This window comes from Paenibacillus sp. V4I5 (assembly GCF_030817255.1).
Lineage (GTDB): Bacteria > Bacillota > Bacilli > Paenibacillales > NBRC-103111 > Paenibacillus_E.
Genome location: NZ_JAUSZB010000002.1, coordinates 5,389,043 through 5,446,713, shown reverse-complemented (window position 1 = coordinate 5,446,713; position 57,671 = coordinate 5,389,043). Strand labels below are relative to the sequence as shown.

Here is a 57,671-nt window from a genome sequence, read left to right as displayed (position 1 = left end):
CGGAATGATAGCTTTCCCCATGGTCGTTTACCGCTGAAATCACATAATCGTAGGTTACGCCATTGACAAGGCCCGCGTCCTGAAAGCTTGTCCCGGGAATACCGGTCTTAATCGTCTCATATTGACCGCTGCCGAATGCACCACGTTTGACGGTATACGATACCGCCCCGCTGACCTCTCGCCAGGTCAATATGACCTGGGCATTGCCGGCAACAGCTTGAATGCTGTCCGGAATTGCAGGCGCTCCGCTCGGCACAGGGACTACCTGAACGGATGCGGAATTGGCGCTTGCAGTCGCCGGGCTTGCGGCCGATACGACATAGTAATAACTGGTGCCGTTGCTTACCGTTGAATCTGTATATTGGAGATCTGTTACACCCGAAACAACCGTCTCATAGTTTCGGCCATTTTCCGTACTGCGCTTCACATCGTAAGATAGAGCTCCAGCAACCTGGTTCCAGCGGATCGTAACCTGACCGTCGCCGCTTATAGCCGTCAAACCGGTTGGAGCATCGAGCGGCGCCATCGGTACAACGTCGGCAGCGGTAGATGGCGCGCTTTCCCCTATACTTACGGATGTGACCTGATAATAGTATCTAGTACCGTTGTCCAGTCCGAAATCACGGTACTTGGTGTCCAGTACATCGGCAATTTTGGTGAAGGGGCCAGCATGATCGGTGCTCCGGTAAAGCCTGTATGCGATGACCGGATACCCTTCAACCGGTGGATTCCAGGTCAGATCTGCCTGGCTGTTTCTGGGATTGGCCGTAAGATTGGTCGGTACGCCGGACAGACTCGGAATATCTTCGGCAAACGCTACACTCGAAGCCATGGGGTTTCCGATCTGAATCCATGAAAGCAATAACATCAAACATACAATAGCCAAAATACTTTTTCTCATACGCTTCCTCCTAATGAATAGTATCAACATCATGTCGAAAACAAGAATCCGCACTACCGATTCTCAAATTTTATATGGTGATATACACCTCCATCTTCGGTTTGTAATCGCTTTCATCGTATCGCATTTAATAGAAGCGAACTTTATTTTACACCTCCAAGACCCAGTTTCGGGTCCGGAGGTGTTGCATCGCTCCCTTTCGTCACTTCGTAACTAGTTATTTGCTGTCATGCGGTACCGTAACCTCAGCAGTAGCCGTCGTTTGGTTTCCTGCGAGATCGGTAATCGTATAAGTAATCAGATAAATGCGTCCTTGCCCTTTGCCGGACCGTTCTGCCCGCAGTTGAAACTCCGTATCGAAAGTTCCGATAACGGCATCCTGAATATCTCCCGCCGTGTCTCCATCACCCAAGCCGTCGTCCGGCTCATTGCTTGTGATCGAGGTCAGCACGATCGTATTGACACCGGCGCCTTCATCCTGTCCATAGACGCTCATACTAACGGTTACCAGCTTATGATTCGCAGTCGATAAAGTCTGCTTATCCGGAATCAGTATTAATGTCGGCACTGTTGTATCGATGTTACTGACGGTGGCCGTAGCCGTTCCTTTATTTCCGGCTTCATCCATGAATTCAAAGGTGAAGCTGCCATTGGCCGTGAATGTATAGCTCGTGGAACCGCCATTATTGGTGATCGCAGCAGCTTCGCTTGGCGTAATGGTTGCAACTACATCTTGATTGGTCGGCAATGTCGTGCTGTAGGCCACTGTTGCCGTTGGCGCTACTTTGTCGATGTTGTACACGGCGGCTACAACAGAGCCTTGATTGCCCGCCGCATCAACAAACTCGAATGTAAAGCTGCCATTGTCAGCAAACGTATAGCTGTTTGAACCACCATTGTTGGTAACAGTTACAGCTTCGCTTGGCGTAATGGTTGCAACGACATCTTGGTTGGTCGGCAATGTCGTGCTGTAGGCCACTGTTGCCGTTGGCGCTACTTTGTCGATGTTGTACACGGCGGCTACAACTGAGCCTTGATTGCCCGCCGCGTCAACAAACTCGAAAGTAAAGCTGCCATTGTCAGCAAACGTATAGCTGGTTGAACCACCATTGTTGGTAACAGTTACTGCTTCGCTTGGCGTAATGGTTGCAACTACATCTTGGTTGGTCGGCAATGTCGTGCTGTAGGCCACTGTTGCCGTTGGCGCGATTTTGTCGATGTGGACGGTGACAAAATCATTTTCAGCATTTACCGGTTGTACAAGCACCCACATAAAATATAATGCTTTAGCCGCTTTCGCTCTTGTAACGCTCTTCTTCGGTTCAAGCTCTGTTCCGTTGATCATCTTGCCTCTGGCGATACCCTTCTCTGAGCGGATGAGACCCAATTCATATGCATCCTTAACCTTATTGACCAAAGCCGGCGATATATCGGCTATATCCGTTAGCTGCTCGTAGGAAACTAGCGGATAGTACATAACTCCTTTGGCGCCGGCATCCAGATTCGGATCATAGTTCGGGCTGCCAGGCACAGAGGTCGTGCCGTTATAGTCGGTCATGTACTTCGGCTTCGTAGTGCCGAACTTGGCGCGATATGCGTCATCCAGAATAGAGCCCATCACCTCTCGCGAAAGAATTCCGCTCGTATATTCCGACGATGTCGATATATCCACGTCCATAAGCTCGCTGAGGGCCGTAATGAATTCGCCCACCGTCATATTCACATCGGGATTAAAGTTTCCATTGCTATCCTTGTACATAACACCAAACTGAAGCATTTTCTCAATCTGATTCCGATAGTAAGAACCTGCGCCGATCGTTGTATCCTTGGCCATTTCAGGGAAAATGTGCACCCAATCATTCGATGCGACGGCATCCTTGACGTCTTGCTTCAGATAAGAAGCAATATCCGCGGCTTTCGGATCGCCTGCTGCTCCCTTGTTCGCGATGTCCGTAACGATGATTCGGGCAAATTGTTTTCCAAGAGCTTCCTTATAGTGAGTTCCGTCTACTTTGTTTGACGGATGTCCGTTGGCGTAGCTCCCATCGTTCGTTTTTCCCGGAGTTTCCCCTGCTTCAATGGACATGACGATCGCGGTCGTCGCTTCGACTCCTATAGCGTTATAATACTTGAGGCTTTCCGAGTTCAGATCAACAACGGTGACTCCTAATTCCGCAGCTGCCTTTTTCATAATATCCGGGAACAGTCTGGTTTTAAAAGAGTTCGTATAGACAGATCCTGGCTGCGCGGCGCCGTTGACTCTGGACATCGGCGTCACCAGTACGGGAATCATCCCGCGAGCCCGAATGGCAGGAACATACATATCCTTGATAAAAGATTCATACATGGCTTCCGTAGCGCCTCTGCCGAATCGACGGTTCTCATCCGTACTTTCGTCATTATGACCGAACTGAACCAGCACGTAGTCTCCGACTTTTCCCGTCATCAGAATATCGTTAAAACGGCCTTCCGTATAAGCGCTCTTGAACGAACGTCCACCCATCGAATAGTTAACGACGTTCACTTTGCTCAAATCGAACATATTGTCAAATACCTGACCCCAGCCACTCATCGGCGTTTCATCAAAGGTGTAGGATTTGACCGTAGAATCCCCCAGCGTATAAATCGTCTGAGAACTTCCAGCCGGGCGCGTTTGGGGCGCGATCGGTGTAAGAACGATTTCCTGTACGCCTACAGGCGTATTCACTTTGTTCGGTTCAATCTCGATATCAATAAAGCTCTGGCCGTTAACAAAGTTGTAGGTCCATTCCTTACCGCTCGCAGTAATGAAATTACGTATAGGCACCAACCGGGCTGTATCCCAGAACCCGCCTCTTAGAAGCCGGCTCGATTGCATGCCCGAAACCGATACGGTTGTGTCCGCAGCAGCGGAGGTTGTTTTAACGTAGACCTGGTACGCTCCCGGAGGAGCTTTGATCCGAAATGCCATGCCGTAATTGTTGTAGTTGTCCTTCTCAAAGCCTTTCTCTGCATAAAATTGCGGTTCGCTAATGACAAAACCGGTTCCGTCCGAAGTAATTGGAGCCGTATGCACTTGTCTTGCCGGCAGCGCGCTGGTCTCATTAACAAAGCCATAGCCAACCGAAGAGTTGTACAGCGGCGCACCGTTATTCAGGCCATAAACCACTGACGTGTATCCGTCTTTAGCTGTATTGGTAAAATTAAATTTGTAGGTAATCTGTTCGACTTTGTCGGGTACGTTCTGAATAAGATTAGCGATCACCATCAGATCCTGATTATCGATTTTCCCGTCCAGGTTGATGTCCCCCGCTTTGACCAAGTCCCATTCAGAATCCCCGGATGATTTGCCGTAATGAGCAGTGATCCATCCCAAATCTGCGATATCGATTGCCCCGTCCTTGTTGACATCCTTAGGATCATAATTGAAATTGACTGTGTTATAGAAATTTTGAATCGCCTTATTCAGCTCAAGTGCAGCTTTATCGATCTCCTGCTGTGTCGATGCCCCATTGCTCTCCACCGCCTTGGCGGCCTGGATCGCCGATTGGAACGTTGCCTTCGCTCCAGACGGGTACTGCCCTGTGCCCGTTCCTTCCACTGCGGCGAGGACCGCAGCTTCGGCATTGACAATAATGGAGTGGAGAACCGATATATCCGCATTCACACTCCCTTTTATTGTGCTGCTTACCGTCGCAGACGGCGCGCTTTGACCATCCGCATTGTTTGCGGTCACCGTATAATAGTAGGTTTGGCCTGCCACTACGTTAGAATCTATATAGGTCGTGTCATATACGGGACCGGCGATCGCCGTTAAGCTGCCGTCGCTTGTTGTGCTGCGTTGCACGCTGTAGTAGGCGGCTCCAGCAACAGGGCTCCAATTCAGCGTAATTGTCCCGTTGCCCGCTGTCGCGTTCACTCCTCCCGGAGCCGACAGTGCTTGTGGAGCTTCTTGTCCGGGCAGCATGCTGATTAACGTCGGCTCCCATCCATCGGCTCCCGCCAATATTCGCTGCGGCGTATATTCATTGGCTTCACTAGCCGTTAATTGTCTGGTCCAGCTGAACCTGCCCTTCGCATTGGCTCCCGGCCCGCTGCTGTTATACTCCCCGTATCTGGCCGTCGTTTCATTGCTGGCACTGCCCCAATTGTCCCAACCGACGGCTTTGATATGGGCGTCCATCCAGCTGTTGATATATTTGACATTGGCGTACGGCCTCCAAGGTCTGCCCAAATCAACGGTGCTGTTCGTTGCGCTGATATTGGCATCGATATCCCAAGAGGAATCCCAGCTTCCTTACCGTTACGGAAGATTTTAATGCAGAAGTGCCTCGTGTCAATCTCGAGTTGAGGAATACGTAACCGAATTCAGCTGTCGCATCCGTTGAAGCGGCTGTAATATGGCCTCCGGCCTTCCCTACGAATTTGATCTCCGAGCTGTCGAAGACCGCCCTCGCATTGCCGAAGATATAATCGCCATCGCCTTCAATAATAACGTCCTTATAGTATTGTCTGCCGCTGTTCGCATAGAGAGTGTCCTGGAAGCCGAGCACCTTCACGTTCGTAAATACGGCGCGGTCTCCCGTCACAGACAACGCAACAGCCGGTGCAACCAACGTTCTCGGGTACGCTGTATTTTGAATCGTCAAGCTGTCCGCCGTGAAATTGGTTCCGGTTACGCTGATCGAGTAGCTGTTTCCCGTTCCCAAAATGAGCGTTCCTGCAGGCAAAGCAGAGCAGAAGCCAGCAGCCGCCGGAGTTCCGGTCGCGCTCTCCTTGCAGGCATAGTCGTCGTAGGTCAGGATCGTGCCGTCCCGGCTTTCGCCGACAAAGCTAACATAAGGCTTATTGACCAGGATTTTTTCCTTATACACGCCGTTCTTGATGAAAATAACGGTTCTGACCGTATTGTTCGATGCGATGGAATTTACCGCATTTTGAATAGAAGTGAAATCACCCGTACCGTCCTTCGCAACGACGATCATTGACGCAGGCGTCGCAATGGCCGGCTTGCTGGGCGTACCTTCTCCATTTGCACTCGCTGCCGTCACGATATAGTAGTAGGTCGTGCCGTTCGAAGCAGTGTCATCGTTGGCGTTTGTTCCGGTCAAGCCTGTACTCAATACCGTGTACGGTCCGGCAAACGAGACCGCTCTCTTCACCGAATAGGAAGCTGCTCCCGGCACAGGATTCCACTGCAATGCCACCTTGTTATTGCCGGGGTTAACGGCAACTCCGCCTGGAGCGGCCGGCGCCCCTGCCGCTATGGAAGCAGGCGATGCGGCAACTTGTATGGAATTCATGCTTTCGAGCTGCCCGTTGAAAGCGGAAACCACATAATAATAGGTTGTGCCGTTGACCGCCGTTACATCCGTATAGCCCTCCGAGGCGACGTTTGCCGCGATCGTTGTGTAGGGGCCGCCGGAGTCCGTGCTGCGTTTCACGGTATAATAGGCTGCGCCGCTGACAGGCTCCCAACTTATGGCAACCTGCGAATCGGCAATATTGGCAGTAACATTCGCAGGCGACGCAAACGGTGCGGTCAGCTTCGCAACAACAGGCGTGCTATCGTTGCCGGGCGTTCCATCGGGTGCTTGGCTTGCCAATGTATAATAATAGGTCGTACCGTTCGTTAAGCCTGAATCATAGTAGCTTGTTTGCGTATACGGCAGCGTACTTGAAAGGGTTGTATACGGTCCTTCCAAAGACGTGCTGCGCTTCAACGTATACTGGCTTGCGCTTGAAACCTGACTCCATGTTAGGCTTGCCGCTGAATCACGGGCGACAACAGCTATATTCGCCGGAGGCTGGGGCAACGCCGCAGATGCCGTAGGCGTTACGGATTGCTCCACCGAATCGTTATTGCCGAATGTATTGACTGCGCTAATCTTATAGTAGTAGGTCGTATCATTCGTTACGGTCGAGTCGTAATAATCCAATTGCGTCACAGGAAGCCCCGAAGCAATCGTCGTATACGGTCCGCCGGAAGTCGTGCCGCGCAGAATCGAATACGACTCTGCGTTTTTCGCAGCCTTCCATAACATTTTTACTTTGGAGGCGTAAGGCGTAAGGCTTCCCCAGACAGGCGCATCCGGCAGCGCATTCGGCTTGTAGACAATGATGTTATCCAGCAAAATGTTTTGCGCTGTCAAGCCGCCGGTAGTTGCCGAATACGACTTGGCGACCGCATAATCCGTCGGCGCAGCACCGAGCGTTTTTAGCGAGAACGGTTGGCCCTCCAGCTTGCCGATCGCCGTTCCGTCGCTCATTTTGGTAACGTAGTAGTCGGCACGGAACGAAGTGAAGTTGACAACTGCCTTCAAATGGTACCATACCCCGTTCGAGACGCTGTTCGGTGTAATATTGGTAAAAGCTCCGGCACTGTCCTTCCATGCGATTCTGCCGCCTTTGAGGTCGACTTGAACGAGCGTATCCGTCGTACGGTTCGCATCATTGATCCCGCCGGACAAGGCCAGGACTGTTCGACCGCGGCTGATATCGTTCGTTCCGTTCGGGACAGTTGTGTCTCCGAAGAAATACATATCCTGCTCAATCGTCAAGATGCCTTCTTTCACATTTTGTCCCAATGATTTGGCGATGGCCGTGGAACCGCTGCCGTCACCGACAGTTGGGCCAAGCCCGTTCTTTCCGTCCAGGTCCCTGAGCAATAAAGCATCGGAAGTCACGGCTTCACCTCCGTCCATTCCAACCTGGGTAATGCCGATCGAGCTGTTGGCGCCGGTAATCGTAGGCGTATAACCCGCTACCTTCGTCATAGGGTTTGTCGTTTTCATCACCGTCGCATCGGTTACCCCATTAAAATCGTCATTGATTAGCGCGGTATTCCCGGAAGGCACAGACACGGCGGCCGCTGCTTTGCTATCTATTTGAGGAAAGGATGCTGTTAATAAAAGTGCAGCCAACCCAATTTTCAATAACCTATTCAACCAGACCACTTCCTTTTCATGTAACGTTATTCAAGGCGAATTGCGTTTATTGCTGCAGAGCAAACAAATGTTAAATGACAACAGCCATCTGCGCACCCATCCCTTTGCCTATCGGCGCAAATCCGTTTTAAGCGACGTCTGCGCCGAAAGACTGGTATTCTACCGCCCCGTTTACTTGGCAGGAGGAGCAACTTGTATGATGGATGGATTAGCCTGCAACACAGCAAAGCTTTGAGCCGCCCCGTTGGAGACTTTAAAAGAAGTGAAACCAAGCGTCGCTGCATCCGTACCCGAGACCGGCTTCGCTTTAAACTTCAATTCAATAATATCGCCGCTGGAGGTTATGGCGTTGGAAGATCCCAGACTGGACGCGATAATCCTCACCTGACCCGGAATATCCGTCTTCTGAGCGATGATCTGGAAGCCCGGTTTGAGCGAATCGGCGGAAACAAATTCCACAGTGTTCGTCCCGAATTGCATGGTGAAATCCAATGCATACACCGACGAGTATTGGGAGGACGAAACATTGCTTAACCCTACCCGGTAGCTGAACTCCTGCCCTGAATATACGGTCGCAGGCCCGCTAAGCTTTGCGATCGGCAAGTCGGCAGGGATGCTCGTTTGGCCGCTAATGAAAATATACATACTTCCATGAACCCCGCTGCTGTCTTTTGCGGTCGCGACAACCTTGACTACTCCGTTATTCTTCGCGGTCAGCAATCCGTCGGCGTCAATCATCGCCCGGCTTGAAGGCGTAATTCCGTCGCTTTCAAACACTTCCCAAGCAACCGCCGGATTTGTCGTATTGCCCGGAAGAACCAATGCCCGCAAGGACAGTGAGCCATTCTTCGACGTGATCGAATTCGCTCCGCCCGCCGAAATTACCGAGATGGAGGACACCCGCTCGACAGCAACCGGAGCTTTATCAATCAACCCGATCAACACTTTCGGATTCCAACCGTCGGAGCCGCCAAGAGTGGATTCTATGGTATATTGAGCTGCTTCTTCCGTTGTCAATTGTGTCGACCAATTGACACGCCCAGCCGGGTTGGCACCCGGTCCGTAACTTAAGTATTCTGAAAAGCGGGCAGTCTTCGAACGGCCGTCAACCCATTCGTTCCATCCCGTAGCCCGGATGTGCTCTCCAAGGTAGTTATTGATATACGTCGTGCTGCCGTAATCTCTCCATGGTCTGCCGAGGTCTACAGTTCCGGCAGGCGCATCTGCGCTGGCAATCAGTTGATTGTTGACAAACACATATCCCGGGTTGCCCATTTCTGTGGATGGTGCCGTCACATAGCCGGGGCCAACGCTTTGAATGATGTTGTTCTCGAATACGGCCGCAGAGCTTCCGAAGATAAAGTCGACGGTTCCCTCAATGTGGCTGTCAACAAAATACTGTCGTCCCTTTTCGGTCTGAAGCGTATCCTGGTAACCCAGCAGCTTCACGTTGCGGAAAATCCCCCGGTCACCTCCCGCATAGAGTGCGACGGCTTGCCCGGCAGTCCTTCCGGCATTGTTCTGAACCGTCATATTTTCCAGTGTAAAGTCTGTTCCCGCTGTCCTAAGCGTATAGCTGTTGCTTGTACCAAGCGGCTGACCGTTAGGACCGATCGTGCTTGCGGAATCTCCATTTAACAGAACGGTTCCTTCTCGGCTTTCTCCGATTATCGTAATCATTTTTTTCGTCGAGGGAACAAGCAGCTTCTCGTTATAAATACCGTTTTTCACCTTAATGATGGTAAGTTTCTCGCTGTTGTCCGGAACGGCATTGACCGCATCCGCAATTTTTGTGAATTGCCCGCTTCCATCCTTGGCCACGGCGAGTACTGCGCCCGGTACTGCCTTAATCGGCAAGGAATGATAGCTAAGACCTTTATCGTTGTGCGCCGCAACAGCATAATAGTAGGCTGTATCATTGGCCAGCCCCTTATCGGTGAACGCCAGCCCAGCCACTTGATCGGCGATAACCGAGAATGGTCCGTTCTTGCTGGTTGAGCGAACCACCTGGTAATCGCCAGCACCGCTGACCGCATTCCACGTCAACTGAATCTCCGTATTTCCTGGATCCGCTTTGATGCCAACCGGCACATCCGGCTGGCCGACGTTCAGTACGGGGCGAGCCGCTGCAACAGTGGATTCCAAGCCGGTACCCGACTCGTTTGCGGCAGATACTTTGTAGTAGTAAGGCTGACCGTTAACCAGCTTTGTGTCGGTGTAATTCGTTCCCGTCACATCTGCAGCGAGAATCATATATGGCCCCTCTATGCTCGTGGCCCGTTTCAGCGTATAACGGTTGGCTTGTGCAGCCGGGGTCCAGCTCAGCGTTACTTGGGCGTCACCCGCCTCCGCCGTCAAGCTAGGCGTACCAATCTGTGCAAGGGCAACGCCGCTCACAGAAGCCGAGACTTCACTTTCTCCCGCTACATTCGTAGCCGTTACTGCGTAATATTCGGTTACGCCATCCGGCACGCCGCCCACCCGGTAAGCCAAGTCCGTAATATTGGAAGCGACGACCTCGAAGGGTCCCGATGGGCTGGCCGCTTTTTTCACCGTATAGAAATTTACATTGTCCACGGCGTTCCAGCTCAAATCCAATTGCGAATCCCGGCTCACCGTTTTCAGTCCTGTAGGTGCCGCAGGCTTTATAGCGGATGCCGACGGGGTTACTTGCACCTGATTGGAAGCAGCGGATTCTCCGCCAACTCCGTTGGCCGTAACGACGTAGTAATACGTCTTCTCGTTCGTTACTGTGTTATCAATAAACGAAGCTGTCTGCGATTCAGATTGGATCGTTGTATAAGGGCCTCCATCCGTTTCGCTTCGCTTCACATTGTACGAGGTCGCCCCTTGTACATCCGGCCATTTCAATTCAACAGCTTCATTGCCCGGTACCGCAACCAATCCCTTCGGAGAAGCTACCGGCTCCACATACACCTTCACGTTATCCCAATAGGGGCTGCCCGATCCACTTCCCGGTGTGGAGAAATGAATACGGCCAATTCCCTTTGCTTGCGTATCGGCTAGAGCCGTGCTGAGGAAATCAATTTCCGGAGTCACCGCCGGAACATTATCTACATAAATCTTTGCTTTGCCCGTTTGAACGTTTGCTTCAATCTTGAAATTGATCCAACGGTTCAATGGCGGCAGCTCATTTGTCACCTTGACGTACGTACCGCCATTGTTGATGACGAACACATTATTGGTTCCATCCGCTTTGCGGATTTCCAAAGACAAAGGCGTCTTACCGCCATCCGGTGTCTGCAGCTGGAGCAGGCCGGCAGAGCCGATCATCGATTGCTGCATGTAATCCGCTTCGAGGATCACTGTACCCTTTTGCGGTGTAAAGGTCTTCGCAACTCTGGTGTTCACCGTGCCTGTATCAAAAAGCTGCATGACTTTGCCCGAGCTGTTCCCTGTACTCGTTCCAGGAACTGCCTGTGTAATCACTTTATTCGTGGCTGTCGCCGGAATCGGATTGACCAAGGTGTATCCGGCAGGCATTTCTCCAATGGTATCTCCTTCAAAATTGTCCTGAGCGAGCCAAATGACCTCAGGAGCGCCTGTTGGAGTCGCGCTGACCTCCGTTGAATCGAAGCTTTCGCCATTCGCATTTAACGCACTAATGACATAATAATACGTTTTACCCGTTACTAAGTTCGTATCGGTATAGGACGATGACGTCGCGTTTGGCATGATCGTTGTGTAAGGGCCGCCGGGGACGTCGCTTCGTTTGATGTTGTAGCTGGTTGCAGTGCTTACCGGGGACCAGCTCAGCACCGCTTTATTTTGTCCTGCCGCTGCCGCTGGCGCCTGTGGAGGCGTCGGAAAATCTGCGGCTAACGTATGAAGTTCCACGCCGCTGAATAAAGAAGTGTTGTATTTATTAATGTCGTCTATCGTCTTGGAGGCGTCCACCGCTAACCCGATATAGACGGTTTCCGACATCGGAATGTCAACGGATGAGACCCGCTTCCAGTTCGTCTTGTCTGCGGATATCAGTCCTGTCAACTGGCTGCCGAGTCGAACGAGCTTTACCCAATAAGGCGTCGATATGAAATCATCCGGCTCCGCCCTCGCAGAATCTCCACCTGTCGCCGAACGGCTGATTATGACACCTTTCTTGCCAAATTTGACATAAGGAATCGCAAGCAAGGCCATCTTGGAGGAAGGGTCCAGCGTTTCACGAACCATGACCCCCGCTTCCGCATTGTCATCCGTAGGTGTAACATGCTCAACCCGGGCGATGATTTCGCCGTTGCCTGTCAACGACTGATACGCGAAGTGAAACGCATCGGCGGTGCCTCCGATATCCCCTGCGGCTTTGACCGTTACCGTCTGTGCGTCACCTTCCAGCTGCGTATGGCCTGGGATACCTACAGAACCAATATCTTGCGACTGCCATGGAGCGATCGGACCGGTTTTGTTTACGTGAACAGCGACATTATCCGATTGCGTCGACAGCCCGACGTTGTCCGTTGCGCGGACGACAAGGAAGTGAGTCCCGTCGGTCACGTCGTTCCAATCGAAGCTGTACGGAGCCGCCCGATCCTCCGCTATGACAGTGCCGTCAACAATAAATTCAACTTTGGCAATCCCGTCAGTGTCGGAAGCTGAAGCCTCTACGGTTACATGGCTTCCGGCATCCTTCAAGGTGTTATTAACGGGGGAAGTGATCGAGACAACCGGGTTATCCGTATTGTTGCCGCCCGCGTTTCCTTTGACAATCAAGTCGTGGAGGTACACCTCAAGGTTCGTGTATCCTTCTGGAGACAAATTCGCCAAGTTCCGATCGTTCGGGTTTGCGGGGGATAAGCCCTTTTCCAATTCCCAAGCATCATCTATGCCGTCATGATCCTGATCGACTACGGTTGAGACGACTGCCGGATAATCGGGATATCCGCCCACTTCAAGCGGGGAATTCATATGCTGGCCGGTTCTGTTTTTCACGTCATTGATGACCCGGGCATCGATCGCATCACGCTTTGGCAAAGTAGCCCCCGCACCTGCGAGGACATGATTATACGCGTCCTGAGCGGATTCAGGAACGTAGCCGCCGGCAACCTGCGCGGGCTGAGAAAGCTTCGAAGAAGGGTCCTTAACGATTTTCACGCCAAGCCAGTTGTCCGATGTGACAGCAGCGTCGCCATCCATAATATTTCCGCCTACGTACATCTTGCTTGGAGAAGAGAGCTGATCGAACAGCTGATTTCGCACATTGTAATAAGTGTTTGCACCATATTTATAATAGTTATTATTCAGGTTGTACTGCCCTTCGCCGCCGGTGCCATATGCGGAAAGTAGGCCCCAATTGTAAATAACATTATTGGTCGACTCAACGATGTCATATTCTTTCTTGTCCGTTGGGAATCTCGCATTGCGGCTGAAGTTGTGGGCAACAAGGTTATGAAGGAAGCTTGCGTTGTTTCCTCCCCAGATGCCGCCGTAGCCGTGCCTTCCCTTTTGGTGAGTAGTCATCAGCATGCTTTCCTCGGCGATCGACCACTGCACCGTCGTGTTCTGATTGTCATAAAGACTGAGCACCTCATCGACCGACCAGCTGAAGGAGCAGTGGTCGACGATGATGTTTTTGCGATAGCGGAAACCGAAGGCATCGTCCTCACTGGGATAACGATCGCCCAGGCGGAAACGCATATACCGGACAATGACATTGTCTGCCTCGACGGTCGTCGTGTAATCGGTTACCGTAATGCCGTCGCCGGGAGCGGTTTGTCCTGCAATGGTCAAGTTCGAGCCTGTAATTTTTAGGCTATCCTTCAATCGAATCGTACCTCCAACGCGGAAGACGATCGTCTGGTTACTCTGGCTTACTGCATGCCGCAGCGAGCCGGGAATCGGCGCCTCAGTCCTATTGTAATCCTCAAGTGTAGTAACCTCATACACCGCTTGACCGCGCCCGCCGGTCACATATTTGCCTCCGCCTTCAGCGCCTGGGAATGCCGGAAGCGAGACTGCCGCTTCTGCGTGAGCGCTTACAGGCATAGATGCGGTAAGTATAGCTGTAACAAGAATTTGTGAAAACCATTTCTTCATGACGTGCCTCCTTGTAATGGATATAGGAAGGAATGCCCCCTCCTAAGGCTCAGGGAACATTCCACTCTTACTATGAGGATGGTTATTTCTTCTTGCTTTTCTCGTAAGCTTCCTTATACTCCTGCATCAGCTTATCCCCGCCGGCCTTTTTCCATCTCTCTACTTCCGCCTGCCAGCCTGCCTCGTCGATCTTGCCCATAATAAACTTCGTTTCCGCATCGGTAATCATCTGCTCAAGCTCCTTGCCCCGTTCGGAATACGTGCCCGACAGAAGATTATGTGCCGGGTTAGGCACAATATACTTCTCGTTTTCTGCACCAATTTGCGAATTCTTACGGAACAGGTCCGGCTGTTTCGCCTTTTTGGCGATGTTGTAGTTTTCGTTGCGGTTAGGGAACGTATCGCGATATGGCTTAACTTCCTTCGCGTCGGCATCACGGTTAAGAACCTCTGTAAATTCGCCTTTATCCGCCCAGTGCGTACCTTCCACACCTTTCACCAAAAGCGTTGCCATCTTCGGATCCATGAGTTTATCAATAAAGGCAAGAACCTTCTTCATCTCCGCTTCCGTCTTTACGGTCGCTTTCGGGATGGCCCAGAACCCTGCGTTACCCGGCTCGCCAGGGAGCCTTCTGCCGGTAGGACCTTCCACCGGCGCTGCATCCATAACAGCGGTAGGGACGACCTTAACGACCTTGTCTTGAAGCGACTGCGCGTTTCCGCCCGAGAGCTGAATGCCTCCGCGGCCCGACTCGTAGATCTTGGCCGTTTCCGTACCGTCCACTGCCGCAAAGTCCTGATTAATCAGCTTCTCCTCATAGAGACGCTTAAACAGCTTCATCGTTTGGAAGAACGGCTCGGTCGTAAACTCCGGTGTGAAATTGCCATTGCTTTCAATCTTCCATTTGTTCGGAGCACCTTGCGATACAGCAATCCGCGTAAGTGTAGAACTCACGTCTTGGTTGTATTTTTTCTCCAGAATCAATCCATACGTGTCATTCTTCCCGTTCTTATCCGGGTCGTTCAGGGTCAGTACTTTGGCGATATTGTACCAATCGTCAAGCGTCTTTGGCGGCGTAAGACCCATCGTATCAAACCAATCCTTACGATAGTGAATAATGGCACGGCCTAAATCGCGAAAAAGAGGGACCCCGTAAAGCTTGCCTTCAACGGATAAATTATCGTAGAATACCTGATTTTGAGCCGCAAGATTTTTGTAATCCTTTATATAAGGACCGATCTCCCAAAATAAGCCGGATTTCATCTGACCGATAGATGTAGCGTTATAACCCAATTTAATAACGGTCGGAAGCTCGCTCGCCGCCACCATCACATTGACTTTTTCATCATAAGTCGATGTTGGGAGCCATTGAATCTCCAGGTCCGTGTTCGTATAGGCCTTAATTTGCTTCTCAATCTCATTGTCCTTCGGAGGAATTTCGCCTACCTGGTTAATAACGAGCTTAATCGGAAACGGTTTGGTATCTTCTACCTTAGCGGCTTCTGGCGATCCTTCAACCGGCTTATTCTCACCGCATGCCGCAAGGACTGAGGAAGTCAATAGTACTGTACCTAACATAAGTGCTAAATGTTTTTTGCTCATTGTTCTACCCCTTCTTTGTTTGGATTGTTATTATTTAATACCTATCCTCTCAATCATCCTAAGATAGATAAGTTATAAACCGATGTATTCGAAATAATCAAAATCCGCATGGTTTCCACTGGATACACCGTTGCTGCTTGCGAAGAGACCGATGTACGCTCCGGTGAAGCCCCCCGCCGTATCTGTGCTGAGAATGGTGCCGTCTATTCTGTCGGCCAAGTGCTGCCACTGCTCAACCTCCGTCGCATAATCGAAACGAAGGGACTGTCCTATCGCTTCCACTCTCAAATAAATCTTGCTCGCAGCTATGTTCTGGTTGAATAGCACCTTTTCCTCACCAGCAGCCCTGCTCACTAAGCGCACTTCCTGCTGAGAGTTAGCATTCAATCCGCATTCCAAACGGTATTGGTAATCTTGGTTTTGCAGTAACGCCAAACCCGCCGTTTCATTTGCGGTATTTGGCGTGAATTCTATCTTTGTCCGCACGGCATAGGAAATATCCTGCTGCCGACGGCCTACAAAGCTTGGATTGCAGACCTCGGAAATCGACTCTGATTTAAGCCTCAGCCTTAGATAACCCGGACGCTCGCTTAAGCTCCAAAACTCTCCTCTCGGAGTCCTGATGAAATTCCATCGGTGCTCCAATGCCAGAGCATCAAAATGATCACAAGCAGGTAAAGCAGGCCACCTTGCTTCTGGTAAATTCGGCTTTGGCATCTCCCATTCAATGATTCCTTTGCCCGGATTCACTAACGGCCAATCGTCCTCCCACTCCACGGAAACGAGGAATGTTTCACGCCCCATATTCCGGTAGTGCCCCCCATACGGTCGGGAAGCCAAACATACCATCCACCACTCCCCAGTCTGAGTTCGAACAAGATCCGCATGGCCTACATTTACCATACCATGCTGTTTGCCAAGATGCCGATGTGTTAAGATCGGATTGCGTTTGCATACCTCGTAGGGTCCTGTAAGCGATTCGCTCCGTGCAATGGTAACTGCATGGGTAAAGCCCGTTCCTCCTTCAGCAATCAGCAAATAGTAGTACCCTTTGATTCTGTAAAGATGCGGGCCTTCTTGCGCGTGAGCTTGCTTCAATGCCCCGTCCCAAAGACTATGCTTCGGACCAACCAACTGCTTCGTCTCCAAATCCAGCTCCTGAAACCAAATCTCCATATGCTTCGGATATTGCTGTCCGCTTGGCGGCACCCGGTTTCCTGTATAGTAGACCTTTCCGTCATCATCGAAGAACAAGGAAGGATCAATCCCAGGTGCATTATCTAACCAATACGGGTCCGACCATGGTCCAGCAGGGTCTGTTGCCGTAACGAAGAAATTCTCGCGCCCGCCGGGAACTCTCTCCGTAAGCGTCGTAATCATGTAGAAAACGCCTTCATGATATCTTAGCGTGGGGGCATAGATCCCCCGAGAAGCTGGAATACCATCCAGATTGAGCTGCGACGGCCGATCGAGCACATGTCCGATCTGGCGCCAATGGACTAAGTCCTTACTGTGGAAGATCGGGACACCGGGAAAATACTCGAAGGTCGATGTGACCATGTAATAATCCTCCCCCACCCTACAGATGGAAGGATCAGGGTAAAACCCGGCAAGAATCGGATTACGAAACGTTTCCATTCAACTTCTCCCCTCTTTTTAGTAAAACTCTCTATCCCTTCACCGAGCCTAAGAGCACACCCTTCGTAAAATGCTTCTGCAAGAACGGATATACAAACAGAATCGGAACGGTAGCAAATACAATAACAGCCATACGAATGGTTAGCGGCTGAATCTCGGTATCATCGATACTTGCATCGCCGATTCGGCTTTGCGCTAAAATAACGATCTCCCGCAGGAGGACCTGAATAGGCCATTTGCTATTATCGTTGATATACATCACAGCATTGAAAAATTGATTCCAGTGGGATACCGCGTAGAAAAGTGCGAATGTGGCCATGGCCGGCATCGATAAAGGGAGAACGATACGGAATAAAACACCCAGATCGCTGCATCCGTCGATTTTCGCCGAATCCTCCAAGCCGTCCGGTATTTGTTGAAAGAAGTTTTTAAGCACGATGAGATTGAAAGCACTGATTGCACTTGGAATCATCAAAGCCCACAGCGTATTGGTTAAACCCAGCGCTTTCACCACGAAATAGGTGGGGATCAACCCGCCTCCGAACAGCATCGTAAACAATACGGCGAGCAGTATGAATTGTCTGCCCCGGATATGTGTCTTCGATAGCGGATAGGCCATCAATGACGTAAACAGCAGATTAATGAAGGTGCCTACAACCGTAATGTAAATAGAAACCATTAAGCTTCTGATCAATGTATCTGTTGAGAAAATGTAACGGTAGGATGCAAGGGACCATTCCTTGGGAAATAAAATGATTCCCCCTCTCGCTACCTCCGCCGGACTTGTGAAAGAAACCGCTAGAACATACAGAAACGGTAATGCACAAGCAATAGAGAAGATAAGTAAGAAGCTGTAGTTAAAAATATCAAATAGGCGGTTGCCTAGGGTTTTATCGTATGGCATTGCGATGTCCTCCTTTATTTAGAAAACAAGACGGTATTAGTACACGCCTTCCTGCCCGAATCGTTTGGCAAGCCAGTTCGAGCCAAGTACCAAGACCAGACCTATTGCCGATTTAAATAAACCTACCGCCGCACTGTAGCTGTACTGCGCCTGCGTTAATCCTTTCGTGTACACATAGGTATCGAATACTTCCCCTACCTCCCGATTGGTCGGCGTGATCATCAAGAAGATATGCTCGAAGCCAGAATCCAGAAAATTTCCGAGACGCAGAATCATCAGGATAACGATCGTGCTGCGAATCGCTGGGAGGGTAATATGCCAGAGCTGTCTCCACCTTCCGGCTCCGTCTATGCGTACAGCTTCATACAGCTGCATATCGACACCGGACAAAGCCGCAAGGAAAATAATTGTGCCCCAACCGACTTCCTTCCAAATGGATTGCGAAATAATCATCGTCCTGAACCATTCCGGTTCGAGCAGGAAAGCAATTTTCTTCCCGCTGATCGCATAGATCAGTTCGTTTAAAATCCCGTTCTCCGTCGTTAGCAGCATATAAAATATCCCTACGACAACGACCCATGAGACAAAGTGAGGAATATAGATGAGCGTTTGTACAAATCGTTTGAACCTATCCCTGCGAAGCTCATTCATCATCAGCGAAAGAATGATCGGCAGCGGGAAGAAAAAGACCAGATTGTATACGGCAATGATGATTGTATTTCTAAACAGCATGCCGAATTGCGGCTCACTAAAGAATCGCTCGAAATGCTTAAACCCAACCCAAGGACTTTCCATAAAACCAAGGTGGGGCTTATAATCTTGGAATGCCATAATCAGTCCGTACATCGGGACATATTTGAAAATAAGGAAGTATGCCACACCCGGTAACATCATCATATATAACCATTTATCCCTAATGAATTCCTTCATCAGCAAGCTCAGTTTCGATTTTCGAATCTGTCCGTTTGATCGTCCCGACTGCAAAGTCAAGTCTGCTTTCATCTTAAGCTCCTCCACATCTCTTTGTTTATGCCTTTATTATTGGACAGAATCCTTGTGGCAGGCTATACCTGCGGCATAACCTCTTTTGCTTTTCTGCCCTTTCCAGAGCAATAGCTTCCAGGCAACTATATATGCACAAACGAAAAAACCCCTTGATTTTTCAAGGGTTCTACGGTATTTCCCAGTATTGGCGGTCTTATTTATCCTTATCCTTCTTGGTATAAGCTTCTTCATATTCCCGAATCATCTTGTCGCCGCCGGCTTCTCTCCACTTTTCGATTTCGGATTTCCAGCCTGCCTCATCAATCTTACCCATAATAAACTTCGTCTGCGCATCCGTAATCAGAACCTCGAGCTCCTTGCCACGCTCGGCATAGGTTTCTGATTCTAAGGTTAACGCTGGGTTAGGGACAATATACAACTCATTCTCCTTGATGATCTGCTGGTTTTTCCGATAGAGGTCGGGTTGGCGTATAGGCTTCAGGGCAGGATTACTGTCAATATACGGGAAAGTATCTCTATAGGTCTTAACCTCCTTTAGATCCAGTTCACGATCGAGAACCTCCGTATACTCGCCTTTATCGATCCAATGTCTATTTTCAATTCCTTTAGAAAGCACGGTTTGCATGGCAGGCTCCAACAACTTATCTAGAAAAGCTAAAATTTTTCTCATTTCCGCTTCCGTTTTCACCGCATCCTTAGGAATAGCCAGGAAACCGACATTGCCCGGTTCGCCAGGGAGCCGGATCCCTTCAGGGCCCTCTAACGGAGCCACCTCCACAACCGCTGAAGGAACTGCCTTTACCAGTTTATCCTGCCAGCTTTGGGCATTCCCTCCGACAACCTGAGTACCCGCCCGCCCCAATTCATATAACTTCGATGTTTCCGTAGCATCCGCGACAGCAAAATCCTGATTCATCAGCTTTTCTTGATAAAGCCGTTTAAACAGCTTCATCGTTTCGTGGAATGGCTCGGTCATAAATTCGGGGGTGAAGCGGCCGTTCTCCACCTTCCATTTGTTCGGCCCTCCTTGCGATACGGAAAACCGTGTCAGTATGGAGCTTACATCCTGATTGTATCTTTTCTCCAAGATCATCCCGTATGTATCATTCTTCCCATTCTTATCCGGGTCACCTAGCGTAAGCGCTTTAATAACCGTATACCAATCATCCAACGTCTTTGGCAGCTTTAAACCCAAGATGTCAAACCAATCTTTACGGTAATGGATAACTGCACGACCAAGGGGACGGTACAATGGTACCCCGTATATTTTCCCGCCGACAGCAATGTTATCGTAATACAACATATTTTGGGCGGATAATTGTTGATAATCCTTTAAGTAGGGACCGATTTCCCAAAACTGCCCCGCCTTAAGTGTAGCGATGATCGTCGGCGTATAGCTGAGCTTGATCAGCTTCGGGAGCTCTCCGGATGCGATCATCACCTTCACCTTCTCATCATAGGCCGAAAAGGGAATCCATTGAATTTGCAAATCCGTGTTCGTGTACGCTTCAATGGCTTTTTCCATCTCGTTGTTCTTGGGAGGAATCTCTCCAATTTGGCTGACCACGAGCGAAAGAGAGGAGATTTTAGCGGTATTTTCCACTTCCTGCTTTTTACTCTGGCTGCATGCAGTCAGCAGCATGGAGGATATAAGCAAGCTGACTATGAACACGGAATATCGTTTCATTTGGTACTCCTCTCTACTTTTGATCCATCTTCTCACGATACTGCCCTGGTGTTACATCGAACATTTTCCGAAAACTCCGAATGAATGCGCTTATATTTTTATACTGAAGCCTTTCACCGATTTCCGAAATTTTCATATCCGTTGTCTCCAGCATGACCTTGGCCATCTTCATCCGATAATCAGATAAATAATCGCTAAACGTCGTGCCGATTTCCTTCTTGAAAATGCGGCTTAGATACACCGGATGGTAGCTAAGAATTTCCGAACACGATTCCAATGTAATTTCCTGATCGAATTGCTCCTGAATCATCCTTACAAGCCTATCAGCAATTTTTACGTATTGCGTTTCTGATTTCTCTGATAAAACCTGAATGATTGGAGCAAACAATCGGGATTCGAACCAGTACTCAATTTCATCCCGTGTTTGCAAATGCAGCAATCGCTCTACCGCGCCTTCATCCTCAAGAACTTTTTTTATCGAAATGCCCTGATCCTGTACGATCCCTAGAATCCGGGAAATAAGCTGCAGCAGTAAAATGTGATGCTCATACAAAAAGCCGTCCTTATGCAGCAGCGCATTCAAATAATCCTGAAACAGCTCGGTGGCTTTGTCCAGCTGCATTTCGCGAAGCGCATACACAAGCTGCTCTTCCATTACCTTTAGGTGCGTATAGACATATTTATCTGCTCCGGGGTTATTTTCGATATCCTCATAGTGAACAATAATCTCCGGCCCAAGACTTATACGCGACTTCATAGCTAACAAGCTCTCTCCATACGCTTTGACGGTATCTGTTAACGTAGGAAACGGTTTACTGATTCCGATGCTTACTTGTATATGTAAGTAGTGCTTGGCATTTGTTTTAATGGACTCCGCCATTTGATATAAAATGCGCTTGACCTCCGCCGGATCCTCCACATCCGTTGCCACAAGCGTCACTTGCGACTGATTCAATATAATCGGTGTAAACCGAAACTCAGGAGGCAGTACCTCCTGGGCAATGTTATTCACGGCATAAAGCAGAAGCTCCCTGTCTTGCTCCTGATACTTGGTATCCTGCAAATTATCAATTTTCAGCGTAAGCACCCCCAGATGCTTCCAGCCGGTTGGAAAGCCATACATGGCAGAGCGGAATAAATAGTCGTTCTCCGATAACTGTCCTGTAAACAGCTTTAGTACAAAAAACTCTTTTAAATGTCCCGCTTGACCGAGCATTTGCTGTTCGATATGATTTCTTGAAACAGCCAAAGACTGCATGCTTACTTTAATGAATTCCAGCTCATCGGTTCTAGGCTGTATCGATTGAGCGTTAAATTTATGATCAATACCCTTGGCAACATCTAATAGATTCTGTATCGGTCGATACATGCGGCGACTGCCGTATAAAGCAAAAGCCAGCACGACCAATAGGATGGCAGCGCAAACAATCAGCGTTAGCTTGGCAATTTTCTGGGGTTCCTTGGTGATTTCACCAATAGAGATAACCGACACATACGTCCACCCGTTGTAGCCTGAGGAACGGTACATAACCGCTACCTCTTCATTTCCTAAATGTGTATTGAAAAATCCTTGTTTATTTTCTGGTTCCGCTTCCAGTTTATTAGCAATGACCTGATTAATTTCGTGAAAGCCATCCTTTGCCTCAGCCGTCACAAGAATATCAGCTCCTGTGCGGTCCAAAATATAATTCCGGTTCGATGGATTGCCGGGTATCAACGCTTCCCGAATATCGGCCGCCGATATTCGTACAACCACAAGTCCTTGCGGCTTATTCGTTTGGGGCAGGATCGGTATTTTATGTACAAGGGTTATCATTTCCACAGGATTTTCCTCAACGCCATTTGCAGGCACCGTTCCTGTACGCCAATAAATGCTTCTCGGCTGCTTGGCATACTCCCAGAACTCCTTATTGTTTACGAGCTGATCTAACGGTTTAATGGTATTTAGGCTTATAGACCAGTTTCGCTCCAAATTAATTAAAAAGGCCTCAGTGATGACAACATCACTTGATTGAAGGTTATACAACGACACATAAAGATCACGTATCTGTTCAAAATCAGTGGGCGAGTAAGTCGTGTTCATCGCCGTCTTAACCAGGGAAGAGTTGGCATACTGCGTCGCCGATTTCTCAATGGATTTCAACATTTGTTCCACACGCATCTGGGTTTGCGCCAACCACTGCATGTTGCCATCTTTTACCTTATCCTCAAGATCCCTAGTTGCAATCGAATAAGAGACAATCCCAATAATTACAGCGGGAAGTACGCCTAATACAAAGCTAAATGCCAGTAATCTAAGCAAATATCTGCGCAATACGCTTTCCCCCTCCGGAAATACCGCTGCCTGTTGTCTAAAAAATTGATTTATTTCTATTATATATGGAAAATGGGAAATAGACATTATGGTTCTTTAAAGGAGTGGGATACCGAATGAATGGGGATTTTCTTTTTATCAAGAAGCATGACATTCATAAAACACTAGAAGGCGGTAAACTTCATGAACGCGCGAATCGTTTACTTCACGGATGCATTTCTGGAACCGTATCGCGGATCCCATCTGGATCTGCTCCTATCGCCTTTTATGCAAATCAATCGCGTTATTGATTTTAACAACCTGGAACAAAATTATATCGAGAATCTTCTCTTTCAAATGAATAACGAATATGCCAACCCCAATCGTCATGGGCAGGCACTTTATTTCGAAACACTGCTCGTCCAATTACTGCTGTTCGCCTCCCGTAAGGCGGCGGAAACGGCGGAAACCGCCTATCTTCCGATGAACAAAAAAATTGCAGAAATCACCGAATATTGCAACACACATTATAGGAAAACACTTACGATGAAGGAGGCGTCTGCTCAATTCTTTATTAGTCCCTTTCATTTCAGCCGTCTCTTTAAGCGATATACAGGCTTCAACTTTACCGAATACATTCTCACACTCCGAATTCGAGAGGCACAAAGACTGCTGCGGGAAACCTCCAGCAAAGTAATCGATATTGCAGCATCCGTCGGCTACATGAACATCACTCATTTTAATCGCAAATTTAAGCAGGTAACCAAAATGTCACCTCTCGAATATAAGAAAATGATTAGAACGAATGTAAAATAAACATACGTAAAAAAAAAGAAGGCTGAAGCCATCGAATGGCTTATGCAACCTTCCCGTAAATCTGCTATCTATGAATAGGTTCCACATGCACCAGCTTATCTGACTCCATGCCGGCCAACAGGAATGGCGCCAATCCCATCATAACATCGCTAACTACCTTCTCTTCCACATAATACTTGAAAGAGCCATCTCGGTAAGGGGTTCCCCCCAGTCCGGCTCCATGACAAATCCCATGCAGATGTACCCCGGCTGAATCGGTTTCCACAAGATGATCGATCATTCCTTGAAACCCTTTTAATGCTGCGGCCTTGAATTTCCCAGATAAATAACCAAGTCTAGTCCCCTTAGCCAGCGCGTAAACAAACATGCCACTACCGGAGGCTTCTACATAATTGCTTTCCCTGTGCCCCATATCCAGCACTTGATACCAAAGGCCCGTATCTGGGTCCTGCACCTTAGCCAGCGCTTCCGCCATGCGCTCAAAAATCCCGATAACGGTTCCCCGTTTTGGATGATCCACAGGAAAGTGCTCCAGTGCATCGACGATCGCCATCGCGTACCACCCCATCGCCCGGCTCCAGAAATGAAAGGATTGTCCTGTGTTCGAATCACACCACGCTTGTTCTCTGCTTTCGTCCCAGCCATGATGAAGCAGTCCTGTCTTGGGGTCTCGCGTGTGCTTCTCTACCAGCAGCAGTTGCTTAGCTACATCATCGAAGAGATCCTCCCGTCCGAACATCTTCGCATACTCCGCAAGGAACGGAGAGGACATGTACAGCCCGTCAAGCCACATTTGGAATGGGTAAATCTTCTTATGCCAGAACCCGCCCTCACTTGTTCTTGGATGTCCTTTCAGTTGAACAGCTAACAAATGAGCGGCCTGCTCATACCACTTCTCACCCGTTCTCCGTATTAAGGGGAACAATACCTTTCCTTGATTCACTTGATCCAGATTATATTCTTCGATCGCATAAGTCCGAATCCTACCGTCAGGCTGAACGAAAAGGTCCATGTGACGCTTCATAAACTCATAATAGCGTTCATCGCCGGTTTGCTCCGCCAGCCTTCCAAATGCGAGAAGCATCATACCGGGAACGTAGGCCCACCGTTTCGCCAGCTCAGGATGATAGCCCTCTGCATCAGCTTCAGACATAAATGTATTTGCTGTATTTACAGCCCAATCAAGATGTTTCGTCATTGTTTGTTATCTCCTCTTTTTCCTTATATAAGCTGCTTCTGTAACAGTTTTTGAATACGGATCGGTGCTCCTAACTTGAAGATGGTACTATCTCTCGGATCTCATTGTAGGCCAAATTCAATTTAAATTCTTTGTGCATCCTTGTTCATTTTTGTGGAACTTTGCTATTTATGCGCTTTTTATGAAAATCAAAAAAACAACATACATATTGACATTTCACTTTGCGAAGCATAATATATTATAACTGAGAATCTTAACCTAAAGATATTTATGCTCATCCATCATGATAAAAGCATGACAAAAAGGGCAGATGTCATTAGCGAAATGAATGAGGAAAGATACGTTGATCATGATATTTTGAAAACTTCTGAATAAAAATTTACCAATTTTAGGTAAAAAACCTACTTAATTATACGACATCCATACGGTATTACCCACAACCTCAAAACCCTGCTTATACCAAAAATTACGTGATTTTTCTAATGAATAAACATACATTTTCTTATTAGGGTATTTCAGTTTAAGCCAATCCATGAAGAAAGCCGCATAACCCTTCCGTTCAAATTCTTTCAGTATATCCAATGCTTCTATAAATACATAATCTGTTTTGTTCTTGATATCAATATAGAAGTCTTGTTCTAAGTATTTTTCATCATCGTTAAAATAATCTTTCTCCGCTTTCTGAATTAACTGTTTCGCACTCGTGTATTCCCAAACCACAGCATACCCCACCATCGTATTTTCAACTTCAATGAGATATACATCATTAGGCAATTCCGAGCTTTCCTTCTTACTCAATTCCCCTGCATGATAGCTGGATTGCAATTCACTTAATATCGTTTGGAACTCTTGATCGAAAGCTATTTTCGTAATCGTAGGCATTATAAATCTCCTTTTCACACTGTTATCGGTACCGGAAGTATAACATACATCTACACCATCCCCAATGTTAGTTAATAACTTCGGCTATAGTTAATCACATAAAGCTCATATACTGTAAATATTTTCACTACTTTCAAAGACATAGGAACTTCTATAGAATGTAAAGTGTCATCACGTACAACTACTCAATAAATTTAGTTTCTACTAAAATCTAGAGGAATGTGGGAGGATGAATCATGAAGTATTCGTATTTAGGGAAATCCGGATTGAAGGTCAGTCAGTTATGTTTAGGAACGATGAACTTTGGACCGGAAACCGAGGAAAAAGAAGCTTTTAAAATTATGGATACCGCACTAGACGCGGGAATCAATTTTTTCGATACAGCTAACGTCTACGGCGGAGTTGAAAAAAGAGGATGGACAGAAGAAATCATCGGACGCTGGTTCAAACAAGGCGGAGGTCGTAGAGAGAAAGTCATACTTGCGACGAAAGCCTATGGGGATATGAATGATCCCAATGATGGACCGAATGCTGAACGAGGATTATCTGCGTACAAAATCAGACGTCATCTGGAAGCATCGCTGAAAAGACTGCAGACGGACCATATAGAGCTTTATCAAATGCATCATATCGACCGCAATGTAACTTGGGATGAGCTGTGGGGAGTATTTGAATCCGCGGTAAACCAAGGAACTGTTGACTATATCGGGTCCAGCAACTTTGCAGGATGGCATATTGCCTGTGCCCAAGCTGAGGCCAAAGCACGTCATTTCCTAGGCTTAGTCTCTGAGCAGCACATGTACAATCTACTTGCCAGATTGCCGGAGCTGGAAGTGCTTCCCGCTTCAGAAAAACTCGGTCTTGGTGTCATTCCATGGAGTCCTCTTGCCGGAGGATTGCTAGGCCGCAACGCCTTGGCAGGTACAGGTGCCCGGAGTGCGCGTTCCGCTGAGCGGATCGAGAAGCATCGGAGCCAGTTGGAACAATTTTCAGCACTTTGCAAAGAAATCGATGAAAAAGAAGACGTTGTCGCCTTGGCCTGGGTACTATCGCATTCAGCCGTTACCTCGCCAATTATCGGACCGAGAACGATCGAGCAGCTACAAGATTCGTTACGTGTACCAGAAGTCACACTGAGTGAAGATACGCTGAAAAAGTTGGATGAGATTTTCCCAGGACCCGGAAAACCGGCTCCGGAAGCTTATGCTTGGTAGACCGACAGGTCTAAAAAAGCGGCTAATCCCTTAGGGATTGGCCGCCTTTTCATCTTCTTGAAGCCTCACTCTTGCTCCATCAGCTTATACTTCTCTATTGTTCTTGTCGATGATGATAATGAGGATTCGTATTTATTTACTGTTTACTACCCTACTCACAGCTCTAGTGGGCATCTGTTACACCTACACCAAATCGCATGCCTCAGCAGGCATCCAGTGCGCGTCCTTGCCATCCCACTTGACGTTACAGCCTATTGGATTCGTAAGCGGCACCGTAATCTCTTGGCCAGCCGTAAGCTCGGCTAATGCATTTTCCAGATCGTTCACTGTAACTCTACTGGCATCCCTGGGGCTGTCCACCCCGCGTCCCGTATAAACCAGTTTCCGATTTTCATTGAATATATAGAAATGAGGCGTCCGTAAAGCGCCATAAGCAAGTGCAGTTTCTTGGGAATCATCTCTGAGGTATACCCATGGAAATTGATGCTCTTCCATATGCGTTACCATGTGGTCAAAGGAATCCTCCGGCTTCGTGTTCGCACTATTAGCGTTAATGCCAACGAATTGCACACCCTGCTCTTTGAACCGATTGGCCGTTCCCCGAGTAATTTCATTTGAACCAATGACATAAGGGCAATGATTACATGTGAAAAAGATGACAAGCGCTTTAGCGCCGCTAAAATCGTTCAGCGAATATACTTCCCCGTCCGTTGCCGGTAAAGAGAAGTCAGGCGCTTGATCCCCTAGCGATAAAGTAAAGGTAAAAGCCATGTCATGTTCCCCTTTCATGATTGAAAAGTTACAACTGTTTTTCTCCTGTGCTATGGAAAAATTCGATAATTTCACCGTTCAACCCTTTGACAAATGCGAGCCTAACTGGCGTCGGCGGATTGTTGCCTAAGACAACATCTTTAGGTTCTACCGTCACCACTGCTCCAGCTGCAACAGCCGCTTCAACGGCTGCATCCACATTGTTGCTACGAAAAGCAACGTGAAAATAGTAGCCTTCCGGTTTCGGTTCACCAGATCCACCTGCAAAAACCTCCATGTAATTACCATCGCCGGAATCCAGTAGGACAATTCGCTTATCGCCTTCGCCCCAGCCATGCTTTTCCTTGAAGCCTAATCCCTCCGTGTAAAACTTGACCGTCGCTTCAAAGTCGTTCGCTCTTAGCGCAACGTGATGAAAGCCACCGCCGCCTATTTTCTCATTGGTACCCACTTTCTTAACCTCCTTTGATACTTGCAATCACTACTATTACAGTATAACTTACTTCCATGATTCGGAAAATTTATACGATGTAAAATTTATCTCAACACGATTAGAATCAACCTCTAAGAATAGAGCGCAATTTCACGATTATTGGGTCAGGCAAAACACCTGGGTTTATATCATTTACTAAATATACCTGACTTGATGAAGTTCAAGCACTTACGAAGTCAGACTGCTCTCGTTTCAAAGATGCCATCGTACCTTTTCGCTTGCCTTTGGCAACGTGTCGCCGAAGAAACAAAACACCCCCGAGCGATACGAGAAGAACCGGAATAAAACCCACGTACCAGATAGCTTCATACACTCCGTGATGGACCCATATGTAGACAAACACCGCCAGATAGAGCAGCAGGTAGCTCAAGCTGACCGCTTGAGACAACGTTAGATTCGACACCGAGAAACGCTTCTTCGCCTTCTGCCCCATCAACGCCAAATACTCTGGCGTCGGCGTCTCCATATAAGAACGAATGGACATGAAGGGCCAGTCTTCCCCGACCTTCTTTCCCGATGCCCATTCGCCAGCGCATTCTCCCTGCAGCTTGTCCATTTCTTGACCACAAGCGCAGTAACCGACATACATCAGCGAGTACGCCTCCACCTCGGAGAACGCGTTCAGATCGGTTCTCATCGTCATCGCCAGCGTACGCACCGTCGGATCAATGCCGGGGATCTCTTTTCGCATATCCACAATGGTATCATCCGTCCCCTCGATCCGAAGGTCGCGAATGGCACTCATGAAAAGGTCCTGAATGCGAAAGAATGACTCAACGGAATCCACTTCCACATAATTCTCAATATGAAGCGGCTTGGACGCATCGCTAAGCAGGACCGACATTCCCTCTTGCCAAAGCAGCTGAATGGCATGGCCGCCAAGATTATCCAATACCCCTCCGTCCACCCCATGCACCATACGATCCCCGAACGGGATAGTAATGGGGTTGAAGAGACCGGGGACGCAAGCGGAGGCCGCCACCGCCTTGGAAAGGGGTAGATTTATCATCTCATCGGCGCGAATCGCATGATTGCTCTCATTTTGCTGCCATAGTAAGCTGGTCGGATTCGTGGAGATAAATAAAGGCTGTCCATTCTCCAGAATGGAGGTGTTCAGGATCAGCTCTGGCTTCGTGTTCTCGGGATGGACAGGGGGATCCATCAGGTCACGCAGAACGGTCGTCTGAAACATAATTGCTCTCATTCCCTGCTCCAGCTTGGATTCGAGGATGACTGCTGGGTTCAGAGCAGGCACAACTTTATGAACCGGCCGTAGCAGCCGCTTCAGGATCGGTTCCGGAATCAAGCGCGAGATGCCGCCAGTGATAACTACGCGATTCCGCAGATCTTCCTGAACAACAGCGACAAACGATTGGATAACCCGCTGCATCAGGTCACGGTAGTCCTGGTCGGTCAACGGCCGATCGTTCCGAAGCTCCTCGCACAGCATCTTGTAATAAAAGGCGCCCACAATCGAACCGCCGGAAACGGTAGATAAAGCGTTCACCTCCTTCAACAACCCTTCATCGGCCAGTCGGGCCATTACACCGAGATGAAACAAGGACGCACGGTAACCGCCGCCGGATAAGGCCAACCCAATCATATTCGTTCACTCTCCCGCTCGTTAGTCAGCAACTACAAAAAAGGCACCGCGGAGGGTGCCTACTGTTAATCGGTTATTTGATCATTCACCGACGTCGGAAACGCTTCTTCCAGGCTTGCTTGGTTATCCCGCTGGCTGTCCGCTAGTTCCTTAGCCGTTTCCGATTGTTTCTCTTTATCTGACATCAATCGACACCCCTGATGGTTACAGTTCGACACATGGGAGAATTATCCTCTTTAGGAACTTGTATTTTTCGCACAACAGTTCAATATACTTTTTGCTTCTTTACGATAATAATAAAAATTGAACAATCTTGGAATATCTGGTACTATCACGTAGGTAAATACTACTATATTTTAGGAGATGAAAAGGTAAATGAGGTTCAGACAAATCGGACTAATATTATTAATATTTATTGTAACATTGACTTTATCGCAGTCTGTTTACGCTCACTCGGGTAGAACAGATTCCAGTGGAGGGCATAATTGTTCAGCAAAATCCATAGCCAAAGGGTTGTGTTCTGGATATCACTATCACAATGGCGGGTCTTCATCCGGCAGCAGCGGCTCATCATCTAGTGGATCAACTTCCAAGACTACACCAGTAGCCCCAGTAGAAACTATTCCTAGTGGACATGTCAAAGTTGTAAAACCGACATACAGTATTTACGTAAATGGTACTTCAGTACCAAATTCATCCCTAAAATACCCCGTCATATCGCATAAGGATATTACTTATTTTCCAATGACATTTAAGTTTACCCAAGCACTTGCTTTAGAAACAGTATGGGATGCAGATACTGGATTTGTAATTCGAAAAACTTCTAATAAAGCTGGTAACCTTGAATTTGACTACGGCTCCACGAACACAAACCTGTATGCTAAAGAACCAGATTTTAATATCTATGTAAACGATAGCTGGGTTGATAATGGTTCCGAGGAGTACCCTTTACTAGTATTAAATGATGTTACCTATTTCCCTATGTCATGGCACTATGCCGTTGATGAGTTAGGATTAACAATAAAGCTTGAAAATAATGTATTCTATATCTCCAAATAATTGACTGCCTTCGGGCAGTTTTTCTTTTGTAAGCTAAAATGAACCCCATCTTAAGGCAGATGAGGTTCATTTACTATGTATTAATTATCTTTTTGAATCAGCAGACATTCAGCTTCTAAACTTTTAATCTTATTTTCCAAAAAACTCTTCTCTAGTCTGAGTATGAAGTAATTCGGTGTCAAAAATCCTGACCCAACTTACATTATAGACTTCATCTAATCAAGTTTCCCTTTTGCTTCTTCCCCTGAACATACTGCAAAGTGAATATGACCCCGAGTGTACCCATACCGATAAGATCGGTAACAAGTCCTGGGATAATGAGCAGAAGCCCCGCTGCGATAACGATAAGCCGTTCGACTGCGTTCAATTGCCGCAACCAGAATCCGATCATCCCTGCCCCGACACCGATCATGCCGATGACAGCGGTAACCGTAACGCCGACAGCTTCAGCCCAGGTGGTATCGATTAGCAGCAGTTGCGGCTGATAAACGAAGATGAATGGAATGATGAAAGCGGCAATCGCGACACGTGTCGATTCCATGCCTGTTTTCATCGGGTTGGAATCGGCAATGCCGGAAGCTGCGAAGGACGCTAGCGCAACAGGTGGCGTAATATCTGCTACGATACCAAAATAGAACACAAACATGTGAGCGGCCAAAAGGGGGACAGGGTAATCCAGTGCAATAATGGCCGGCGCAGCGATCGTAGAAGTGATGATATAGTTGGCCGTAGTCGGCGTACCCATACCAAGTACCAAGCTTGCCAGCATGGTCAGGATAAGCGTAGGCAGCAGCATGCCTCCCGCCAGCTCCAACAAACCGTTTGCGAATTTTAAGCCTATCCCCGTCAACGTGATAACACCGACGATGATCCCCGCGCAGGCGGTTGCAGCAACCACGCCGAGAGCAGATCTTGCCCCATCTTCCAAAGCCGATAAAATGTCCTTAAAGGACATACGGGTGGCCTTTCGGACGGCGCCCATTACGATAACAGACAAAATACCGTAGATGGCCGAACGCATGGGAGACATACCTAACATCAAAAAGCCGATAATCGCTAAGATCGGGATCAATAAATAAAGCTTTTGCAAAACCTCTTTGCGGCTCGGCAGTTCTTCCGGACGAAGCCCCCTCAGTCCAAGCCGCTTCGCCTCAAAGTGCACCATAATCCAAATCCCGGTAAAAAATAGCAGCGCCGGAATTAAAGCGGCCAGCGCCACCTGGGAATAAGGAATATTTGTGAATTCGGCCATTAGAAACGCAGCCGCCCCCATGATCGGGGGCATAATTTGGCCGCCTGTTGAAGAAGACGCTTCGACAGCACCGGCAAATTCGCGCCGGTAACCGAGACGCTTCATCATCGGGATCGTGAAGGCTCCGGATGTCACAACGTTGGCGACGGAACTGCCGCTGATCGTCCCCTGTAAGGCGCTGGAGAAAATCGTTACCTTGGCCGGTCCTCCGATTCTCCTTCCCGCTACGACTAGGGAGAGATCGTTGAAGTATTCGCCAACTCCCGTTTTGTCCAAAAAAGAGCCAAATAAAATGAAAAGAAAAATAAAACTGGCAGAAACCATAAGCGGTGTCCCCAAAATCCCTTCAGATGTGAAATACATCTGACTGATCAACCGTTCCAGCGACACGCCTCGATGCTCTAAAAATCCAGGCATATGATTGCCGAAATAGGCATAAAGCAAAAACACCACCGCAATCGTCACGATGGGAACACCGACCACACGCAGCGCCGCAATCAGAACCAGAATCATCGCAATTCCGCCGACGATAAAATCGGTTAACGTAAAATTACCGATACGGTTAAACAGCTCCTCATAGTTCAGTAGCCAGTACAGCCCTACCCCGATACCAAGCGCCGCCAACATATAATCGTACCACGGGATTCGGCTGCCCCGCCCTTTTTTGGTAGAAGGATATAAAAGAAAAATGAGGCCTAATCCAAAAGATAGGTGCACCGCACGATGAACTTGATCAGGGAACGGGGTAAAAAAGCTGACATACAGCTGATACAAGGAAAACAATACGGCAAACGCGAAAGTAAAGGCTCTCATCACTCCCTCAAGCCGCCGAAAGGCGAAATCAGGATCATATTTGCCGATCATTTCCTGTATTTCTTCTTGGCTCATTGTTTCCTTTTCGATTTCTGACGCCTTTGGGCTATCGGCCAAAGTGGAGCACTCCTTTCAAATAAACCCATATATTCAGACTGCTGATTTCAAACCGTACCGCCGAACCCGGCATACTGAGTTGTGAAAGAGGGATCACTTGATCTCGCAGAAGCAGTTTATGGTCGGCAATCACCTGTCCTATTCGAAGCTCAAACATGTCTAGGGTCCGATGGATGTTCTCAATCCGCATTTTTCCGTTTTCCATTCGAAAGGTTTCATTTCCTTCGAGAGAGGATGGAATTCCGACCCCATAGGATTCAAATATCATTGAGTCCAGAACCATTTGCCTTTTCTCATTAATGAAAAACCGTTCCTCAATCGGCGTACGGTGAATCGAATGAATATACGTAAGCGAGAATCGGCCATTCTTTTCCATCCGTGATTGAAAGACGACTTGGCCATCTGCCACCTGCCTGATCGTTAAGGCTGGGATGGTTGAGGCCCATAACCATATGGCTACAGCAACAACGGTTACGAAAAGGATAAGCCACAGCCATATTCGAAGAAAAACAGGTGCAGGAGCCCTCTCCCACACCCTTGGTGTTAAGTACATCATTTGATAACGCCTTTTTCTTTGAGGTACTTTTCTGCCCCCGGATGCAACGGTATGCTGATACCTTCCAGCGCTTTGTCGGTTTGGATTTCTTTCGCCTTGGCGTTGATGGCGATTAGCGGCTGCGTATTTTCATATATCGTCTTGGTGATGTCATAGACGAGCTGCGTATCTAGCTCAGCACGAATGGACATAATCGCTTTAACCGCGACCGTTTTTACTTCGGCGTCCTGTTTCGGGTAGGTTTTGGAAGGAATCACTTGCTGACTGTAATACTTGTATTTATCCGTAATGGCCTTAATTTTGTCAGCTTCGATCGTTAGAATCTGTACTCCGGTCGTTGCAGCCAGCTCGTTAATCGCTGCCGTTGGAGCTCCCGCCGTTACGAATGCCGCATCCAAGCCACCGTCCTGGATTTTCTTCGCCGAATCGCCGAAGGACAGACGCTCTGTGCTGAAATCGTTAAAGGTAAGACCATAAGCTTCAAGAATTTGTCTGGCGTTCACTTCGGTACCGCTGCCAGGTGCGCCTACGGAAACTTTTTTGCCTTTCAGCTCCGAAACGGATTTAATTCCGCTTTTTTCCGATACGACGACTTGAATGGTTTCCTGGTAAAGCGCACCAATGGCCTGCAGGTTCTTGACCGCGCCGTCTTTAAACATTTCCGTTCCCAGAGCCGCGTAATCTGCGATGTCGCCTTGCGTAATCGCCAGATCGACTTCTTTCTTGCTGATTAAGCGCATATTTTCAACTGCTGCGCCGGTAACCTGTGCAGTGGCGTTTGTTTTTGCCTTTTCTTTAATCAGGTTGGCGATACCGCCGCCGAGTGGATAATAGGTGCCTGCCGTGCCACCAGTCGCAATAACCAGGCTGGACGGTTTCTCTCCCGCATTCTGCGCTTCCGATGCTTTGGGCGCAGATGCATCCTGCGGCGTACCTCCGCAAGCGGTTAAAGCCATGATAAAAACAATGGCAATAACTAATCCTTTGCTTACACGTCTGATCATTGTCATTCCCTCCAATAAATAAATTCTTATTATGTAGACAAATTGTATCTCGGTAGTATGTATATGTTTGTGGTGCGGAAAAAATCAAGATAGAAATTGATTTTGGAAAAAATACTGTTTCATTTTCAGGAAGATATTCTTACAGCATGGCTTACCGCAAAAACGAAAAAAGGAAGACATTAAGGGCTGCCCCTCTCGTCTTCCTTTTCCTATTCAATAACTAACCTTTAGGATTGGGTCCATATTGATTATCATTCACTTCACTATCTTGACACATAAATATTAGCAGAATAATGGAACCAATAAGGGGAATCAGACTAATTAAGAGCCACCATCCGGTTCTTCCGGTATCGTGGAGTCTCCTAACTCCAACAGCTAAAGACGGTAATAGAACAGCTAAAGAATAGAGTCCTGTTAAAACGTTAGATGCGTTTAGGATTGACTCCAATATGGCAAGTATGATGGAAACAATGATACTGAAAAGAACAAACATCCAGTATTCCTTACGCCGTGCTCTTCCTTGAAAACCTACGTAATTTTTTAACACCATTAAATACCATTCCATTGTTGATCCCTCCCTCCTTTAGCACGTGCGATAAAACTCTTATTGGGCCGTTCATGCTTAAAATTATATGTGACGTATGCATGTAAAATGACCAGCCTTCCGATTCTTGATACAACAGGCCTGAAGTATCAGCGTAAAAAAAGAAAAAGCCTAAGCACGAATTCGCTTAAGCTTAAGTAGAGATAACCCCGCCACTTCGCGAGGTGAGGCTATTGTTTAACACCTTACATGTTTGCGTTTGAAACCAAGCTGCCCTTTATCTACTGCCTTTTGAATATTTTCGGAGGCGTGAAGGAACTTGCTTTTGGTCTTGTCCCGATTGACTTCTACTGGGCCTACTGCCTTTGCCGTCTCGACCGCCTTATCGTGGAGCGTCAAATAGGATACCCCCACTGTGTAAATAAAATTACTCATTGCGTATTTCGTTCGTTCGGGGGAATCGTGAATCGTATTTTCCACATGATCAAGCATCTTGGCAAGCTTGTTTTCTGAAAATTCACCGTCCGGACGATTACCCAAAAGCCAGCAGTAACAACTCCAGCCCGCTGACATTCTTAGCTCTTCGCCGCTTGCGATCCATTTATCGGCAACTTCCTGTGCAATATCTGCTTCCGCCAAGGTTACTGCAACCACAAAATCGGACAGCATATAAAAATAAGCCGCATCCATCCAACGATCAAAATCCGCTTCAGTCATTGCTTTTGGGTCTGCAATTATGCCGGCAAAGTACATTGCGTCGTAGTTCCCTGTAGCGTAAAGCTGGTCAGCCAAAGGTTGATTTAACTTTATTTTCCTGAAAATGGGCTTCATGGCGCCTGTTGCCACTCCAAAAAGCGGCTCGTGCGCGCCATTGGATACGTAAATTTTCTTGGTTCGTTCCTTGCCGAGAGCTTCAAGCTCCTGCATAACCATTTCTAAATTCATTGTTTAACACTTCCTTCTTTTTGGAGGTTTTGCATCCTGTTCAAAGCCAGAGATTTTCTTTCAAGATCTCTAATCCACTTTTTAATTCTATCAATGAATTTGTAGACGAAAGTGCTATTCTCAAATAATTATACTGTGTACTGGCCCCACTTAAAAAGCGATCTGACTGAAAAACACGAATTCCTTTGTTCAAAAAGTAACTTTCCATGCGTGATTCATTAACATTGTCCGATATGGGAAGCCATCTATAAAAGCTTAGAGAGTAAACTGCTGACATTACTACCTTGGTAATTGGTCATCCATAGCTTCCCATTTAGTATCTTTCCAAATTCTTACGCTCATACACATTCGACAATTTTCGTGATAAACTAACGTTTGAAAATATTAACTTGCACTAGTAAAAGGTGCCGTAGATCTCCACCTGATGGGATTGTAGAAGTACTTAAGACATTACTGTTTCAGATTGTTGACAACCCAGTTAAGGCCTTAATGAATGCCAACTATATCGGTATCCTGGGTTGGGCCATCCTTCTTGGCGTTGCTTTAAGAAATGCCCATGACAGTACAAAAAACTTGCTAACAAATTTTTCAGATGCCGTATCGCAAATCGTCAAATGGGTAATCAATTTGGCACCGTTAGGAATCATGGGACTTATTTTTGATTCCATTACAACCAACGGGCTTTTTTCCTTGCTCGATTATGGAAAATTACTTCTCGTTCTTACCGCATTCTTTACTCGAAGTTCAGCTGCAAACATTCCAATCAACATGAGATTATGTGAAAAAATGAAACTGGATTCGGATACGTATTCTGTATCCATTCCATTAGGTGCTACCATTAATATGGCAGGCGCAGCGGTTACGATTTCTGTCTTAACTCTCGCAACTGTTCATACGCTTGGCATTGAAGTAGATTTTGGTACGGCGCTTATTCTTACCATTCTATCCGCTGTATCTGCTGCAGGCGCCTCAGGTGTTGCCGGCGGGTCACTCTTACTCATTCCGCTGGCGTGCAGCTTATTCGGCATTCCGAATGACATTGCGATTCAGGTCGTTGGTGCAGGTTTCATCATAGGTGTTTTACAGGACTCTTTTGAAACAGCACTAAATTCATCCTCCGACGTACTTTTTACAGCAACAGCTGAATATGCAAAAAAACGTAAAGAAGGCAAGGAATACATGATTAATGTCTAGAAAAAAATGTTAAAAAAGCAGGAGGCCTTAGGCCCCTGCTTTTTTGTTCCTTAGTTGGAATCATTCCCTTTACTATAATTTTCAGGTGCTATTGGCTTGGCTTCATTATAAAAAATTAATTATCATTCGGAATTAGTTCGCAATCAACTTCTAAACCTTTATTAATATTAAATTAGGTTCATTAATGTTTCAAATTCATCAATCTCGTTGTTTAATTGTTTAAATAGTTTTAACCAAGATAATTGATGCGGAGTTAGTACATCAATAAGTCTAGGATCATAAAATGTCCCTTTACCTTCTATTAAGCGTTGGAAAGCTTGATTGGTAGACATGGCATCCCGATAAGCACGATTTGAAGTCATCGCATCAAACGCATCTGCAATTGCAAGAATTCGCGCTTCTAACGGAATCTCCTCCCCTTTTATGCCACTAGGATAACCTAGCCCATCCCACCTTTCATGATGATACAGTACGCCCTCTCTTAATGTTCCTAAGACCGATATCTTTTCTACCATTTTTGCTCCCACAACCGTATGGGTCTTAATAATTTCATACTCTTCATCTGTAAGCTTCGATGGCTTTGCAAGGATTGTCTCTGATATATTTATTTTCCCTATGTCGTGGAGAAGCCCCATCATTTTAAGTGAGTGCAGTTTTTTAGGTTCTTGCTGATATTCAGGCAGTTTACTCGCAAGGTCAACAGCGTAATTACTGACTCTCTCACTATGACCAAAAGTATATGCATCTTTAGCTTCAACAGAAACGATAAACGTTTTAACAACTTGCTCAATCGATTCATCAGCAGATTTAGATATAATCGAAACCAAATTTAAATAAAGACCAAGTAGTTTTTTGTATAGGATATGACTGAAAGTTGCAAGAATGATGTAAAGAAGAATTCGGTTCGAGAGATCAATAGAATCAAAGGTGGTATTTGGAATCAATGGAAAGTATAAATCGAGGGTAATCATACTGACTAATCCAAGAACGGAATATATCAATAAAGAAATAATATCGCCATATAGTGCAGATATTAAAGGTATCAAAAGGAAAAAACTCCATGCTTCCCTATAACCCGAACCAAAATATAAACATATGACTACAAAACAAACAAAGCATAAAGTTATATGTTTCAATATTGATACAGGAAGTTCAGAAAATTTATTTAATGAATACGTAATAACGCAAATGACTAGACAAAGTAATAAAATCCCAATATTTGCTCTTGAGTAAGGCAAGTGCATAACCCTAAAAAGATAATTCCAAGTAATACTTAAGATTAAATATACAAAACCAACTTGTAAAATGTTGTTATTTAGGTTACCTTGATGAATTTTGTAAAAGGACAAAAGTAGTTTATTTTGCTCGGTATTCCCCATATAGAAAGTCCATCCCAAATGATTTATTTGAACTTCATTGTATCATTTTTAATAATGATAAACTATGAAATCTTAACTTCCTATAGTAAAAAAGAACTAGTAATGATACAATTTGTATCATAAAATGATTATTCTTAATAAATTACGACATTCTTCTATAATTAAAGAGAAAAAATAAAAAGGAGTGTTATTTTATGAGTAATAATTTGAGCTATAACTACAGTTTTTATGAAGCTTTTGGTAAAGAAAGAGATAACGCTATTCTGCTTCATCATCAAAGATATCAGGAGGTGGGTTTTTTTGGAAAAGACGATAAGGATCCCTATGAAACTAATTCTACCTATTTTGTCGCAGAATCGATAACGGAGAAGAAGATTGTCGGAGTAACACGCCTTATTTTTGAGAAATTAGAAGAATTGCCGACCATGAAATACTTTTCGTTATATGATCTCGAAAAAGCCAAATTAATGCAAATGGATCGAAATCGATACGCGGAAATCAGTGCATTTACGAAGCTGCCTCAACATGATGTCGGAATGGGACTGATCCGAACTGTTCTACAATATTCTCAGCATACAGGAATCACCCACTGGATATGCTGCATTGATGAGAGAGTCTATAATTATATGCACCGCATGTTCAAATTCCCTTTCAAGGTTGTTGGAGCACCCAAATTATACCTTGGCTCAACTAGTATTCCATGCTTATTAAATCTAACAGAATGTTTAAACACACTAGAAGTTTATCGGCCTACTCTATATAATTATTTATCAGAAAATTCTTATAAAACTAATGAGGTGGTACAATGATCAAAGAACAATTTAGCCGTAATTTAGGGATTATGTCTGAAGAGGAAATCAATATTCTTCAAAATAGTACAATTTCTATTGCCGGATGCGGTTGTATAGGCGGATTTTCGGCTGAATTACTAGTCCGAATGGGTATAGGAAAGGTAAAGCTCGCTGACCCCGATGTTTTTGATATCTCCAATATTAACAGGCAATGTGCAGCTACCTATGAATCCGTTGGGAAGTCCAAGGTTCTAGCTTTACGGGATCACTTATTAAAAATAAATCCTGATCTTATTGTAGAAGAATACCAATCAGGCGTTACTAAGGAGAATGTTCAACAATTCATTCATGGCTCCGATTATGTCATCGATGCCATCGATTATTTTGAGTTTCCTACGTCATTGTTCATGCACCAGGCAGCAAGAAAAGAACATCTATACATCATTACTGCGGTAGCGCTTGGCTTTGGTACATCGGTTTTAACATTTTCACCCAAGGGGATGTCACTAGAACAGTATTTGGGCTTACCGGAGGGCCTTTCGCCCGAGAAGCTTAATGAAATCACCTTCCCGGCTGGAAACTACACCAGTTCTCTCCCGGCCTACGCAACTCCAGATAAAGTTCTAAAATGGATCCAAGCAAAAACGATCCCTACTATTAGTGTAGGACAAGCACTAGGTCCTGGCGTGTTAGTATCTCATCTAGTTCTTCATCTTCTAAACAGAAAAGAGCCTGTCATCGTACCAGAGAAATTTGAATTACAGTTTGAATTATAAACTAGCCAAGCCCGATAGATTTTTGGATAAAAGAGTAAACTCCGCATCCCGATAGCGATGCATCGTATTGATATCATCCTCTTCTGGCCCCAGCATCCGGTACGTCTCGAAGTAAAGCGTTCCGCGGACACACAAAAAATATCCCTACATCACTATTCACTGTGATGTAGGGATACTATTTTTCAAAGACTATTTCGCCAAAGTCGATTTGTTTAAGCATTAGAAATTAAGGAATTGTCCACGACTACTCTCATTGATTAAATATTTGATAATTCGTTTCACTACATAATTGGCAGCTTCCTCGATTGAAAACTTGCTTGTATCGATTTCGATTTCCGGGTTCCCAGGTGTATCATTTGTGCTCGAACTGCCTGCAAGCGGTCCATTTACATAAACTTCAATATATTCTTTGCCAATGATATCTCGCGCGGTTTCTCGGTCGTTTTCGATCGGGGAATCATTCGATACCAATGCAATAAGTCCCGCATCGTTCATCAATTTTGCAACTTCTGCTAATCGCTGCAACGATTCTCCCTGGCCATTCCCCAGTAACATGGTATGGTGGCCTGTCGATACCAACCGTTTTTCGACTTCCTTCGCAAGCGTTGATTTATCCGAAACCGTACCGGTGAACCAGAGGGTTAATGGATTCTGACCTTTTTGCTGAGCACGAACATCTCTGGTGATTTCCGTATCTAGCCGTACAGAATTGTCGGAACCTTGAACGATTTGCTCAATCACTCCGCAAGCAGATGTCATATTCGTGACACGATCGATCAGAATAAATCCGCCAATGCTTTTATTTTGTTCAAAAGAATCAATTACGATATTGTCAGATAAGGAAAACTCACATGTTGCCAATTCATTTTTGACGATATGATCCGTTGGAACCGTTTTTCCAGTATTAATTTCGATTTTATGCGTAATGGCCGTTACGGTACCTGGCAGAACCTTCGTTCCTACTTTGACCAGATAGTTTTTGCCTGGCGTCAGCACAGAATCATCCATCCAAAGAATCGTAGCTGAGAAGCTATTCGCCTCTTGGATTTGACTATCCTTTGTGAATACACAACCCCGCGAAACATCGACTTCCCGATCCAATTGAATGGTTACAGGCTGTCCAGCATAGGCATAATCGCGATCTTGGTCTCCCACGAGGATACGTTTGACTTTCGCCTTCTCATGACTAGGCAACGTTGTCAGCTCATCGCCAACCGCGATACGCCCAGCCTCAATTTGGCCTTGGAAACCACGGAATGTATGATCCGGACGGCATACACGCTGAATCGGCATCATAAATGGCTTCGTACTGTCGCTCTGATGAACGTCCACATTTTCCAAATATGGCAGCAAGGCAAGGCCTTCGTACCAAGGGGTATTTGGCGATTTTTTCGTAATGTTATCCCCTTCTGTGGCAGAAACAGGGATCACCTGAATGCTTTCAAAGTGAAACTCAGCGGTCAATTGCAAGAATTCTTGTTGGATCGCATCAAATATCTTAGGATCAAAACCGACTAAATCCATTTTGTTCACAGCTAAAACAAGATGTTTAATGCCCATAAGTGCGCAAATCCGAGTGTGGCGCTTGGTTTGGGTGATAACCCCTTTCTTTGCGTCCACAAGAATGATAGCCAGATCCGCAAAAGATGCGCCAACGGCCATGTTACGGGTATATTCTTCGTGTCCAGGCGTATCCGCTACGATGAAAGAACGGTCGTCCGTCGTAAAATACCGATAAGCCACATCAATCGTAATACCTTGCTCACGTTCGGCTAGCAGCCCGTCAAGCAGTAAGGAATAGTCAATTTTGCCGCCGCGGCTGCCCAGTCTGCTATCCAGCTCTAACGCTCTTTCCTGGTCGGCGAATAAAAGCTTGGCCTCATAAAGCATATGTCCAATTAAGGTGGATTTTCCGTCGTCTACACTTCCGCAAGTAATAAATTTAAGCAGACTTTTCATTTTAGAAATAACCCTCCCGTTTCCGTCTTTCCATACTTCCCGCCGCTTCTTGGTCAATTACCCGCGTTGTCCGTTCGGATGAGACCGCACCAAGCGTTTCTTCAATAATGGCATCTATCGTTTCCGCCTCCGACTCAGCTCCCCCTGTAAGCGGATAGCAGCCTAATGTGCGAAAGCGCATCTTCTTCATTTCAATTTTCTCATGAGGCTCGAGCTTCATGCGATCATCGTCCACCATGATGAGATGTCCGTCGCGTTCGAGTACAGGTCTTTCTTTGGCAAAATAGAGAGGCACAATATCAATGTTTTCTCTGCGAATGTATTGCCAGATGTCTTTTTCCGTCCAGTTGGATATTGGGAAAACACGGATGCTTTCTCCCTTATTGATTCTTGTATTGAAAAGTTTCCACATTTCCGGCCGTTGGTTTTTCGGATCCCAGGCATGATTCTTATTCCGGAAAGAGAAAATCCGCTCCTTCGCACGCGACTTCTCCTCGTCACGCCTTCCGCCGCCGAACGCAGCCGTAAATCCGTATTTGTCCAATCCTTCTTTCAAAGCTTGGGTTTTCATAATATCCGTATACGCGGAACCATGATCGAACGGGTTGATCCCTTGATCAATCCCTTCCTGATTGGAGTGAACAATCATCTTGATTCCGAATTCTTTTGCCTTACGATCGCGGAATTCAATCATTTCTTTGAACTTCCACGTCGTATCAATATGCATGAAAGAAAATGGCGGCTTCTCCGGATAAAAAGCTTTCAGCGCCAAATGCAGCATCACGGAACTATCCTTACCGATCGAATAAAGCATCACGGGATTTTCACATTCCGCCGCTACTTCTCGGATAATATAAATCGCTTCAGCCTCGAGTTGATCCAGATGCGTCATTTCTTGTATGGAATCAAGCATCAGTTTTTGCATGGAAAGGTGCCTCCTTTTAATTCTTACTAAATCTATCGTATTTCTTTATATCCTATCAGATTTTGGCTTTTATGCAAAGTGGAAGAAAGTAACTTCTCTAATTTTTTATCATTTTCCTCGAATATTGTCGTACTTTTTCCGAGAGCGTCACTTTCTTTAGCACAATAATCACAGTATGCAATTAAAGTTCACTTCGTCAAGCCTAAACAGTGGGTTCTTCACGTTTGAAAAAGGATTGGGTCGATAAGGATTACTTTGAAGAGCTCGTAATGTACCAAAAGCATGGGAGTCGAACCCCTGTTCATTTTTCCATGCGAAAATTAAACATTCTACTCGAAATAAATTAAAGTTTTTTCACAATAAATATTGAGGACACAACATTTCGCGTCCCCAATCAGTCCACAACCCTATTAATCTTTTACTCAATCCCCTTATAAATCGATAGAATTTACAGATTCAATATGCACCCGTATGGTGTGCACAGCCAATTGGTCCTTACATTAAGAGTGGTCGTGGTATGCATACGATTAGTTGCAATACACTTCATAACCTTCTCACCGTATCTATCGTGACGACTATGCATTGTGTTGCGATTAGTGCATTTTTATTTAAATTTCACAAAAACGTGAGAAAGCGAAGGTAGGCTAATTACACCGTTTAATGATGGTAACTAAACATTTTACGGTTCTCCCTAGTGCGTCTCTTAAAAGAAATAGGTTATAATTTAAAAGCATTATTGTACGAACAACATATTTGCAAAAAAATCGTAGGGGCATTAAAACAGTTACATGGATAAGAGATGAAAGTAGTCGTTTAATCGCCACCCACCCCCTTCTATCTTTTCATCTGCTGAGACCAAGATTGGTAAACTTCTATCATTGCCTCAAGTATTAAACGAGAATACCACATCGGAGGATTGCGTCTAGTTAACCTGTAAAATGGGTCAATCCATAGCTTTTCGCTTTTTAACGTGATATAGCAAAACGTACATTGGTAGCAAAAGAAGCATGCATTATGAGGATAAGCATTCTCCATAAGCAGTATCGGACCGGAACAGTCCCGCGACTGCTCCGCCGGTTCCGTACCTATTTTTAATACGGGAAAAGGCTGACAGGTTACGAATTAAAAGCAAAAGCACCGATCTTTTTGGATCGGTGCTCTTGCGCTTGATGGAAGCGAACCCCAGGACGGGAACAAGCTACGACAGAATAACGGCGGCTTCCACGCGGCTCAGCTCCCCGTTCGGACGGAACGTCCCGTCCGGGTAGCCTTGAATATAACCTGCTTGCAATACCCTGCTCCTGCTTGGAATCGAGGATGACCGCTGGGTTCAGAGCAGGCACTACTTTATGAACCGGCCGTAGCAGCCGCTTCAGGATCGGCTCCGGAATCAAGCGCGAGATGCCGCCAGTGCAGACTACGCGATTCCGCAGATCTTCCTGGACAACAGCAACAAACGCTGGATAACCCGCTGCATCAGGTCCAGGTAGTCCTGGTCGGTCAACGGCCGATCGTTCCGAAGCTCCTCGCACAGCATCTTATAATAAAAGGCGCCAATTTTGATTTAAAAAAGTAAAAATCCGCTCACAGAGCGGATTTTTCAGTATGGAGTTAGTTTTAGTATTTTGCTGTCAGTGAAGTCTTTTCCCAATATTTCAGATAATTATAAGGATCCTCTACGATAAATCCATTGGTTATATCATACATTCCGAAGTGCAAATGCGGATCAAAAGCACCTTCGGTACCTTCCTCCCCATAACCTGTATTCCCTACATATCCTATCAGCTGACCTTTCGTAATAGAACTGCCAATTTCTACACCAGTCGCATAAGCCGACATGTGTGCATAATAGAATGCTGTTTTTCCATCAGGTATTTTCACCGTAAGTCGCCAGCCCCCCAGTGTATTCCAACCTTTTTTGATTACCGTACCGCTATAAACACTGTAAATGGGTGTGCCTTTTACAGCCATAATATCATTACCTTCATGGTTACGTTGTTGGGTTCCATCGGCATTAAATGTTCTGCCATCCCCGAATGTATTGATAAATGAGCTATATGTACCAGGTTTCAACGGAAATAGTCCGTCTGATAGGTACGAAGGAGCTTCAACTGAACTTGCAGGCATCGAGCTGCTGGTTGAAGTATGATTGTCGGAATTCGTATTTGTCTGTACATTCAGATTGGTTGGTAAATTAATTTTCATGCCCACGTACATATTTGCCGCATTCACATTCGGATTCGCGGCTACTAAGCGGCTCCATTCGATATTTAACTTTTGACTAATCAGCCAAAAATTATCTCCAGGCTGTACAGTGTATATGTTATTAGTTGAGCTTGTGCCATTCCTGTTATTAGCTATTGTATTATCTGAATTAGTCGCATAAGTTACATTCGTCGCTGTGTTGGTGTTGGGCGTGTTCGTTATATTGATTGCATTAACAGTCCCTGCAACCGGTAAATTGATTTTCATTCCCACGTACATATTGGCAGCGTTTACATTCGGATTCGCAGCCACTAGGCGACTCCAGTCGATATTTAAACTTTTACTAATCACCCAAAAATTATCTCCAAGCTGTACAGTGTATGTATTGTTCGTTGTGTTCGTCTGGTCGGCTGCTTTTGCTTTTTCCCCAACCGGCATATTGATTTTTAATCCTTCGTAAACATTGTTCGGATTCACTTGAGGGTTCGCTGCTAACACACTGGCAAGACTGATATTAAGTCGTTGTGACACCGACCATAGCGTATCCCCTCTTTGAATAGTATACGTAGAGTAGCTCATAGCAGAAGCCATATTTCCTGTAAGCAATGAAAAGGTCAAAGCAAGACTGAACATTGTTGTTTTTTTCATAGTACCCTCCGTTGCTCTGTTTAAATGATAAAGAACCACTGTAATGATAGATTTTAATTTTTTATCACTTATTTTGATAATACTAGCACCATAGAGGTTTTTCACTATGAAAAAATTGGAAGTGATCGGCTCAATATTAATAAACTAGGGAAACAATCCATAAGCGCCACAAACTCCGCCGCCGCGTTGTTCTTTTTCAAAGTCAGGACATTACCTGGCCGCTGGGGCAGGGATGCACTCAACCCCCTTTGGGTAGCGCATTAAGGTGCTTAAATGAATAAAACCTCCCATCTCGAGAGGTTAATCGCATTAATTAGTAGATTGATTTTACTCATTATAGCGAATGACTTAAGTTTGTATGCAATAAAAAAGGAGTGGATTTCCCACAACTGCTTATAATACCATTCGTGCATCTCTTCATCAGTCCTAAAATTCGGCACGCTAGCCTCGATGTACCGCCGCCATTGAGAGTCAAACTCTTCAAATAATTGACTGCCTTCAGGCATACTCAATACAGGAACCATCTTCTGTCGGCTTGCCTAAATCATCAAAGCCTCTTTTTTTAAGTGTCCTTGACAAAGGGTCCAGATCCATCTGCTGTAGGATTGAAATCACTCTTTTTTCCCAAAGAAATCGCTAATAACTCGATATCTTCCCTGGTCAGAGGGGTAATAAGCGCTAATTCTTTCTCAAGCGCCTTTCCAATCTGCTCTCTCGCTTCTTGTAATCGTCCCAGCTGCTCCAACGTTAGCGCATAGTAATAATAGGACTCGGCATGCTTGGGCGTCTTCGCTATCACCTTGGCATACATCTCATCCGCCTCATTCAGCTGACCGAGCAAATAGTAGTTTTGTGCCAGGTTGTCCATAATCGTCAGATCGTTGTCATTAAAAGCATAAGCTTCGCGATTATACACAAGTGCTGCTTCCAGCTCGCCGCGTAAAATTTGAAAATAACCAAAGTTCCCATATACCAGCGTATTCTTATACTCCTCTGACATTTCTTGCAGATAGCTATAAGCCTCATCCCGTCTGCCCTGCAACCAATACACTGTCGCCAAATTAAGCTTTGCCTGCATGTGCATATCTCTAGCTTTCGCTTTATGAAGGACCTCGTCGAATACCTTCTCAGCCTTGCTAAGTTCCCCTGCTTTCATCAACACATAGCCATAGCCAAGCTGATGTTGAGGGAGCGCCGACTTCAAGCGATACGCTTTTTCAAGCAAAATCAATGCTCGGTCGCGATCACCCTTCATATAAGCCAGATTCCCCTTCTGCGCATATAGGACAGAACGGGAAGTGTAGCCAAAGTATCCTAGCACCAACACAATCATAACTACCCCTAACGCCCAGTTAAAATTAAACCCGATCATAATGACCGCAATCGTAACAACTATTTTAAGCAACTTTTTGATAATAGGCGACATGAATACAGCTCTCCTTTTGACTCTGATAAATCAAAATCATTGTATCAAAGAATGCTCAAAATGAGAATGCAAAGCCCCCGTGTTCACACACCAAATAAAACCCTATCCTTCCGCTTTCTGAATTCCGGCATACCCCACCATTGTGTTTTCAACTTCAATGAGATATACATCATTAGGCAGTTCCGAGCTTTCCTTCTTACTCAATACCCCTGCATGGTAGCCGGATTGCAATTCACTTAATATCGTTTGGAACTCTTGATCGAATGGTTTTTTCGAAATCGTGGGCATTACTATAGCTAATCATGTATAGCACATATATACTGTCAGTTGGAACAGTTCTCAATGCTCTGTAAAGAAACGGCCTCAGAAACATACGCTTGGTAGACCGACAGTGTTAACGACATAAAAAAGCGGCTAATCCCATAGAGGATTGACCGCCTTTTTCATCTACCTTAACCGCCTTGTAAAATAGATACCAGTATTGATCTTAGCTGGGCTGGTTTCCAATACGCCCCTGCCTCTTAGCTCTAGTGAGCAACTGTTACACCTACACCAAATCGCAAGCCTCAGCAGGCATCCAGTGCGCATCCTTGCCGTCCCACTTGACGTTACAACCTATCGGATTCGTAAGTGGCACCGTAATCTCTTTACCAGCCATAAGTTCGGCTAATGCATTTTCCAGATCGTTCACTGTAACTCTATTGGCATCCCTAGGGCTGTCCACCCCGCGTCCTGTATAAACCAGCTTCTGATTTTCATCGAATATATAGAAAAGAGGCGTCCGTAAAGCGCCATAAGCCAGCGCGGTTTCTTGGGATTCATCTCTGAGGTATACCCATGGAAATTGATGCTCTTCCATATGCGTAACCATGTGGTCAAAGGAATCCTCCGGCTTCGTGTTCGCACTATTAGCGTTAATGCCAACGAATCGCACACCTTGCTCTTTGAACCGATTGGCCGTTTCCCGAGTGATTTCATTTGAACCAATGACATAAGGGCAATGATTACATGTGAAACTTTAAATTTAGTACCATAAGTTACTTTACCGCACCTATGTACTTTTGCAAACTATCCTCAACACATTTGGCAATTAATTGTACGAATGGTTTTAAATTTTTCCCCATACTTGCTAATTCTAAAGTTTCATAATATTTCAAACGAGCATCATTTGCAGCTTTAACAATAGCCGGTGGAAATCCGTATTTCATTAAAATTAAATTCATTAAAAGTCGCGCAGTACGCCCATTACCATCAGAAAATGGATGGATGTATACAAAACGGAAATGGAATTCCGCGGCTAATTCAACTGGATGCAATTTATCTTTGTGTTCATCATACCATTGAATCAACTGTTCCATTTTTTCCGCGAGAACTGAAAAGTTTGGAGGGGTATGCCCAGAGCCTGATATCAAAACGTTGATCATCCGATATCGCCCTGCATTCTCATCGTCAATGTTTTTAAGTACTAGATGATGAATTGATTTTATGACATACTCAGTCAATTCCATGTTTCTATTTACTACATCTTGTACGTAATAAATCGCTTCTGAATGGTTAACGACTTCAAAATGCTCACGCAGCTTTTTTCCACCTATTGTTAAACCTTCTTCTAAAACCAATTTGGTTTCTAAAAGTGTTAATGTGTTACCTTCAATCGCATTAGAATTGTACGTCCATTCGACCCGATAAACTTGTTCCAAATTTCTTACAGCAGCCGCTGGCAAAGGACGTAATTCATCTAATTCACTTTTTAAAAGATCTATTTTACCAAAAGTCATATTGCCCCTCCCTTCCTACTTTTATTACCATTATATCACAGTTAAAAAGCATCCAATCCATCTTATACACTCAAACCAAGTTTTTTACCCATTAAAAATGTTCAAAATTGCACTACCATACTTCCCAACCTTTACCTTCCCAAAACCCTTTACCTCTAATAATTCATTTTCAGTTCTTGGATATTTAGCAATCATATCATCCATCTCAGCATTGTTAAAAATATAATACGCCTTGATTTGCTCCTCTCTTGATGTTTGTAGCCTGAATGTTGTCAGTTCTTCACGAAGCGTATCTTCATTTCTTCTTTGTACGTTATTAGTTGAGAGTTGATATTTTGCTTCGAAATCCATATCTATTGGAGTATTAAGCTTGATTAGCAAGCTAGCAATATCATACATATCCTTCTCTGCCAGATCATATTGATTTGCCTTATCATTGTACTTTTGACAAAGATCGAGGTACTGCGAGTGTTCTGATTCTAATTTAAAGTCAATCTCAAACTTAGAGATAATAGTAATCAAAGACTCAATGTTTTTTTCTTTTCAGGCGTGAGTTCTCTATTCATCCGACTGTATCATTTCCTTCCTTGCACTAGTTAATTTATTGTTCCACGAACTCTAGTAACTAATTCTTATTGACTATAGGCCATGTGATATAAATGAAATCATCTTATTTATAAAGTTACTCCAAATCGATCCCCAAAACACTACTACCCAAATCCAAATGCTCCCGATCCAGCGTCACGCGGACCTTACCCACACGCCGCTTCTCCCGCCATTCCTGCAGTTCTTCCTCCGTCTCCAAGCGCAGCTCCGAGACCTCTTTCGCCCTTCTCATCATATAATCCGTCGTATACAAAATCCGATAAATCCCATGCCCCGCGGGAATTATAGCATTCTCTCTTTTAACCCACTCATCCACCTCAAACACAACATAAAGCTCATCCGTCGCACCTCGACTAGAGGGAACAGCAGTTATAGCAGAGCGTGGAATAACCTTCCACTCTCTCACTTTTCCATACCACGAGATGCCCGCATCATCAGCGCCAAACAAACGAATCGACTGATACAACGCGACGTATTCTAATCTAGTCAGCACCTTATGATCCGTAATATTCCGCAAAGGCGTATGGTAAAATCCATACTCCAACGCAGCATCCAATTGAGGCTTCTTACTCAAAGCCCCAACCAATACATTTTTCCCAGACAATTTATTCCCGTAATACTCCTTCGTCCCTCGCGGCCTCGTCGTCCGCTCATAGGCCTTCTCTGGGCTATCCATAATAATCTCGTCCAGGAACTTCTCCATCAAGCTCGTCGAATTCGGCAAAAATGGAAAAGCCCCAATATTAATGAGCTCCACACTTTTATAGAACTTATGCTGCTGGAACCGCTCCTCATCATGATAGGGAAACAACACATACGCCCCAAACATGCTCCGCTCGTACTCTTTCCCCTGCCCCTCCGAATACACAATCGCATCCCGATAGCGGTGCATCGTATTGATATCATCCTCTTCCGGCCCCGGCATCCGGTACCTCTCGAAGTAAGGAGTACCCTCATAAGCAGGATTAATGCGATATTTAGCATCGAAAATGTATTTATACTCCGCCGCGGCGTCGTTCTTTTTCAAAGTTAGGACATTATCTGGTCGCTGGGACAGAGTCGGACTCCGATCCCCTTTGGGCAGCGCATTATAAAACAGCGTAAAAATCTCCCCGTTGGGCGGGTTTTTATACACCATCTTCGCCTGCTGAGACTTATCCAGTGTGACGAACAGTCCACTCCGATTGATTTTGATAATATCTTGTTTGAGCAACTCATACTTTTTGCTTAAAAGATGGTGAATCTTCAAGAAACACCAGTATTCATAGAGCTGAGCCAAATCCTTCATCGATAATCGGAAAAGATCATTCTGAATCGACAAACCTTTTAACAGCATTAAATAATAACGGTATACCTCTCGGTACCCCGAAGCCATTTGCAAAACCAGTGAAATAGACAGCTGCCTCATCTCGCCAACATCCAAAAAATCATGCTGCAACAGCCGCTGCACCTGACTCTGCATAAGATTAAGCTTCTTTGTAAGATTAGGATCTTCCACTCGACTTTTTTGAGCTAAACGCGTTTTAACATCCTTAAGCTTCTGCGCAATGCGTACAAGCACCCATTTTACGAAGCGATTCTCAGCCGTATCATAATGAACATGACGTCTAGTCTCAAGCAAATGAGTCGGTGTAAACCGCTGGCCCTTTACCTCAATGACCCCATTCAACGGATCCTTGGCTAAAAGATGTGGGCGCTTGGCTAGGAAGGCAATGTTCTCTTTCCCGGCTCTTTTCACACGTGCAGCGTCTACCAGGCGATTCTCGCTTTGAAGCTTAGAATGTGGCGATAATTTGATTCTCTCAACAGCCTGCACAAGCTGCGTAAATACATGCTGCAAAATCGTAAAATACTCCGTCAAACTCTGATGATTCGTTTCTTTTAACCCTGTAAGGTTGTACGTTTTACGTAGAAAATCGAAGGAAAGATTATAAATCTGTTCGTTAACATCGTTAAGAATCATTTGATAGTCGTTCTTATAATCGATTTTCGATGGAAAAATCTCTAACTGGAGACGAAAAATAGCCTCACCATTCAATCGAATCTCAAGTTCAGAGAGTCCCACTTCATTTTGAAAATTAAGAATCCCTGATAAAATCATCTTCCCCAGCGGCTTAATCGCCTGTCTCACATGGATATTGTCGTGGTGAAAGGTTAAGGGGACATCCTCCTTCTTTTCAATGACCAGTTCATAGGCCTGCGTTTCATAAAAAGTCGGCATACACACATCGCCCGAACTCCAACTTGTCATCGCCCTGTGTTCATGAGAGAAAACAGAAATAGAATCTATGACCAACGAATCCACCAGCGGCGCAGCGTGAAAATGGGCATCTACCCACTCCTCATCCACATTACGATGGAGATTCAAAGTTTCGACCGTGGGATGGAACGGCTTGCCCTGAATATAGAGATTGAACAGATTCGTCTCGATTCGCAGCAATTCCGTGCTTTGATTAAGAGAGCCAGTATGAGGTAAAGCCATCTTCTTCTAACCTCCGTAGCATGAAGGCGATTTTCCTTGCGCTTTGTGGATATTTGGATGCTGCTAATGTCTCTGGAGAGAGGTAAAGCTTAGAGGCATCCTCCATATACTCCATAATAGGTAAGCTACGATCCTGAGCCACCTGCATCAATTGAAGCAAAGCTTTTTTCACAGACGAATTACTCCCTTGAATACGAGGCAAAATCTTCTGCAACAACTGCATATCGAATGCCGCTTCCTTACTGAGCAAAGCAAACCGATCATTATAAATCATGTAAAAACAGACCGCATCCCGGATCCGAAACCCTACGTGCGAATGAATCTGCTCCAAAATCCCATTGATTTTCACCAATAACTCAGTCGTCTCTTCCGTTAACTGCTTATAGTCACGATATACATCTACCAATTGCAAATATTCGCTTCGCAATAAGGAATTAGGAGGAACAGCAGCACCTTCAGTAGTCGGCATCCCTTCACCCGTTGGATATTGACCAAGATCAATGTAATTAAACTCGATCGTGTTGGCGCGGTCTAATACCTTTTTGCTAAAAGGATGCGTTGTCTCATCCATATTCACCGTTCCAACGATGTACACATTGTCTGGCAGATGTAGGTTGCCGTACACCAATTTCCCACACTTATCTATCAATGCTATATTCAGTTTCGTAATAATGTTTTGCAAGAGAGCCTGAGAAAATGACGGAAAAAATGCAGGGTAGTGCTGGATGAAAAGGCTTGATCAAACTACCAAAGAGCCTGCAAGATTGGAGGAAAACCATGAATAGTAAGGTTTCTGGCGCCGTGGCGATGATTCGAAACTCTCCTGCATTTTTCTACCCTGACGAAAAAAACGAGTGACATCTGGGAAATTCTCCGGATATAACTCATTTTTTTGTGGGATCTATTCTTGCGTTGTCCTTTATGGGTTCTCTAGTTCTTTCAAGGCTGTATTGCGATTTTGTTAGGAATTTGTTTGTTATATCAAAGATTTATTTGTTTGTTACATCATTCCGAACTAACAGCGCAACGGACTCCACATGTGTTGAGGTGACAGGGAGTACAAATATAAATGAATGGCATTTGCTCAGTACTGAAAAATTTTAAATAATAGTCTCGCTATATTTGTACGTTTTAACTATACTATATACTGGAAGAAGATGTATTAAGCCTACACTTGGAGGGTTGTATGGAATTAAGAAATGTAATAGATGAACTTTTAAATAATAAGAACCCTTCCTCATCATATGCGATGATTGAAACTTTAATTTTTAAAGTATTAAGCAAATATTGCGAAGATGATAATAAAGAACTCATAACAAACTATATGCTCAAAAGCGTTGCTTCAAAAAGCATGTTTGAATTTGATGCGTATGCACCGAATGGAATTAATGATTATGTAGGTGCAACTGTATTTGAGATAAAAGCTTATAGAAACAAGAGCATGTTTCTAAGAAGATTTCACGAATTTTACTATAGACTGATAAAGGCAATTAAATATTCAGAATTGAATATAAAAAACTTAATATTTATTACTACGTTAGAACTTACTGAAGAAGAAAAATCTAATATTTTTATTCAACTTGAAAAAGACAGTGAAATAAATATTGATTTATGGGATTCAAACTATCTTCAATCTATGTTTGATAAATACCCTGATGTCGTTTCAAAAACGATAGAAAATATTTCTGAACTAATATTAAATAATCATGTTTTTGAAGGCATCAATAAAGAGGAGTCTTATTACAATGAAAGTCAAAGAGATAAACTTATTGATAATCTTAGAAATTGTTTCTTTGACGATGAACTAGTCTTATTTTTAGGAGCGGGAGTTTCAAGGGATGCCAAAATCCCAATGTGGGATAACCTGGTATCAGATTTATTGGTGTCATTACTAAGTAATAAACTTAAAGAGTTTAATATCAATTTATCTGATTATGAAAGAGATTATATTATTCAGGAACTAAAAGACTCAAATGGAAACTCCCCATTACTTATCGCACGATATATTCGAAAAGGACTACAGGAATTATTTAATGAAACATTAACTCAAATTTTATATAAGACTTGTGTTAATGAATCCAAATTGTTAACTGCTATCACCAAATTATGTAAACCAGTGAGGAATGGAGTTGGCATACGAGGTGTAGTAAATTATAATTTTGACGATTTAATAGAGTATAACTTCGAAAAACATGATATTAGTCATCGTGCCATTTTTCGAGAGGGGGATATTCCTACAAAGGATGAATTAGGAGTATGCCATGTCCATGGTTTTTTACCGAGGGATGGAAAGAATTATACTAATTTAGCTAAAAGTCTGTTGGTTTTCTCTGAGGAAGGTTATCACAACTTAATGCTAGACCCCTATAGTTGGTCAAATTTAATCCAACTAAATTATCTCAGAGAGAATACATGCCTTTTTATTGGGTTATCTTTGACAGACCCTAATTTAAGGAGATTACTAGACATTGCTTCAAGAAAGCAGGAAAGCGATATTTGTAAACACTATGCTATCTTAAGGAGAGAATTGTATCACAAGAAAGACTCAAATCATTCCAATATTAACTTGAGAAACATTCAAAAGTTTGATACAGTCAATCAGAAATTACAAGAAGAATATTATAAAGAATTGGGACTAAACGTAATTTGGGTTGATGACTATAACGAGATACCTAGTATTCTCGAGAAAATTAGAATATAGTTTATAATAATATGAAGTTCTTTGTTTTGCTTTTTTACTATAGCAACGATAACCCCCACTGAGGGGGTTATTTGATTTGGTTTCATCATATTAATATCTCTATTACCAACCACTCAGTACCTGATGACTTAATTACTCTTTTTCCTTTTAAAGTTTACCCTTGTTTTTTCTCCACGTAAATATTTCAAATTTAGTTATTCTGTAACTTAATTATGTAGATTACTATTACCTATTTTTTATATATCTTTCCCTTCTGAATTTAAAGAATCACTAGATACCCTCATTTTATTTCCTCAGGATGTTATCTTCGTTTTCTCGCGTTATTTACAGATATTTGCGGTTGAAAATCTTTGCCCACCCTTTGTTAAGCCATGACATTCTTCTTCTTATAATATTATCGACCAAATCTAAGGGGTGTTATCATGATAATCCGAAGCGACAGGTTGATGACGATTGATGAAGTGGCCCGTTAGATGTCCTGATTGTGGAAGTAGTATCCAATTCAAACTGGACAGACGGTAGGGTGCATATGTCTCTGGCGGCTATGTGAAGTACACTTCCTCTTATTGCTCTTCCCACATCATTGAGGAGAAGGTGCTCCTACTGGCTGTTAAAGATGACCTGAAAACATTGATAAAGGATTCGTTGAAGATTGAGAATCTCTACGGAATTGCAGAAGAAAAAGCCGTAGCACTTCAATCTCACATCCAAAAGGAACTGAAACGCATTGAGAAGCAGTTAGCTGAACTGGATAAACGGTTTGATAGATTGCTTACTCTACATGTTGAAGGGGCTATTACAACCGAGCAGTTCAAGCATCAGAACGAACGTGAACCCTGAAACAACAAGAATTGATGAGTAAGAAAGCTGACCTCATTGTTGCTTCAGAGCAAGGAAATAACCTCAAAGAACGCAAAGAAGCCTTTAAGAAGGAAGTTGAAAGCTTCACAGTCCTTAACATTGGCGATGAGCAGGTATTGAAGCAAATCCTTCAGAGGCTTATCCAATCAATCGAAGTATTTGAGGGTGGAAAGATTAAAATAAACTACAATCTATCCAACCCTCTTCCCCTCGTAATTAATGTACAGTTTATTGAACTGTATCTTTTCTTTCAAGTCTCACTGTACACTCCACATGTGTGGAATATTTATTAATGACAGCTAAATGATGTTGGCAGTATTCGCTTACTGACCTTAATTCATAATTATTTGTTCACTAACCCATTAGATATTCTCAAATGTTGTTCATAAGTATGTGTACTGTTACTGTAACTCTTCTCATGAATGCACAGGACTTCTTCTCAATACTTGATTCACTATATAATTAGCATTAGCAGTTCTATCAAAATAATCTGAATGCCATCCTTCGTTACTTGAGTTATCAATTGTAATAAGATCAGAAGTAAAATGGTATCTTGAGCTAGAAAAAGGTACAACTCCATCATGTTCAATACCTTTAAAAACAAGATAGTCAAGTGTTCTCTTTTTTATCCTGTCGAAAATAGTTTCATTATTACCGATCCTATAGCCAATAGAAAAAGCATCCCCAGATATATTTAACCTCAAGTTAGGAGTGTTCAAAGATTGTAGAAATTTGGAACCAACTGTCATATCTCGTAAACCAGCTGAAAACTTAAATCTAAAAATATCAGTAAATAATTCCTCAAGTTTCTTTATTGAGTCAAAGAAAAGCTCTCTATCAATGTACACATCTTTTAAAATACAACAAATGTACAATGCAATTTTACTACTACTATACACTTCTTCTACCAATTCAGTAATGGGTGTCCCAGCATGGGGAGAGCCTGCACTGACGTAATTCCTAATACTATGGCGTTGTACATTCTCTTCATTTAAATCAAATTGTATCATGCTCCTTGTAACTAAGCCGCCTTCGCTATGTGCAAATATATCTAAAATTTTCTGAGGTTTTAATAGTCCAGAATGCTGTAATACACGCCTAAGTTCGGCGCCATTTTTTAAAATCCCTTCCCGATTAGGTGGATAGCTGAAGCCAAATACCTTTTGGTATTCCCCTGAAGAACACAGCGCTTTCTTTAGCGCTTCGAAATTCTCTTCAGTATGGGACGCAAATCCGTGTACGATTAACGCCATCGGTTTATCAATTGATAGATCTCTTGGTGCTTCATCTATACTAATAATTCTATCTTTTATCGTGTCACCATCTTTAATAATTTCGTAATACCGTGGATTATATCGGCCTATTATACTTTTAACCTTTTTCCCAATACCTTTTATAAAAAGAAATATCTTTTTAATTCTATCTTTCATCTTCGTTATATCTGTAGATATATACTTCAATGAAAACTTCTGATCTTCAATAAATAATTCCTTTGGCAAGTCAAACTTTTCCTTATTACTATCGTCATAATTTCCACTATCCATATCATTTTTCTCTAAATCCAGTTCATGTATTGCTTCTATATCATTTGACAAATGGAAAAAAATAGTTTCGTTATCCCCCAACTTTTCTTGTACATGTTTATTAAAGCTATTCTTTTGT

Annotated in this window: 40 protein-coding genes and 2 pseudogenes (2 of these 42 running past the window's edge); 8 read left to right on the top strand and 34 right to left on the bottom strand. The window is 44.9% G+C overall.

All coding sequences use genetic code 11. The features are described from left to right. The 10 genes from QFZ78_RS26745 to QFZ78_RS26700 form a co-directional block, all read right to left on the bottom strand. On the bottom strand, positions 1 to 901 hold the 5' end (the start) of the coding sequence (locus QFZ78_RS26745; RefSeq protein WP_307552083.1) for a pectinesterase family protein. The gene continues 1,820 nt to the left of window position 1, outside the view; the window shows 901 of its 2,721 coding nt (coding positions 1-901); its start codon is at positions 899 to 901; its stop codon lies beyond the left edge, outside the window. 217 nt (positions 902 to 1,118) lie between these two features. Then, complete coding sequence (locus QFZ78_RS26740; protein ID WP_307552082.1) at positions 1,119 to 5,114, bottom strand: pectinesterase family protein; 3,996 nt, start codon at positions 5,112 to 5,114, stop codon at positions 1,119 to 1,121. 1 nt (position 5,115) lies between these two features. Beyond that, positions 5,116 to 7,827 carry a pectinesterase family protein gene (locus tag QFZ78_RS26735; RefSeq protein WP_307552081.1) on the bottom strand — a complete coding sequence of 904 codons (2,712 nt, stop codon included), beginning with the start codon at positions 7,825 to 7,827 and terminating at the stop codon, positions 5,116 to 5,118. Positions 7,828 to 7,998: 171 nt separating this feature from the next. Further along, on the bottom strand, positions 7,999 to 13,881 hold the full coding sequence (locus tag QFZ78_RS26730; protein ID WP_307552080.1) for a pectinesterase family protein: 5,883 nt from the start codon (positions 13,879 to 13,881) through the stop codon (positions 7,999 to 8,001). Between the two features lie 82 nt (positions 13,882 to 13,963). Then, positions 13,964 to 15,484: an extracellular solute-binding protein gene (locus QFZ78_RS26725; protein ID WP_307552079.1), complete on the bottom strand. Its 1,521-nt coding sequence runs from the start codon at positions 15,482 to 15,484 to the stop codon at positions 13,964 to 13,966. Between the two features lie 72 nt (positions 15,485 to 15,556). Continuing rightward, the gene (locus tag QFZ78_RS26720) at positions 15,557 to 17,122 is read right to left on the bottom strand and encodes a glycoside hydrolase family 43 protein (RefSeq protein ID WP_307552078.1); all 1,566 of its coding nucleotides are present in this window, start codon (positions 17,120 to 17,122) and stop codon (positions 15,557 to 15,559) included. Positions 17,123 to 17,153: 31 nt separating this feature from the next. Next, on the bottom strand, positions 17,154 to 18,026 hold the full coding sequence (locus QFZ78_RS26715) for a carbohydrate ABC transporter permease (RefSeq protein ID WP_307552077.1): 873 nt from the start codon (positions 18,024 to 18,026) through the stop codon (positions 17,154 to 17,156). A gap of 36 nt (positions 18,027 to 18,062) precedes the next feature. Further along, positions 18,063 to 18,956: an ABC transporter permease gene (locus QFZ78_RS26710; protein WP_373461142.1), complete on the bottom strand. Its 894-nt coding sequence runs from the start codon at positions 18,954 to 18,956 to the stop codon at positions 18,063 to 18,065. Between the two features lie 268 nt (positions 18,957 to 19,224). Beyond that, positions 19,225 to 20,718 carry an extracellular solute-binding protein gene (locus QFZ78_RS26705; protein WP_307552075.1) on the bottom strand — a complete coding sequence of 498 codons (1,494 nt, stop codon included), beginning with the start codon at positions 20,716 to 20,718 and terminating at the stop codon, positions 19,225 to 19,227. A gap of 13 nt (positions 20,719 to 20,731) precedes the next feature. Beyond that, a complete protein-coding gene (locus tag QFZ78_RS26700; protein ID WP_307552074.1) occupies positions 20,732 to 23,032 on the bottom strand; it encodes a helix-turn-helix domain-containing protein in 2,301 nt (766 codons plus the stop codon). Between the two features lie 183 nt (positions 23,033 to 23,215). Between QFZ78_RS26700 and QFZ78_RS26695 the strand changes: the two genes are divergently transcribed. Next, the gene (locus tag QFZ78_RS26695) at positions 23,216 to 23,827 is read left to right on the top strand and encodes an AraC family transcriptional regulator (RefSeq protein ID WP_307552073.1); all 612 of its coding nucleotides are present in this window, start codon (positions 23,216 to 23,218) and stop codon (positions 23,825 to 23,827) included. A gap of 64 nt (positions 23,828 to 23,891) precedes the next feature. On the opposite strand, the gene QFZ78_RS26690 is transcribed toward QFZ78_RS26695, so the two are convergent. Then, positions 23,892 to 25,025, bottom strand: coding sequence for a glycoside hydrolase family 88/105 protein (locus QFZ78_RS26690; RefSeq protein ID WP_307552072.1), 1,134 nt, complete (start codon positions 25,023 to 25,025; stop codon positions 23,892 to 23,894). Between the two features lie 405 nt (positions 25,026 to 25,430). After that, on the bottom strand, positions 25,431 to 25,907 hold the full coding sequence (locus QFZ78_RS26685; RefSeq protein WP_307552071.1) for a GCN5 family acetyltransferase: 477 nt from the start codon (positions 25,905 to 25,907) through the stop codon (positions 25,431 to 25,433). A 236-nt stretch (positions 25,908 to 26,143) separates the two neighbouring features. On the opposite strand from QFZ78_RS26685, the gene QFZ78_RS26680 reads away from it, so the two are divergent. Next, positions 26,144 to 27,121, top strand: coding sequence for an aldo/keto reductase (locus tag QFZ78_RS26680; RefSeq protein ID WP_307552070.1), 978 nt, complete (start codon positions 26,144 to 26,146; stop codon positions 27,119 to 27,121). Positions 27,122 to 27,304: 183 nt separating this feature from the next. Here QFZ78_RS26680 and QFZ78_RS26675 read toward each other — a convergent pair whose 3' ends face one another. The 3 genes from QFZ78_RS26675 to QFZ78_RS26665 all read right to left on the bottom strand — a co-directional run bounded on the left by QFZ78_RS26675 (position 27,305) and on the right by QFZ78_RS26665 (position 29,988). After that, the gene (locus QFZ78_RS26675; protein WP_307552069.1) at positions 27,305 to 27,892 is read right to left on the bottom strand and encodes a thioredoxin family protein; all 588 of its coding nucleotides are present in this window, start codon (positions 27,890 to 27,892) and stop codon (positions 27,305 to 27,307) included. Positions 27,893 to 27,920: 28 nt separating this feature from the next. Continuing rightward, positions 27,921 to 28,343: a VOC family protein gene (locus QFZ78_RS26670; RefSeq protein WP_307552068.1), complete on the bottom strand. Its 423-nt coding sequence runs from the start codon at positions 28,341 to 28,343 to the stop codon at positions 27,921 to 27,923. Positions 28,344 to 28,545: 202 nt separating this feature from the next. After that, positions 28,546 to 29,988 (bottom strand): patatin-like phospholipase family protein, encoded by a 1,443-nt coding sequence (locus tag QFZ78_RS26665; protein ID WP_307552067.1) that lies wholly within the window; start codon positions 29,986 to 29,988, stop codon positions 28,546 to 28,548. Positions 29,989 to 30,363: 375 nt separating this feature from the next. Here QFZ78_RS26665 and QFZ78_RS26660 point away from each other — a divergent pair, with 375 nt between their 5' ends. After that, positions 30,364 to 31,047, top strand: coding sequence for a YHYH domain-containing protein (locus tag QFZ78_RS26660; RefSeq protein WP_307552066.1), 684 nt, complete (start codon positions 30,364 to 30,366; stop codon positions 31,045 to 31,047). Positions 31,048 to 31,258: 211 nt separating this feature from the next. Here QFZ78_RS26660 and QFZ78_RS26655 read toward each other — a convergent pair whose 3' ends face one another. The 5 genes from QFZ78_RS26655 to QFZ78_RS26635 form a co-directional block, all read right to left on the bottom strand. Next, positions 31,259 to 33,187: a TRAP transporter permease gene (locus QFZ78_RS26655; RefSeq protein ID WP_307555914.1), complete on the bottom strand. Its 1,929-nt coding sequence runs from the start codon at positions 33,185 to 33,187 to the stop codon at positions 31,259 to 31,261. Between the two features lie 31 nt (positions 33,188 to 33,218). Then, on the bottom strand, positions 33,219 to 33,785 hold the full coding sequence (locus QFZ78_RS26650; RefSeq protein ID WP_307552065.1) for a DUF1850 domain-containing protein: 567 nt from the start codon (positions 33,783 to 33,785) through the stop codon (positions 33,219 to 33,221). Next, positions 33,782 to 34,789: a TAXI family TRAP transporter solute-binding subunit gene (locus tag QFZ78_RS26645; RefSeq protein WP_307552064.1), complete on the bottom strand. Its 1,008-nt coding sequence runs from the start codon at positions 34,787 to 34,789 to the stop codon at positions 33,782 to 33,784. The genes QFZ78_RS26650 and QFZ78_RS26645 overlap by 4 nt, the downstream gene beginning before the upstream one ends. A 220-nt stretch (positions 34,790 to 35,009) precedes the next feature. Beyond that, on the bottom strand, positions 35,010 to 35,354 hold the full coding sequence (locus QFZ78_RS26640) for a DUF805 domain-containing protein (RefSeq protein ID WP_307552063.1): 345 nt from the start codon (positions 35,352 to 35,354) through the stop codon (positions 35,010 to 35,012). Between the two features lie 216 nt (positions 35,355 to 35,570). Then, complete coding sequence (locus tag QFZ78_RS26635) at positions 35,571 to 36,278, bottom strand: DNA alkylation repair protein (protein ID WP_307552062.1); 708 nt, start codon at positions 36,276 to 36,278, stop codon at positions 35,571 to 35,573. Between the two features lie 384 nt (positions 36,279 to 36,662). Here QFZ78_RS26635 and QFZ78_RS26630 point away from each other — a divergent pair. After that, positions 36,663 to 37,472: pseudogene (locus QFZ78_RS26630) on the top strand (cation:dicarboxylate symporter family transporter); the annotation flags it as partial. 167 nt (positions 37,473 to 37,639) lie between these two features. Here QFZ78_RS26630 and QFZ78_RS26625 read toward each other — a convergent pair. Then, positions 37,640 to 38,851, bottom strand: coding sequence for an HD-GYP domain-containing protein (locus QFZ78_RS26625; protein ID WP_307552061.1), 1,212 nt, complete (start codon positions 38,849 to 38,851; stop codon positions 37,640 to 37,642). Between the two features lie 194 nt (positions 38,852 to 39,045). Between QFZ78_RS26625 and QFZ78_RS26620 the strand changes: the two genes are divergently transcribed. Together QFZ78_RS26620 and QFZ78_RS26615 are read left to right on the top strand one after the other, a co-directional pair. Then, complete coding sequence (locus QFZ78_RS26620; RefSeq protein ID WP_307552060.1) at positions 39,046 to 39,660, top strand: N-acyl amino acid synthase FeeM domain-containing protein; 615 nt, start codon at positions 39,046 to 39,048, stop codon at positions 39,658 to 39,660. Then, positions 39,657 to 40,418, top strand: coding sequence for a ThiF family adenylyltransferase (locus tag QFZ78_RS26615; RefSeq protein WP_307552059.1), 762 nt, complete (start codon positions 39,657 to 39,659; stop codon positions 40,416 to 40,418). The genes QFZ78_RS26620 and QFZ78_RS26615 overlap by 4 nt, the downstream gene beginning before the upstream one ends. On the opposite strand, the gene QFZ78_RS38635 is transcribed toward QFZ78_RS26615, so the two are convergent. The 12 genes and pseudogenes from QFZ78_RS38635 to QFZ78_RS26560 form a co-directional block, all read right to left on the bottom strand. Then, on the bottom strand, positions 40,413 to 40,553 hold the full coding sequence (locus tag QFZ78_RS38635; RefSeq protein WP_373461073.1) for a nuclease domain-containing protein: 141 nt from the start codon (positions 40,551 to 40,553) through the stop codon (positions 40,413 to 40,415). The two genes, QFZ78_RS26615 and QFZ78_RS38635, sit on opposite strands and share 6 nt — an antisense overlap. An 84-nt stretch (positions 40,554 to 40,637) precedes the next feature. Beyond that, a complete protein-coding gene (locus QFZ78_RS26610; RefSeq protein WP_307552058.1) occupies positions 40,638 to 42,377 on the bottom strand; it encodes a GTP-binding protein in 1,740 nt (579 codons plus the stop codon). Position 42,378: 1 nt separating this feature from the next. Beyond that, entirely contained in the window at positions 42,379 to 43,302 is a 924-nt protein-coding gene (gene cysD, locus QFZ78_RS26605) for a sulfate adenylyltransferase subunit CysD (protein WP_307552057.1), read from the bottom strand. A gap of 1,115 nt (positions 43,303 to 44,417) precedes the next feature. Then, positions 44,418 to 44,834 carry a hypothetical protein gene (locus QFZ78_RS38780; protein WP_483874832.1) on the bottom strand — a complete coding sequence of 139 codons (417 nt, stop codon included), beginning with the start codon at positions 44,832 to 44,834 and terminating at the stop codon, positions 44,418 to 44,420. 85 nt (positions 44,835 to 44,919) lie between these two features. After that, entirely contained in the window at positions 44,920 to 46,155 is a 1,236-nt protein-coding gene (locus QFZ78_RS26595; RefSeq protein ID WP_307552055.1) for a LysM peptidoglycan-binding domain-containing protein, read from the bottom strand. 562 nt (positions 46,156 to 46,717) lie between these two features. Then, the gene (locus QFZ78_RS26590; protein WP_307552054.1) at positions 46,718 to 47,581 is read right to left on the bottom strand and encodes a tetratricopeptide repeat protein; all 864 of its coding nucleotides are present in this window, start codon (positions 47,579 to 47,581) and stop codon (positions 46,718 to 46,720) included. Between the two features lie 102 nt (positions 47,582 to 47,683). Continuing rightward, positions 47,684 to 47,869 (bottom strand): hypothetical protein, encoded by a 186-nt coding sequence (locus QFZ78_RS26585; RefSeq protein WP_307552053.1) that lies wholly within the window; start codon positions 47,867 to 47,869, stop codon positions 47,684 to 47,686. Between the two features lie 259 nt (positions 47,870 to 48,128). After that, a pseudogene (locus QFZ78_RS26580) lies at positions 48,129 to 48,596 on the bottom strand (thioredoxin family protein); the annotation flags it as partial. 22 nt (positions 48,597 to 48,618) lie between these two features. After that, positions 48,619 to 49,359: a Fic family protein gene (locus QFZ78_RS26575; protein WP_307552052.1), complete on the bottom strand. Its 741-nt coding sequence runs from the start codon at positions 49,357 to 49,359 to the stop codon at positions 48,619 to 48,621. Between the two features lie 84 nt (positions 49,360 to 49,443). After that, the gene (locus tag QFZ78_RS26570; RefSeq protein ID WP_307552051.1) at positions 49,444 to 49,881 is read right to left on the bottom strand and encodes an HRDC domain-containing protein; all 438 of its coding nucleotides are present in this window, start codon (positions 49,879 to 49,881) and stop codon (positions 49,444 to 49,446) included. Between the two features lie 160 nt (positions 49,882 to 50,041). After that, entirely contained in the window at positions 50,042 to 52,447 is a 2,406-nt protein-coding gene (locus QFZ78_RS26565; RefSeq protein WP_307552050.1) for a restriction endonuclease-like protein, read from the bottom strand. Then, a complete protein-coding gene (locus tag QFZ78_RS26560) occupies positions 52,419 to 53,072 on the bottom strand; it encodes a hypothetical protein (protein WP_307552048.1) in 654 nt (217 codons plus the stop codon). Before QFZ78_RS26560 ends, QFZ78_RS26565 begins: the two co-directional genes overlap by 29 nt. Positions 53,073 to 53,633: 561 nt before the next feature. Here QFZ78_RS26560 and QFZ78_RS26555 point away from each other — a divergent pair. Both QFZ78_RS26555 and QFZ78_RS26550 read left to right on the top strand, forming a co-directional pair. Then, entirely contained in the window at positions 53,634 to 55,148 is a 1,515-nt protein-coding gene (locus tag QFZ78_RS26555) for an SIR2 family protein (RefSeq protein WP_307552045.1), read from the top strand. Between the two features lie 546 nt (positions 55,149 to 55,694). Further along, positions 55,695 to 55,988: a hypothetical protein gene (locus tag QFZ78_RS26550; protein WP_307552044.1), complete on the top strand. Its 294-nt coding sequence runs from the start codon at positions 55,695 to 55,697 to the stop codon at positions 55,986 to 55,988. A gap of 437 nt (positions 55,989 to 56,425) precedes the next feature. Here the strand turns inward: QFZ78_RS26550 and QFZ78_RS26545 are convergent, their stop codons facing one another. After that, positions 56,426 to 57,671, bottom strand: the 3' portion of a protein-coding gene (locus QFZ78_RS26545) for an esterase/lipase family protein (protein ID WP_307552043.1). It continues 281 nt past the right edge of the window; the window shows 1,246 of its 1,527 coding nt (coding positions 282-1,527); its start codon lies off the right edge, out of view — the gene reads right to left on this strand; its stop codon occupies positions 56,426 to 56,428.

What these genes read in the sequence shown, in the direction of transcription:
- QFZ78_RS26730 (WP_307552080.1), bottom strand. Translation starts at nt 13,881, where the DNA reads ATGAAGAAATGGTTTTCACAAATTCTTGTTACAGCTATACTTACCGCA.
- QFZ78_RS26725 (WP_307552079.1), bottom strand. Translation starts at nt 15,484, where the DNA reads ATGAGCAAAAAACATTTAGCACTTATGTTAGGTACAGTACTATTGACT.
- QFZ78_RS26720 (WP_307552078.1), bottom strand. Translation starts at nt 17,122, where the DNA reads ATGGAAACGTTTCGTAATCCGATTCTTGCCGGGTTTTACCCTGATCCT.
- QFZ78_RS26715 (WP_307552077.1), bottom strand. Translation starts at nt 18,026, where the DNA reads ATGCCATACGATAAAACCCTAGGCAACCGCCTATTTGATATTTTTAAC.
- QFZ78_RS26710 (WP_373461142.1), bottom strand. Translation starts at nt 18,956, where the DNA reads ATGAAGGAATTCATTAGGGATAAATGGTTATATATGATGATGTTACCG.
- QFZ78_RS26705 (WP_307552075.1), bottom strand. Translation starts at nt 20,718, where the DNA reads ATGAAACGATATTCCGTGTTCATAGTCAGCTTGCTTATATCCTCCATG.
- QFZ78_RS26695 (WP_307552073.1), top strand. Translation starts at nt 23,216, where the DNA reads ATGAACGCGCGAATCGTTTACTTCACGGATGCATTTCTGGAACCGTAT.
- QFZ78_RS26690 (WP_307552072.1), bottom strand. Translation starts at nt 25,025, where the DNA reads ATGACGAAACATCTTGATTGGGCTGTAAATACAGCAAATACATTTATG.
- QFZ78_RS26685 (WP_307552071.1), bottom strand. Translation starts at nt 25,907, where the DNA reads ATGCCTACGATTACGAAAATAGCTTTCGATCAAGAGTTCCAAACGATA.
- QFZ78_RS26680 (WP_307552070.1), top strand. Translation starts at nt 26,144, where the DNA reads ATGAAGTATTCGTATTTAGGGAAATCCGGATTGAAGGTCAGTCAGTTA.
- QFZ78_RS26675 (WP_307552069.1), bottom strand. Translation starts at nt 27,892, where the DNA reads ATGGCTTTTACCTTTACTTTATCGCTAGGGGATCAAGCGCCTGACTTC.
- QFZ78_RS26665 (WP_307552067.1), bottom strand. Translation starts at nt 29,988, where the DNA reads ATGATTGGGTTGGCCTTATCCGGCGGCGGTTACCGTGCGTCCTTGTTT.
- QFZ78_RS26660 (WP_307552066.1), top strand. Translation starts at nt 30,364, where the DNA reads ATGAGGTTCAGACAAATCGGACTAATATTATTAATATTTATTGTAACA.
- QFZ78_RS26655 (WP_307555914.1), bottom strand. Translation starts at nt 33,187, where the DNA reads ATGAGCCAAGAAGAAATACAGGAAATGATCGGCAAATATGATCCTGAT.
- QFZ78_RS26650 (WP_307552065.1), bottom strand. Translation starts at nt 33,785, where the DNA reads ATGATGTACTTAACACCAAGGGTGTGGGAGAGGGCTCCTGCACCTGTT.
- QFZ78_RS26645 (WP_307552064.1), bottom strand. Translation starts at nt 34,789, where the DNA reads ATGATCAGACGTGTAAGCAAAGGATTAGTTATTGCCATTGTTTTTATC.
- QFZ78_RS26640 (WP_307552063.1), bottom strand. Translation starts at nt 35,354, where the DNA reads ATGGAATGGTATTTAATGGTGTTAAAAAATTACGTAGGTTTTCAAGGA.
- QFZ78_RS26635 (WP_307552062.1), bottom strand. Translation starts at nt 36,278, where the DNA reads ATGAATTTAGAAATGGTTATGCAGGAGCTTGAAGCTCTCGGCAAGGAA.
- QFZ78_RS26625 (WP_307552061.1), bottom strand. Translation starts at nt 38,851, where the DNA reads ATGGGGAATACCGAGCAAAATAAACTACTTTTGTCCTTTTACAAAATT.
- QFZ78_RS26620 (WP_307552060.1), top strand. Translation starts at nt 39,046, where the DNA reads ATGAGTAATAATTTGAGCTATAACTACAGTTTTTATGAAGCTTTTGGT.
- QFZ78_RS26615 (WP_307552059.1), top strand. Translation starts at nt 39,657, where the DNA reads ATGATCAAAGAACAATTTAGCCGTAATTTAGGGATTATGTCTGAAGAG.
- QFZ78_RS26610 (WP_307552058.1), bottom strand. Translation starts at nt 42,377, where the DNA reads ATGAAAAGTCTGCTTAAATTTATTACTTGCGGAAGTGTAGACGACGGA.
- cysD (WP_307552057.1), bottom strand. Translation starts at nt 43,302, where the DNA reads ATGCAAAAACTGATGCTTGATTCCATACAAGAAATGACGCATCTGGAT.
- QFZ78_RS26595 (WP_307552055.1), bottom strand. Translation starts at nt 46,155, where the DNA reads ATGAAAAAAACAACAATGTTCAGTCTTGCTTTGACCTTTTCATTGCTT.
- QFZ78_RS26590 (WP_307552054.1), bottom strand. Translation starts at nt 47,581, where the DNA reads ATGTCGCCTATTATCAAAAAGTTGCTTAAAATAGTTGTTACGATTGCG.
- QFZ78_RS26585 (WP_307552053.1), bottom strand. Translation starts at nt 47,869, where the DNA reads ATGCCCACGATTTCGAAAAAACCATTCGATCAAGAGTTCCAAACGATA.
- QFZ78_RS26575 (WP_307552052.1), bottom strand. Translation starts at nt 49,359, where the DNA reads ATGACTTTTGGTAAAATAGATCTTTTAAAAAGTGAATTAGATGAATTA.
- QFZ78_RS26565 (WP_307552050.1), bottom strand. Translation starts at nt 52,447, where the DNA reads ATGGCTTTACCTCATACTGGCTCTCTTAATCAAAGCACGGAATTGCTG.
- QFZ78_RS26555 (WP_307552045.1), top strand. Translation starts at nt 53,634, where the DNA reads ATGGAATTAAGAAATGTAATAGATGAACTTTTAAATAATAAGAACCCT.